Source organism: Streptomyces sp. NPDC002537, assembly GCF_053594975.1.
On record NZ_JBSFWT010000017.1, the window covers coordinates 55,244 to 106,192 of the forward strand.

Annotated in this window: 41 protein-coding genes (1 of these 41 running past the window's edge); 15 read left to right on the forward strand and 26 right to left on the reverse strand. The window is 73.1% G+C overall.

Annotated features, from left to right (window positions below; translation table 11 throughout):
• From ACWD4A_RS10845 to ACWD4A_RS10855, 3 genes are all read right to left on the reverse strand, one after another.
• A protein-coding gene (locus ACWD4A_RS10845; RefSeq protein ID WP_451192202.1) for an AIM24 family protein crosses the window boundary here: on the reverse strand, positions 1 to 249 show its beginning. 435 nt of this gene lie to the left of the window's left edge; only the first 249 of its 684 coding nucleotides appear in the window; the start codon lies at positions 247 to 249; its stop codon lies beyond the left edge, outside the window.
• Between the two features lie 17 nt (positions 250 to 266).
• Positions 267 to 2,000: a TerD family protein gene (locus tag ACWD4A_RS10850; RefSeq protein ID WP_451192130.1), complete on the reverse strand. Its 1,734-nt coding sequence runs from the start codon at positions 1,998 to 2,000 to the stop codon at positions 267 to 269.
• A 114-nt stretch (positions 2,001 to 2,114) separates the two neighbouring features.
• Positions 2,115 to 2,711 (reverse strand): M48 metallopeptidase family protein, encoded by a 597-nt coding sequence (locus ACWD4A_RS10855; RefSeq protein WP_451192132.1) that lies wholly within the window; start codon positions 2,709 to 2,711, stop codon positions 2,115 to 2,117.
• A gap of 290 nt (positions 2,712 to 3,001) precedes the next feature.
• Between ACWD4A_RS10855 and ACWD4A_RS10860 the strand changes: the two genes are divergently transcribed.
• On the forward strand, positions 3,002 to 4,132 hold the full coding sequence (locus ACWD4A_RS10860; protein ID WP_451192204.1) for a ThiF family adenylyltransferase: 1,131 nt from the start codon (positions 3,002 to 3,004) through the stop codon (positions 4,130 to 4,132).
• A 42-nt stretch (positions 4,133 to 4,174) separates the two neighbouring features.
• Positions 4,175 to 5,539 (forward strand): ABC1 kinase family protein, encoded by a 1,365-nt coding sequence (locus ACWD4A_RS10865; RefSeq protein ID WP_451192134.1) that lies wholly within the window; start codon positions 4,175 to 4,177, stop codon positions 5,537 to 5,539.
• A 16-nt stretch (positions 5,540 to 5,555) separates the two neighbouring features.
• Here ACWD4A_RS10865 and ACWD4A_RS10870 read toward each other — a convergent pair whose 3' ends face one another.
• The 5 genes from ACWD4A_RS10870 to ACWD4A_RS10890 form a co-directional block, all read right to left on the reverse strand.
• Positions 5,556 to 5,750, reverse strand: coding sequence for a hypothetical protein (locus ACWD4A_RS10870; RefSeq protein WP_451192206.1), 195 nt, complete (start codon positions 5,748 to 5,750; stop codon positions 5,556 to 5,558).
• 159 nt (positions 5,751 to 5,909) lie between these two features.
• Positions 5,910 to 6,236 (reverse strand): hypothetical protein, encoded by a 327-nt coding sequence (locus ACWD4A_RS10875; RefSeq protein WP_451192137.1) that lies wholly within the window; start codon positions 6,234 to 6,236, stop codon positions 5,910 to 5,912.
• Positions 6,233 to 6,595 carry a WhiB family transcriptional regulator gene (locus tag ACWD4A_RS10880; protein ID WP_451192139.1) on the reverse strand — a complete coding sequence of 121 codons (363 nt, stop codon included), beginning with the start codon at positions 6,593 to 6,595 and terminating at the stop codon, positions 6,233 to 6,235. The genes ACWD4A_RS10875 and ACWD4A_RS10880 overlap by 4 nt, the downstream gene beginning before the upstream one ends.
• A gap of 136 nt (positions 6,596 to 6,731) precedes the next feature.
• The gene (locus ACWD4A_RS10885) at positions 6,732 to 7,028 is read right to left on the reverse strand and encodes a hypothetical protein (protein ID WP_451192141.1); all 297 of its coding nucleotides are present in this window, start codon (positions 7,026 to 7,028) and stop codon (positions 6,732 to 6,734) included.
• 143 nt (positions 7,029 to 7,171) lie between these two features.
• Positions 7,172 to 9,370: an ATP-dependent DNA helicase UvrD2 gene (locus tag ACWD4A_RS10890; RefSeq protein ID WP_451192143.1), complete on the reverse strand. Its 2,199-nt coding sequence runs from the start codon at positions 9,368 to 9,370 to the stop codon at positions 7,172 to 7,174.
• A gap of 149 nt (positions 9,371 to 9,519) precedes the next feature.
• Here ACWD4A_RS10890 and ACWD4A_RS10895 point away from each other — a divergent pair, with 149 nt between their 5' ends.
• On the forward strand, positions 9,520 to 9,777 hold the full coding sequence (locus ACWD4A_RS10895; protein ID WP_451192145.1) for a mycoredoxin: 258 nt from the start codon (positions 9,520 to 9,522) through the stop codon (positions 9,775 to 9,777).
• A gap of 90 nt (positions 9,778 to 9,867) precedes the next feature.
• On the opposite strand, the gene nudC is transcribed toward ACWD4A_RS10895, so the two are convergent.
• The 5 genes from nudC to ACWD4A_RS10920 form a co-directional block, all read right to left on the reverse strand.
• Positions 9,868 to 10,809 carry an NAD(+) diphosphatase gene (nudC, locus tag ACWD4A_RS10900; RefSeq protein ID WP_451192147.1) on the reverse strand — a complete coding sequence of 314 codons (942 nt, stop codon included), beginning with the start codon at positions 10,807 to 10,809 and terminating at the stop codon, positions 9,868 to 9,870.
• A gap of 50 nt (positions 10,810 to 10,859) precedes the next feature.
• The gene (locus tag ACWD4A_RS10905; protein ID WP_451192148.1) at positions 10,860 to 12,263 is read right to left on the reverse strand and encodes a dipeptidase; all 1,404 of its coding nucleotides are present in this window, start codon (positions 12,261 to 12,263) and stop codon (positions 10,860 to 10,862) included.
• A gap of 47 nt (positions 12,264 to 12,310) precedes the next feature.
• Positions 12,311 to 16,039 carry a UvrD-helicase domain-containing protein gene (locus ACWD4A_RS10910; RefSeq protein WP_451192150.1) on the reverse strand — a complete coding sequence of 1,243 codons (3,729 nt, stop codon included), beginning with the start codon at positions 16,037 to 16,039 and terminating at the stop codon, positions 12,311 to 12,313.
• A 57-nt stretch (positions 16,040 to 16,096) separates the two neighbouring features.
• The gene (locus ACWD4A_RS10915) at positions 16,097 to 19,306 is read right to left on the reverse strand and encodes an ATP-dependent helicase (protein ID WP_451192208.1); all 3,210 of its coding nucleotides are present in this window, start codon (positions 19,304 to 19,306) and stop codon (positions 16,097 to 16,099) included.
• A 335-nt stretch (positions 19,307 to 19,641) separates the two neighbouring features.
• Complete coding sequence (locus tag ACWD4A_RS10920) at positions 19,642 to 20,046, reverse strand: MGMT family protein (protein WP_451192210.1); 405 nt, start codon at positions 20,044 to 20,046, stop codon at positions 19,642 to 19,644.
• 177 nt (positions 20,047 to 20,223) lie between these two features.
• Here ACWD4A_RS10920 and ACWD4A_RS10925 point away from each other — a divergent pair, with 177 nt between their 5' ends.
• The 7 genes from ACWD4A_RS10925 (at position 20,224) to ACWD4A_RS10955 (ending at position 31,188) form a co-directional block, all read left to right on the forward strand.
• The gene (locus ACWD4A_RS10925; protein WP_451192152.1) at positions 20,224 to 22,977 is read left to right on the forward strand and encodes a lysylphosphatidylglycerol synthase transmembrane domain-containing protein; all 2,754 of its coding nucleotides are present in this window, start codon (positions 20,224 to 20,226) and stop codon (positions 22,975 to 22,977) included.
• 431 nt (positions 22,978 to 23,408) lie between these two features.
• Positions 23,409 to 23,804: a TOBE domain-containing protein gene (locus ACWD4A_RS10930; protein ID WP_451192154.1), complete on the forward strand. Its 396-nt coding sequence runs from the start codon at positions 23,409 to 23,411 to the stop codon at positions 23,802 to 23,804.
• Between the two features lie 16 nt (positions 23,805 to 23,820).
• Positions 23,821 to 24,588: a molybdate ABC transporter substrate-binding protein gene (gene modA, locus ACWD4A_RS10935; protein ID WP_451192156.1), complete on the forward strand. Its 768-nt coding sequence runs from the start codon at positions 23,821 to 23,823 to the stop codon at positions 24,586 to 24,588.
• On the forward strand, positions 24,585 to 26,588 hold the full coding sequence (locus ACWD4A_RS10940; RefSeq protein WP_451192158.1) for an ABC transporter permease: 2,004 nt from the start codon (positions 24,585 to 24,587) through the stop codon (positions 26,586 to 26,588). The genes modA and ACWD4A_RS10940 overlap by 4 nt, the downstream gene beginning before the upstream one ends.
• 302 nt (positions 26,589 to 26,890) lie before the next feature.
• Positions 26,891 to 28,360: an alpha/beta hydrolase gene (locus ACWD4A_RS10945; protein WP_451192213.1), complete on the forward strand. Its 1,470-nt coding sequence runs from the start codon at positions 26,891 to 26,893 to the stop codon at positions 28,358 to 28,360.
• A 108-nt stretch (positions 28,361 to 28,468) separates the two neighbouring features.
• Positions 28,469 to 29,575 (forward strand): hypothetical protein, encoded by a 1,107-nt coding sequence (locus ACWD4A_RS10950; protein ID WP_451192160.1) that lies wholly within the window; start codon positions 28,469 to 28,471, stop codon positions 29,573 to 29,575.
• 53 nt (positions 29,576 to 29,628) lie between these two features.
• Entirely contained in the window at positions 29,629 to 31,188 is a 1,560-nt protein-coding gene (locus tag ACWD4A_RS10955) for an alpha/beta hydrolase (protein ID WP_451192161.1), read from the forward strand.
• A gap of 75 nt (positions 31,189 to 31,263) precedes the next feature.
• On the opposite strand, the gene moeZ is transcribed toward ACWD4A_RS10955, so the two are convergent.
• The 12 genes from moeZ to ACWD4A_RS11015 form a co-directional block, all read right to left on the reverse strand.
• Entirely contained in the window at positions 31,264 to 32,442 is a 1,179-nt protein-coding gene (gene moeZ, locus ACWD4A_RS10960) for an adenylyltransferase/sulfurtransferase MoeZ (RefSeq protein WP_451192163.1), read from the reverse strand.
• Positions 32,443 to 32,521: 79 nt separating this feature from the next.
• Positions 32,522 to 33,292, reverse strand: a complete 771-nt coding sequence (locus ACWD4A_RS10965) for a spherulation-specific family 4 protein (protein WP_451192215.1) — start codon at positions 33,290 to 33,292, stop codon at positions 32,522 to 32,524.
• Positions 33,289 to 34,203, reverse strand: coding sequence for an NAD-dependent epimerase/dehydratase family protein (locus ACWD4A_RS10970; RefSeq protein ID WP_451192165.1), 915 nt, complete (start codon positions 34,201 to 34,203; stop codon positions 33,289 to 33,291). Before ACWD4A_RS10970 ends, ACWD4A_RS10965 begins: the two co-directional genes overlap by 4 nt.
• 46 nt (positions 34,204 to 34,249) lie before the next feature.
• On the reverse strand, positions 34,250 to 35,368 hold the full coding sequence (locus ACWD4A_RS10975; RefSeq protein WP_451192167.1) for a hypothetical protein: 1,119 nt from the start codon (positions 35,366 to 35,368) through the stop codon (positions 34,250 to 34,252).
• A complete protein-coding gene (locus ACWD4A_RS10980; RefSeq protein ID WP_451192168.1) occupies positions 35,365 to 36,963 on the reverse strand; it encodes a DUF3492 domain-containing protein in 1,599 nt (532 codons plus the stop codon). Before ACWD4A_RS10980 ends, ACWD4A_RS10975 begins: the two co-directional genes overlap by 4 nt.
• Positions 36,964 to 37,132: 169 nt before the next feature.
• Positions 37,133 to 38,773: an ABC transporter ATP-binding protein gene (locus ACWD4A_RS10985; protein WP_451192170.1), complete on the reverse strand. Its 1,641-nt coding sequence runs from the start codon at positions 38,771 to 38,773 to the stop codon at positions 37,133 to 37,135.
• On the reverse strand, positions 38,770 to 39,759 hold the full coding sequence (locus tag ACWD4A_RS10990; RefSeq protein ID WP_451192172.1) for an ABC transporter permease: 990 nt from the start codon (positions 39,757 to 39,759) through the stop codon (positions 38,770 to 38,772). Before ACWD4A_RS10990 ends, ACWD4A_RS10985 begins: the two co-directional genes overlap by 4 nt.
• Positions 39,756 to 40,769, reverse strand: coding sequence for an ABC transporter permease (locus ACWD4A_RS10995; protein ID WP_451192173.1), 1,014 nt, complete (start codon positions 40,767 to 40,769; stop codon positions 39,756 to 39,758). Before ACWD4A_RS10995 ends, ACWD4A_RS10990 begins: the two co-directional genes overlap by 4 nt.
• On the reverse strand, positions 40,766 to 42,487 hold the full coding sequence (locus ACWD4A_RS11000; RefSeq protein WP_451192175.1) for an ABC transporter substrate-binding protein: 1,722 nt from the start codon (positions 42,485 to 42,487) through the stop codon (positions 40,766 to 40,768). Before ACWD4A_RS11000 ends, ACWD4A_RS10995 begins: the two co-directional genes overlap by 4 nt.
• Positions 42,488 to 42,649: 162 nt before the next feature.
• Positions 42,650 to 42,823: an Ms4533A family Cys-rich leader peptide gene (locus ACWD4A_RS11005; protein ID WP_451192177.1), complete on the reverse strand. Its 174-nt coding sequence runs from the start codon at positions 42,821 to 42,823 to the stop codon at positions 42,650 to 42,652.
• Positions 42,824 to 42,912: 89 nt separating this feature from the next.
• On the reverse strand, positions 42,913 to 44,190 hold the full coding sequence (locus ACWD4A_RS11010; RefSeq protein ID WP_451192179.1) for a DUF3152 domain-containing protein: 1,278 nt from the start codon (positions 44,188 to 44,190) through the stop codon (positions 42,913 to 42,915).
• Positions 44,183 to 45,169, reverse strand: a complete 987-nt coding sequence (locus ACWD4A_RS11015) for an alpha/beta fold hydrolase (protein WP_451192182.1) — start codon at positions 45,167 to 45,169, stop codon at positions 44,183 to 44,185. The genes ACWD4A_RS11010 and ACWD4A_RS11015 overlap by 8 nt, the downstream gene beginning before the upstream one ends.
• Positions 45,170 to 45,301: 132 nt before the next feature.
• On the opposite strand from ACWD4A_RS11015, the gene ACWD4A_RS11020 reads away from it, so the two are divergent.
• The 4 genes from ACWD4A_RS11020 to ACWD4A_RS11035 all read left to right on the forward strand — a co-directional run bounded on the left by ACWD4A_RS11020 (position 45,302) and on the right by ACWD4A_RS11035 (position 47,187).
• Positions 45,302 to 45,523, forward strand: a complete 222-nt coding sequence (locus ACWD4A_RS11020) for a hypothetical protein (RefSeq protein ID WP_451192185.1) — start codon at positions 45,302 to 45,304, stop codon at positions 45,521 to 45,523.
• A 186-nt stretch (positions 45,524 to 45,709) separates the two neighbouring features.
• On the forward strand, positions 45,710 to 46,345 hold the full coding sequence (locus ACWD4A_RS11025) for a TetR/AcrR family transcriptional regulator (protein WP_451192186.1): 636 nt from the start codon (positions 45,710 to 45,712) through the stop codon (positions 46,343 to 46,345).
• Between the two features lie 126 nt (positions 46,346 to 46,471).
• Positions 46,472 to 46,699, forward strand: a complete 228-nt coding sequence (locus tag ACWD4A_RS11030) for a DUF3107 domain-containing protein (RefSeq protein WP_451192188.1) — start codon at positions 46,472 to 46,474, stop codon at positions 46,697 to 46,699.
• A gap of 209 nt (positions 46,700 to 46,908) precedes the next feature.
• Positions 46,909 to 47,187, forward strand: a complete 279-nt coding sequence (locus tag ACWD4A_RS11035) for a hypothetical protein (protein WP_451192190.1) — start codon at positions 46,909 to 46,911, stop codon at positions 47,185 to 47,187.
• A 64-nt stretch (positions 47,188 to 47,251) separates the two neighbouring features.
• Here ACWD4A_RS11035 and ACWD4A_RS11040 read toward each other — a convergent pair whose 3' ends face one another.
• Positions 47,252 to 47,998, reverse strand: a complete 747-nt coding sequence (locus ACWD4A_RS11040) for a ferritin-like fold-containing protein (RefSeq protein WP_451192192.1) — start codon at positions 47,996 to 47,998, stop codon at positions 47,252 to 47,254.
• Between the two features lie 517 nt (positions 47,999 to 48,515).
• Here ACWD4A_RS11040 and ACWD4A_RS11045 point away from each other — a divergent pair.
• Positions 48,516 to 50,777: a DEAD/DEAH box helicase gene (locus ACWD4A_RS11045; RefSeq protein ID WP_451192194.1), complete on the forward strand. Its 2,262-nt coding sequence runs from the start codon at positions 48,516 to 48,518 to the stop codon at positions 50,775 to 50,777.
• The last annotated feature ends 172 nt before the right edge of the window (positions 50,778 to 50,949 follow it).

The following is a 50,949-nucleotide window of genomic DNA, read 5'->3' on the forward strand; positions in this document are numbered from 1 at the left end:
GAGCAGGCCGTCGCCGTGGCACTTCATCAGCGGCGCGCCTTCGCCGGTGAACCACTGGGAGGCCATCTGCCGCAGGGCGGGGGGATTCGCCTCGTACTGGACGCAGCCCTCGTACGCGATCATCGACCCCGTGCGGGCGAAAAGGTCGTTGCCGGTCTGCATGGCGACCTTGAGCATGCTGCTGCCGTGGGTCTCCATGCGGGCGGTGACCGGGGTCGGGGCGTAGCCCGAGATCGGTGTCTGGTTCATGGTCATTCCGGGCTCCCTCAGACCTCGTACGGCTGGACGACGATGAAGTTGCCGGGCGCACCGCGGAATTGGAGGTTCACGGTCTCTCCGCTGTGGCCCGGGTAGGAGGTGCGGCGCAGCCGCACCTGACTGGAGACGATCACCTGTGCGCCGGCGGACCAGGCGACGATGGCGTTGCTGTCCGCGTATGTGGTCGGGGTGACCGGGAGCACCACGGGGACGCCGTGGGTCTTGACGACGACGGTGCCGTGGCCCTGGAACTGCATGGTGAACAGAGCGCCGCCGGGGATGCCGTGGCCCTCGATCCTGCGGATCTCGTGTTGGAGCGACTCGTCGAAGGCGAGCACCGACTCCGCGGAGACGCAGATGGCGTCGCCCTGCAGCTCGATCGGGTGCAGGTGGGAGGAGTTCTCGGCGAGGAAGACCTGTCCGCGGCCGGTGCAGCGCATCAGCTGCAGTTCCTGGCCGGTGGCACTGCCCATGATCCGTCCGGCGAAGCCCGCGCCCTTGTAGCCGAAGTCGACCTTGCCCTGGTAGAGCACCATGCTGCCCTGGCGGGCGAGCACGGGCTGCTGGTCGACGCCGAGGTCGACGCGGACGAGCTTGGAGTTCTGGAGCGTCCACCGCTGTCCGGTGGGCACCTCGCGGAACTTCTCCAGGACCGTCTGGAGGCCTGCCGTTCCCGGAGCGGGCCGGCCGCCGTAGGGGGCGGGCTGCTGCGGCGCTCCGTAGGGCTGCTGGTGTCCGTAGGCGCCGGGCTGCTGACCGTACAGGGCGTGCTGACCGGGCACGCCCGGCGGACCGGGCGGCGGGGGGAACTGGCTGCCGTGCGCGCCGCCCTGCTCCGTGAAGTAACCGGGCGGGGCGATGGGCGCGGCGAGCGTGGGTGCCGCGTGCATCTGCGGGGTGCCGCCCGGCGGGGGCGGGAAGCCTTGGTGGGGCGGCGCCTGATGCTGGGCGGGGCTCTGGAGGGGCACGCCGGGGGGTGGGGGCGCGGCCTGGAACGGGGCGCCCTGCGCCGGGAACTGGTGCGCGTCATGGGCCGGGGCCGCGGAGGTGTGCGGGACGGCCGGTGTGCTCGGGGCGGAGGGCGGGGTCGGTGCCGCGGGTGCGCTCGGACCGGCGGGCGCCGCGAAGGCCGGGGGCGCGGTGGCCTGGGCCGGGGGCGCGAAGGCGGGAGCGGCGGCGGTCGGGGCCGGTGCCGGTGCGGCCTCGGGCTCTTCCTCCAGCACCTCGCCGCCGAAGTTTTTGAGGAGTGCCTCCAGCCCGCCGTCGAATCCCTGGCCCACCGCGGCGAACCGCCAGACGTCCTTGACGTAGAAGTCGCCCAGCATCACCGCGCGTTCGGTGCTGAATTCGGCGCCGGTGAAGGAGTAGCGCGCGACTTCCTCGCCGCCGGCCACGATGCGGAGACAGCCGGGGCCGATCTGCGACATCTGACCGGCGCCGTCGACCGTGGCCGTGAAGCTCAGTTTCCGGATCTGCGCGGGAATCCGGTCCAGGGTGACGCGGAAGGATTCCGTGTCACCGGCCTGCGCGCCGAGTTGCTGGATGGCGCCCTCGGGCGACTGCGGCTGATTGAAGAAGACGAAGTAGCGGTCGTCGGACAGCCGCTCCTGGGCGTCGAGGCCGAAACAGCTGATGTCGAGGGTCAGTCCGGGGCCGGCGATCTGCACGCCCACGTACAGATCGGTCCCCGCCGTCAGATCACTGATCCTGGCCTTGTGGCCGCGCTGGAATTCCCTGGCCATGCGTAACGACCGTCCCCCATCCGAACATGCGATGAATACGTTGCGTCAGGCTAACGGCTCAGCCGGGGCCTTTCGGCTCCGGGCCGTTCGCACGCGGCCGGAAATACCGGCCCGCTATTCGCTGCGGGCCGCCGGGAGATGCGGCAGCCGGTCGGCGGCGACCACGCCTTCGAGGTAGCCGCGGGCGCGCTCGGTCCGTGGATACGCCTCGAGGAGCCGCCAGAACCCGGGCCCGTGCCCGGGGACGAGGAGATGTGCCAGTTCGTGGAGCAGCACGTAGTCCACGACGTATTCGGGCATGCCCTGCAGCCGGTGCGAGAGACGGATGCTGCCCTCGGTCGGGGTGCACGAGCCCCAGCGGGTGTTCTGGTTGGTCACCCAGCGGACGGACTCGGGGCGGGCCCGGCCGCCCAGGTACTGCGCAGAGAGCCGCTCCGCCCGGTCGGCGAGCTCGGCGTCGCCGAGCATCCGCTTGCTCTCCTGGGCGGCGAGCTTGTCGAGCATGACCGTCACCCAGCGCTCCTCCTCCGCCTCCGACATCCGGGCGGGGATCAGCACGACCGTGCGGTCGCCCTCGCGGTACGCGGAGACCGTTCTGCGGCGGCGCGCGCTCCGTCTGACCTCGACCGCATCGGTCTCCGGGCCGCGCGTGAGCGGGCTCGGAACACTGCGCGGTGGTCTTGCGGCACTGTGCAGAGGATCGACGGGCACGCCCCGACGTTACCTGCTGGCGGCGCGTGAAGTCCCGCCCATCGCTCCTTGTCGGGGGAAACACCTCCCAGAGTCCACGGCTTGTACGACAATCACCTCGCCCCTGTGGACAACGTCGCACGCCGTGTGGTCAGGCGGCCCATTCTGGAAGCCGACGGAGGGGGAAGACCATGCAGAAGAACGGGACACGCGCGGATTCCGCGCTCGCTGTCTCCACCCGAACGGGTCCTGTCGTGCGGCGCGCGGAGTCCACGCGCCCCGGCCCCGCGCACCGCGACTCCGCGCACCCGATGCTCAAGCCGGCGCTGCGGCGGAGCTGGCGGAGTCGCGACACCGTGCAGTTCGGCGTGGCACCGGCGCACGCGGTGGTGGTCGGGCCGGTGGACACGGCGACGGGGAGTTTCCTGAGCCTGCTGGACGGGACGCGCGGTATGCCGCTGCTGCGGGAGGAGGCGCGGGCCGTCGGGCTGCCCGAGGGGCGGGCGGATGTCCTGGTCGAGCGGTTGACGCGGGCCGGTCTGCTCGATGATCCGCGGGGCGGGGGCGAGGGCGCCGCGGGCCTGCGCGAGCAGGGCCCGGCGCTGGAGCGTCTGCGGCCGGACCTGGCCTCGCTGTCCGTGCTGCACGCCGGGGCGGGCGCGGCGATGGGGATCATGGGCGCACGGCGGGCGTTGAGAGTGCAGGTGCGCGGCGCCGGGCGGGTGGGGTCCGCTGTCGCGGCGCTGCTGTCGGCGTCGGGGGTGGGACAGGTCGATGTCCAGGACGGCGGCTGCGTGGACCCCTGGGACGTGGCGCCGGGCGGGGTGGGTGCCGAGCGGATCGGGGAGCGCCGGGACAGCGCGGCGCGGCGGCTGGTCCGGGAGGTCGCGCCGGTTCCCCGGCCGCGGGCCCGGGGAGGCGGCGGTGCCGACGGCGAGCCGCCGCTGGCCCTGGTGGTGTTCGCGCCGCGGGACGGGCTGGCCGCCCACGCCCCCGACCCCGCCGCCGCGGAGGAGCTGATCCTGTCCGGAACTCCCCATATGTACGCGGGCGTCCTGGAAGCCACCGGGGTGGTGGGCCCATTGGTGCTGCCCGGCGGCACGGCCTGCGCGGGCTGTATCGAGCTGGGGCGGGGCGAACGGGACGCGGCCTGGCCCCGGATGCTCGCCCAGTGGCGGTCCGGCCGGGCCTCGGGGGTACCGTCGTGCGACATGGCACTGGCCACGGTTGTGGCGGGGCTGACCGTGTCGCGGGCGCTGGATTTCCTCGACGGTGGGTCCCCGGCGAGCGCGGGGGTGCGGATGGAGCTGGCCCTGCCGGGCCCGGCCTGGTCCCCGCGGCCCGTCGAGCCGCATCCGCGGTGCCCGTGCGGCGCGGCGGGATCTCCGGATCCCGGGTATGCCTCTGCCGCAGGGGGACCGCACGGGACAATGAGCAGGTAACCGCCGTCCGCGGTGTGGCTGTTCAGCTAGTTGGAGGGGCGCATGTCTGATCTACCCCGCAAGGCGGTCACCCGTACCGCCAAGTTGGCCGCGCTGCCGTTGGGGTTCGCGGGGCGCACGGCGCTCGGGCTGGGGAAACGCATCGGCGGCCGGTCCGCCGAGCTGATCGCCACGGAGCTCCAGCAGCGCACGGCCGAGCAGCTGTTCGCGACGCTCGGGCAGCTCAAGGGGGGTGCGATGAAGCTCGGTCAGGCGTTGTCCGTCTTCGAGTCGGCACTCCCCGAGCAGGTGGCGGGCCCCTATCGGGCGGCGCTGACCAAGCTTCAGGAGGCGGCTCCCCCGATGCCCACGAAGTCGGTGCACGCCGCGCTGGCGGAGCGGCTCGGCGCGGACTGGCGGGAGTTGTTCGAGGAGTTCGAGGACCGGCCTGCGGCGGCCGCGTCGATCGGGCAGGTGCACCGGGCGGTCTGGCACGACGGGCGTGAGGTCGCGGTCAAGGTGCAGTATCCGGGGGCGGGCGAGGCACTGCTGTCCGACCTCACCCAATTGGGTCGCTTCGCCCGGCTGCTGGGGCCGCTGATCCCCGGGATGGACATCAAACCGCTCATCTCGGAGCTGCGCGACAGGGTGTCGGAAGAACTCGACTACGAGCTGGAGGCCCGTGCCCAGAGCGCGCACGCCCGGGAGTTCGCGAACGATCCGGATGTCACCGTGCCCGAGGTGGTGCACCAGAGCGACCAGGTGCTGATCACCGAGTGGCTGGACGGGGTGCCGCTGTCCGAGGTGATAGCGGACGGCACCCAGGAGCAGCGGGACCGGGCGGGGCAGTTGCTGGCCCGCTTCCTCTTCTCGGGCGCGGCGCGCACGGGGCTGCTGCACGCCGACCCGCACCCGGGCAATTTCCGGCTGCTGACCGGTGACGCCCCCGACGGCCCGCCGGAGAAGTGGCGGCTGGGGGTGCTGGACTTCGGCACGGTGGACCGGCTGCCGCAGGGGCTTCCCCCGACGATCGGCACGGCCCTGCGGCTGACGCTGGACGGTGAGGCGGAGGCGGTCCACGAGCTGCTGCGGGACGAGGGCTTCGTCAAGCCGGAGATCGAGCTGGACCCGGGGGCCGTGCTGGACTATCTGCTGCCGATCATCGAGCCCGCGCAGGTGGCGGAGTTCACCTTCACCCGGGGCTGGATGCGGGCCCAGGCGACGCGGGTCGCCGATCCCCGTTCACCCGCCTACCAGCTGGGGCGGCAGCTCAATCTGCCTCCGTCGTATCTGCTGATACACCGGGTGACGACGAGCACCATCGGGGTGCTGTGCCAGCTGGGTGCGACGGTGCGGCTGAGAGACGAGATGGAGGCGTGGGTGCCCGGCTTCGGGGTGGCCGACGAGAGTCAGGAGACGCCCGCCTGACGGTCCGGGCCCCTGCTCACCACCAGGAGGAGTCGAGGCGGCTCTCGATGGCTCTGATGTTGGCGCGCGCGCAGTCGTCGCAGAAGTAGCGGCGGCTGCCGTTCTCGACGGAGCAGGTCCAGGTCGGCGGCGTACCGTCGGCGGCGGTGCCACAGCGGGCGCACGTCACGGGCGCGGCGTTCCCGGTGGCCTTCTGGGGATCCAACTGCACTGATTCATGCGTCTTCTGGTCCACTCCCAGACGATATCCCCGCGAACGCGCCGGGAGGGCACAACGCACCCAACGCCCCGCGGGGCCGGTCCGTTCGGACCGGCCCCGCGGGCTTCGGGATGAGCTCCGGGTGAGCCCCGGGCCTCGGCTGTGGCCCGATCAGTGCATCACGGCCATGGCCAGCGCGCGGCGGGCACGCAGCGAGGCGCGCTCGGCGCGACGCTGCATCCGCCGGGCGGCGGCCAGCCGGATGGCCCTGCGTTCGGCATCCGCCTCCCGGAGGCGGTCGTGCATATGGGCACGAGCCAGGGCTTCTGGGATGAGTTGCATTTCGAGGTTCCTGTTCTGACGCGAGGCGGTCGCGCGGGAGGTGTCACGGGCGGGGGTTTCGGGGCCGAACGGCTCGGCGGAGGGGCGGTTCATCGTCGGATCCTGCTTCTTGGGGTCGTGCGTGGTGGGGCGGTCGATGGTGCCGAAGACGTTCATGCGGCGACCGGGTTCTTGCGCGGACGGCCACGGGGCCGCTTGCGGGCCACCACAACACCCTGGACGAAGAGCTCGCCGCCCCAGACGCCCCACGGCTCACGACGGTCCACGGCTCCGGCGAGGCAGGCCTCGCGGAGCGGGCAGGTCTGGCAGAGCGACTTGGCGTACTCCACGTCCGCCGGGGTCTCGGCGAAGAAGACCTCCGGGTCGTAGCTGCGGCAGGGGACGGGGGTGCCCAGGTTCTCGATGGCCTCGTCGAGGTCGGTGAGGGCGGTGAGGGGGGTCAAGGAGTCCTCCGTGGGGACAGGCGGGGGGATCAGGTCGGTCGCTACTGACGGGGTGTGTGCCTTGAGTTGCACGGTGTCTTTTCCTCGTCTGTTGTTCCGGCTTGTGGCCGGGCTGGTTCCCCCCGCCCTGGCGAGGGGGCAAACAAAAGGGCCGCGGATCCCGGTGTGGGTTCCGCGGCCCTGGAAGGTGCCGACCTGATCATGCCGATCAGGCTGGATCTCTCCAGGGTTCGAGCCCACGGAAGGCCCACATCGTCTGGTGCTGCTGCTCGCTCCGGAATCCGGCGCCGTTGGCCGTCGCTTCAATGCCATAGGCCTGGGCCTGTGCCATTGCTGCTGCCGTTACCGCGGACGCCTTGGTCGGTCGCTCATTGATCCGGGCAAAGCCTGCGGTGGACAGACCGGTGCCCTGGAAGGCAGGAGCGAGCGCCGAGGACAGGCCGAGAAGACGGGTGGCGGCGACCTGGCGATCGGTCATTTTGTTGCTGGTCTTGAAGCTGATCATCGGTCTTCGCCTCCTCTCGGCGTCTTCGGGGACCGGTCGAAACCAGTCCGGGTCGGTTCAGTACAACACGGATCCACCGGATCTCGAAAGAGCCGTTGTCTCCGTGCTCGGAAGGCTATGGGTATGCCGTCCGCGTGCGCAAACTATTTTTCCGGAGTTTCTTCCGGGGAGTTGCCGGAGGCCGGATCGGCGCCCGCGCACAGGGCGAGGACGTCGGCTCCGAACCTGTCGAGCTTCCGCCTCCCCACCCCTGAGATGCCCGCCAGCTCCGATTCGGTTCCCGGCACGGCTTCGGCGATCGCCAGCAGCGTCTTGTCGGTGAAGACGCAGTAGGCGGGCTGGCCCAGCAGGGCCGCCTGTTCGGCGCGCCAGTCGCGCAGCCGCTCGTACAGCGCCTCGTCCAGATCGGAGGGGCAGTCCTCGCAGCGCATCAGCTTGATCTCGCCCGCGTCGGTCAGCGTCCTGCCGCAGACCCGGCAGCGGGCGGGCCCACGGGCGCGGCGCCGTCCGTCCCGCTCGGGGCCCGCCGGGGCGGCGGTGCGAGCCGCTCCCGAGCCCGGCCGGAAGGCGGTGGAGCCGGGCCGCAGTCCGTTGAGGAAGCGGGTGGGCCGCCGGGTGGCGCGGCCGCCCGGGGTGCGGGACAGGGACCAGGAGAGGGAGAGGTCGCGGCGGGCCCGGGTGACCCCCACATAGAGCAGTCGGCGCTCCTCCTCGACCTGCTCGTCGGTCTTGGCGTAAGTGATCGGCATCATGCCCTCGGCGAGCCCGACCAGGAAGACGGCGTCCCATTCGAGGCCCTTGGCCGCGTGAAGTGAGGCGAGAGTCACACCCTCGACGGTGGGTGCGTGCTGGGCGCTCGCCCGCTCGTCGAGCTCGGCGACGAGATCGGCGAGGGTGGCCTCCGGTCTGGCCCGTACGAAGTCCTCGGCGAGCCGCACCAGCGCCGCCAGGGACTCCCAGCGGTCCCGCACGGCGCCCGAGCCCGCCGGGGGGTCGGGCGTCCAGCCACGGGTGCCCAGCACGGCCCGCACCTGGGACGGCACGTCGTCGGCGGAGGCCAGCTCGGGGTCGGAGTGGCCGCCGGCGCGGGCGGCGCCGCGCAGCAGCAGCCCGGCCTCACGCACCTCCGGGCGCTCGAAGAACCGCTCGGCGCCGCGCAGCTGGTAGGGCACCCCGACGTCGGCGAGGGCCTGTTCGTAGACCTCGGACTGGGCGTTGATGCGGTAGAGGATCGCGATCTCGCTGGCCGGGACCCCGGAGGCGATGAGCTCCCGGATCCGGCGGGCGGTGCCCTCCGCCTCGGCGGGCTCGTCGGCGAACTCGGTGCAGCGGGGCTCGGGGCCCGCCTCCCGCTGCGAGACGAGCTCCAGCCGGTGCTCGGCGGCGCGGCCCCGGGCCTGGGCGAGGAGGCCGTTGGCGAGGTGCACGATCTGGGGGGTGGAGCGGTAGTCCCGGACGAGCTTGACGACCGTCGCCCGGGGGTGGCGGGTACGGAAGTTCAGCAGGTGGTCCGGGGTGGCTCCGGTGAAGGAGTAGATGGTCTGGCTGGCGTCGCCGACCACGCAGAGGTTGTCCCGGTCGCCCAGCCACAGCTCCAGCAGGCGCTGCTGGAGGGGGCTGACGTCCTGGTACTCGTCGACCACGAAGTGCTGGTACTGGCGGCGCACCGTCTCCGCGATGTCGTCCCGCTCCTGGAGGACGCCGACCGTCAGCAGCAAGACGTCCTCGAAGTCGATCACGCCGCGGTCGCGCTTGAGCTGTTCGTACGTGGCGTAGATCCGGGCGATCTCGGCCGGGTCGCGGGGGGCCTCGCGGCCGGTCTTGGCGGCGGCGGGGGCGTAGTCCTCCGGGACGGTCTGGGTGACCTTCGACCACTCGATCTCGCCGGTCACGTCCCGCAGCTCGTTGCGGTCGAGCCGGACCCGGCAGCGGGCGGCGGCCTCCGCGACGAGCTGGACCTTCCGCTCGACGAGGCGCGGCACCTCGCCGCCGACGGCCTTGGGCCAGAAGTAATGGAGCTGGCGCAGGGCCGCCGAGTGGAACGTGCGCGCCTGGACGCCGCCCGCGCCGAGCTGGCGGAGCCTGCCGCGCATCTCTCCGGCGGCGCGGTTGGTGAAGGTGACGGCGAGCACGCTGGCGGGCTGGAGCGCCCCGGACCGGACGCCGTAGGCGATGCGGTGGGTGATCGCCCGGGTCTTGCCCGTGCCCGCTCCGGCCAGCACGCACACCGGACCGCTGAGGGCCGTCGCCACCTCGCGCTGCTCGGGGTCGAGCCCTTCGAGCACCGCATCGGCAGAGTCCGGGACCTGCGGGAAGAGGGAGGAGTGCGTTGCTGCTGTCACCCCGCCATGCTGCCAGGTCCGCGGGGACGACCGGGAACGCTCGTCCACAGGCCCGGCCCGCCGGTCGTACTAATGCCCGGGAATGGCTACGGGCGGACGTGCGTTCTACGACTGGCATCACACCCACCACCGAAGGAGCACGAGGTCGCATGTCGGGCACCGTGACGATGTACAGCACCACCTGGTGCGGCTACTGCCGCCGACTGAAGAGCCAGCTGGACCGCGAGGGAATCGCGTACAACGAGATCAACATCGAGCACGACGCCGAATCCGCGGCCTTCGTGGAAAAGGCGAACGACGGCAACCAGACGGTGCCGACCGTCCTGGTCGTCCCCAACGGCGGCGGTGTCCCGGTCACCATGACCAACCCGTCCCTGGCACAGGTCAAGCAGGCCCTGGCCTCCTGACCCCGGGCACGCAGGGGCGCGGGAGCACGGCACGGCCGAGGCCGCGGGGCACCGGCTCCGAGGAGTCGGTGCCCCAGCTCGTTCCCGCGCTCAGCTCGGGCTCTGCGGCAGCGGCTCCCCGTACCAGATCTCCAGCAGGCGGGCCGCGATGGAGATGCCGGTGGGCGGCAGCACCTCTCCGGAGGCGAAGGCCGCCCGCAGTTCCTCCCGGGAGAACCAGCGGGCCTCGTGGATCTCCTCGCCGTCCACCTGGATGGCGGAGGACGTGGCGCGGGCCATGAAGCCCAGCATGAGGCTCGACGGGAAGGGCCAGGGCTGGCTGGCGAAGTACTCCACGTCGCCGACGATCACGCCCACTTCCTCGGCGACCTCGCGGCGCACGGCCTGCTCGATGGACTCCCCCGGCTCGACGAAGCCCGCGAGCGTCGAGAAACGGCCCTCCGGCCAGTGCATCTGCCGGCCCAGCAGCGCCCGGTCCGCCTCGTCCGTGACGAGCATGATGACGGCCGGGTCGGTCCGGGGGTAGTGCTCGGCGCCGCAGGCCGGGCAGCGGCGGATGTGGCCCGCGGCCGCCACCACCGTGCGCTCGCCGCAGCGCGAGCAGAAGCGGTGCAGGCGCTGCCAGTTCTCCAGGGCGACCGCGTGCACCATCAGCCCGGCGTCGCGCGGCGACAGCAGCAGCCCCGCCTCGCGCAGCCCGGCCGGGCGGGCCGACTGGTCCATCCGGCCCGGCAGTGTGTCCTTCTGGAGGGCGAAGTAGGCGATGCCCTCCTCGTCCTCGCCCAGGAAATAGCGGTGCGTCTCGGTGACCGGGGCCTCGAAGGCCGGGGTCATCACCAGCTCCGTGCGGCCGTCGGGCGTGTCGTCGATCAGCACCTGCCCGCCGGACACCACGAAGACCCTCGTGGAGGGATGGCTCCACGCGGCGGCGAGCCACGCCTCGTCCATGCGGTGGTGCGCGGCGCGGTCGATGCCGCTGTCGCCGCTGAGCGTGATGGGCCGGGCGGCTGCCGGGTCGGTCCAGGTGGTCACGACTGCTTCCAACTCCCCCTGCGGATGGTGGTGTACGTCAAGAGCGCGAGCTACCGCTCGCTGCCGGCCCCGGCGGCGAGGTCGGACCAGAGGTAGGCGCTGGTCTCGACGCCCTTCATGAGGAGGTCCAGCTCGACCTTCTCGTTCGGCGCGTGCCAGCCGTCCGAGGGCACCGAGATGCCGAGGAACAGCACCGGGACGCCGAGCACGTCCTGGAGGTCGGCGGCCGGGCCGGAGCCGCCTTCGCGCGTGAAGCGGATCCGCTGCCCGAAGGCGCGCCCCATGGCCCGGACGACCGACTGGAGGTACGGGTGGTCGAGCGGGGTCAGGCAGGGGCGGGTGACGCCCCAGAAGTTGATCTCGTGGCGGATGCCCTCGGGCAGACTGCCGGCCACCCACTTCCGCACGGCCTGCTGCACGGCGTCGGTGTCCTGGCCCGCGACCAGCCGGAAGGACAGCTTGAGCTGGGCGGCGGACGGCACGATCGTCTTGCCGCCGGGGCCCTGATAGCCGCCGCCCATGCCGTTGACCTCGGCGGTGGGACGGGCCCAGATCCGCTCCAGGGTGGTGTAGCCCTTCTCGCCGAGGGTCGCGTGGGAGTGCGCGATGCGTAGCCACTGCTTCTCGTCGAAGGGGAGCTCGGCGAAGAGCTCGCGCTCGCGCTCGGTCAGTTCCACGACGCCGTCGTAGAAGCCGGGGATCGCGACGCGGCGGTCCTCGTCGTGCAGGGCGGCGACGAGGCGGGCGGCCTCGGTGGCCGGGTTGGGCACGGCGCCGCCGAAGGAGCCCGAGTGGATGTCCTGGGCGGGCCCGTACAGGTCGATCTGGCAGTCCGTGAGGCCGCGCATGCCGGTACAGACGGTCGGGGTGTCCTCCGCCCACATGCCGGTGTCGGAGACGATCACGGTGTCGCAGGCGAGCCGGTCGGCGTGCGCGCGGACAAGGGCCGGGAAGTGCGGCGAGCCGGACTCCTCCTCGCCCTCGATGATCAGCTTGAGGTTGACGGCGGGCGTGGTGCGGCCCGTCGCGGCGAGGTGGGCCCGGAGGCCCAGCGTGTGGAAGAAGACCTGGCCCTTGTCGTCGGCGGCACCGCGCGCGTAGAGCCGGCCGTCCTTGAAGACGGGCTCGAAGGGCTCGGTGTGCCAGCCGTCCTCGCGGGCGGCGGGCTGCACGTCGTGGTGGCCGTAGACCAGGACGGTGGGGGCGCCGGCGTCGCCGGAGGGCCACTCGGCGAACACGGCCGGGGCGCCGTCGGTCTCCCAGACCTCGACGGTCGGGAAGCCGGTCTCCGTGAGCTTGGCGGCCAGCCAGTCGGCACTGCGGCGCACATCGGGGGCGCGGCCCGGTTCGGCCGACACGGAGGGGATGCGGAGCCACTCGACCAGGTCCTCGAGGAACGCGGCACGGTGCTCTTCGATATACGCGCGGACAGCGCTGTCCGGGTTGTCGCTCATGGCATCGAGCCTATCCGGCCACGCGGCGTGACCATGACCGGGAGTCCTCATGAGGGCTCCCCCGCCAGGATCCGTTCCAGGCCCGCGCGATCCGGGAGGCCCTCCGGGCGGACTGTCCGGCCGTCGCGCACGTACACGAAGGCGGCGGTGACGGCGGACAGCGGCACTCCGTACTGCTCCGCCCAGGCGACGCGGTAGATCGCGAGCTGGAGGGGGTCGGCGTCGTGGGCGCGGCTCGTCTTCCAGTCGACGATCTCGTACGTGTCGCCCTGTGGGCCGCGTTCGCGGTAGACGGCGTCAACCCTGCCGCGGATCACTCGGCCCGAGAGGGTGAGCTGGAACGGCGCCTCCACCCGGTACGGGGTGCGGTGGGCGTACGGGGTGAGCTCGAACGCCTCCTTGAGGGCGGCGAGGTCCCGTTCGTCGGCGATCTCCGGTTCGTCCGCGCCGTCCTCGGGGCCGCCGGGCAGTTCGTCGGGGCCCAGCATCGGCAGGGGCAGCGCCTCGAAGCGGGACTCGATCCAGGCGTGGAAGCGGGTGCCGCGGCGCGCGGCGGGCTGCGGCGGGCGCGGCATGGGCCGGGCCAGCTCCTGTGCGAAGCCGTCCGGGTCGGCGGCGAGACGCACCAGTTGCGAGGCGCTCAGGGAAGTCGGCAGGGCCACCTCGCGCACGCTCGCGCGGGCGCGGCGCAGTTCTCCGGCCAGTGCCTCCAGGTCCCGGTCCCAGGACGTGGCGAGGCGTGCCTCCTCCGGGGAGAGCGTCTGCCCTGCGGGCGGCTCGCCGGAACAGTGCCGCCGGTGGTCGGGATCGCTGTCCTGGTGGCCTGGGTGATCCGGGTGACCCAGGTGATCCGGGTCGCCCGGCCGGCCCCGGTCGCGATGACCGGCGTCGTCGGGCGTCCGCTCGGGGTCGTCGTCCGTCGGCACGCGCCTTGCCGCCGGTACGGGTTCGGCCCTGTGGGACGGGGCCCCGTCGTGCACCCGTACGCGCGCGTGCCCGGTGGTTGCGGTTGCGGGCCCGTCGGCCCTTTTCCCGTCGTATTCGGGCCCGTCGTGTCCGGGCCCGTCGGCGTCCTCCTCGTCCGGCATCTGCCGGGGGGCGGGTACGGCCGTCTCCGGGCGCGTCGTCGGCAGGGCGTCCCAGTCGGTGAGGTCCTCGTCGGTGAGCGGGGCCTCGTGCGTGTCGTCGTACGGGTCGTCCTCCGGGGGCGGCCAGTCGGGGTCGTGGGCGGGCTCCGGGTCCGGGGCGGTGGCGCGGGGCTCGTCCTCGTGGGCCGCCATGCGGTCGAGGTGGGCCAGGACGGCGTCCGCGGCGGCGCGGCGGCGCTCCAGGGACGCGGGGTCGAGGGGCAGCGGCCAGGAGTGGTCCGTCTCCGGCTCCTCCAGGGCGGGGTTCTCCGCGCCCTCCTCGGGCGCGTCGGCCCATGCCTCGATCTCGCCGTGGCCCGCCTCGCAGTGCGCGCGCAGGGCCTCGAGGAAGTCGGACGGGCCGCGGGGCTGCTTCTGGCTGGGGCCCCACCAGTGGCCGGAGCCGAGGAGCAGGGAGCGGGGGCGGGTGAAGGTGACGTAGCCGAGGCGGAGTTCCTCGATCCGCTGGTGCTCCTTCATGGCGGCCTTGAACGCGGCGAGGCCCTTGGCGTCCCAGTCCGTGACGTCGGGCAGGGTGTCCGCGTCGCCCCGCAGCGCGTGCGGCAGGACCTTCGCCTGGGCGGTCCAGGACTCGCGGGACTGCTCGCTGGGGAAGGTCTTGGTGACGAGCCCGGGGACGGCGACCACGTCCCACTCCAGGCCCTTGGACTTGTGCGCGGTGAGGACCTTGACGGTGTTCTCCCCGCCGGGCAGGGAGCTGTCGAGGCCCTTCTCGTACTGCTCGGCGGTGCGCAGGAAGCCGAGGAAGGCGAGCAGGCCGGCCTCGCCGTCGACGGCGGCGAAGCCCGCGGCGATGTCCAGGAAGTGCGACAGGGTCTCCCTGCGGCGGGCGGCCAGGGCGTGCGGGGAGGCGGAGAGCTCGACCTCCAGGCCGGTGGTGGCGAGCACCCGGTGGAGGACGTCCATCAGCGGGTCGGACAGGGAGCGCCGCAGGTCGCGGAGTTCGGCGGCGAGCCGGGCGAAGCGGACCCCGGCCTCGGCGGAGAAGGGCAGCCCTGCGTCCTCGCCCGCGGTGCCGCCGGGCAGGAGGAAGGTGTCGAGGGCGTCGGCGAGGGAGACGACCTCGGCGGGGTCGACGCCCTCGACGGCCTCCGCGAGCCTGCGCTCCGGGTCGGCGCCGGTGCCGCCGTAGGGCACGAGCGTACGGGCGAGGCGGCCGAGCAGCGCCAGGTCGCGCGGGCCGATGCGCCAGCGCGGGCCGACCAGCAGCCGGACGAGCGCGGCGTTGGCCGTGGGGTCCTGGAGGACCTCGCAGACGGCGACCAGGTCGGCGATCTCGGGCAGGTGGAGCAGCCCGGACAGGCCGACGACCTCGACGGGCACGTCGCGCTCCACGAGCGCGGCCTGGATCTGCGCGAAGTCGACGGCGGTGCGGCACAGGACGGCGATGTCGCCGGGGCGGGTGCCCGTGCGCACCAGGTGGGTGAGGGAGTCGGCGAGCCAGTCGAGCTCCTCCGCGTGGGTGGGCAGCAGGGCGCAGCGCACCACGCCGTCCCGCTCCGCGCCGGGGGCGGGCCGCAGGGCCTCGACGCCCTCGTGGCGTTCGCGCAGCGGGGCGGCGAGCCCGTTGGCGAGGTCGAGGAGGCGGCCGCCGCTGCGGCGGTTCTCGCTGAGCGCGAACCGCTGGGCGGGGCGGCCGTCGGCGTACGGGAAGTGGAGCGGGAAGTCGTCCAGGTTGGCCACGGAGGCGCCGCGCCAGCCGTAGATGGCCTGGCAGGGGTCGCCCACGGCGGTGACGGCGTGGGCGGTGCCGCCGCCGAAGAGACCGGAGAGCAGGAGCCGTTGGGCGACGGAGGTGTCCTGGTACTCGTCGAGGAGGACGACCTTGAACTGCTCGCGCAGGATCTGCCCCACCTCCGGCCTGCTGCGGGCCAGTTCGGCGGAGAGGGCGATCTGGTCGCCGAAGTCGAGGAGGTCGCGCTCGCGCTTCTCGGCGCGGTACGCCCCGACCAGGTCGAGGAGTTCGAGCCGGGCGCGGGCGGTCTCGGGGGCGCGGCGCAGGTCGGCGTTGGTGAGCCGGGCGCCCTCCAGGGCGGCCAGCAGCTCGGTGTCGTACGCGCGCAGCCCGGCGGGCTCCACGAGGTGCTCGGCGAGCTCGCCGTCGAGCGCGAGGAGGTCGGCGACGAGGTCGCCGAAAGAGCGGGTGAGCGCGGGGTGCGGACCCGGGGAGGTGCGCAGGACGCGGGCGGCCAGCTGGAAGCGGGTGGCGTCGGCGAGCAGCCGGGCGCTGGGCTCCAGGCCGATCCGCAGACCGTGCTCCTTGAGGAGGCGGCCCGCGAAGGCGTGGTAGGTGGAGATCTCCGGCTCGCCGGGGGCTCCTTCGGGGTCGCCCGGCAGGGGCTCGGGGTCGGTGACCCCGGCCGCGACGAGGGCCTTGCGGACGCGCTCGGACAGCTCGCCGGCCGCCTTGTTGGTGAAGGTGAGCCCGAGGACCTGCTCGGGGGCGACCTGGCCGGTGCCGACGAGCCAGACGACGCGGGCGGCCATCACCGTGGTCTTGCCGGACCCGGCGCCGGCCACGATGACCTGGGGGGCGGGCGGCGCGGTGATGCAGGCCGTCTGCTCCCTGGTGAACGGGATGCCGAGCAGCTCCTTGAGCTGCTCGGGGTCGGTCAGGCGCGGGGTCACGTCCAAAACGCTAACCGGCCCCACTGACAATCCGGCACCGTCGCAGGTCAGGGGCGCTCACTCGACCACCTGGCGGCCTTCGGGACGGGCCGTGCAGGCGGAGCGGAACGCGCAGTGGGCGCAGTGGGACCCGGGGCGGGGGGCGAAGCGTTCCTCCAGGATGCGGCCCGCCGCTTCGGCGAGGAGCTCGCTCACCCACTCCCCGCCGCCCAGCGGCTCCTGCGCCTGGACCTTGGGGACCGTGTCCCCGCCGTTCTTCTTCGCCGCGCCCTGCCGGAGCTGTACGAGCTCGGCGCCTCCGGCGGTGGGCCGCTCGCCGTCGAAGAGGCCGTCGACGGCGCCCTGTTCGACCGCGAGCTGGTAGACGGCGAGCTGGGGGTGGCGGGCGACCTCGTTCGCGGACACCATGCCCTTGCCGGTCTTGAAGTCGACGACGTAGGCGCGGCCGTTGCCGTCGGCCTCCACGCGGTCCATGGAGCCCCGGATGCGCACCTGGTGGTCGGCGGCCTTGAGGGTGACCTCGAAGGGGTGCTCCGTCGCGACGGGGTCCCGGCCGCCGCGCTCCATGACGTGCCAGCGCAGGAAGCGCTCCAGGGCCGCGCGGGCGTTCTCCTTCTCCTGGACCGACTTCCAGGGGGCGTCGAAGGCGAGCGCGTCCCATACGGAGTCGAGTCGCTCCATGAGGACGGCGAGATCGGCCGGGGTGCGGCCGGAGGCGACCTCGTCGGCGAGGACGTGCACGACGTTGCCGAAGCCCTGGGCCGCGGTGGCCGGGGCGTCGGCCTTCACCTCGCGTCCGAGGAACCACTGGAGGGAGCAGGCGCCCGCCGTACCCGCCAGTTGGCCGACGGCCGATCCGGAGAGCGTGACGGGCCGGGTGCGGTCGCGCAGCGGCACCTCGCTGTGCGTCGGTTCGTAGAGGCCCCACCAGCGGTACGGGTGGGCGGCCGGTACGAGCGGCTGGCCCTCGTCGTCGCGCAGCGCGGCGAGTCGGGCGAGGCGTTCGGCGGCGGCCGCCCGCAGGGCGTCCGTGGCCTCCGGGTCGACCGTGGTGGTGCGCAGTTCGGCGACCAGCGCGGCGACGGCCAGGGGGCGGCGCGGGCGCTGGGTGACGTCGACGGGCTCGGCGCCCAGCTCGGTCAGGAACCGGGAGGGCTGGTCGCCGTCCTCGGCGGCCGCCTTGACGGCGGTGACGACCAGGCGCTCGCGCGCGCGCGTGGCCGCCACGTAGAACAGGCGGCGCTCCTCCGCCAGCAGCGCTCCGGGGGTGAGTGGTTCGGCGAGGCCGTCGCGTCCGATGCGGTCGGCCTCCAGGAGCGAGCCCCGGCGCCGCAGGTCGGGCCAGAGGCCCTCCTGGACGCCCGCGACGACGACGAGCCGCCATTCCAGGCCCTTGGAGCGGTGCGCGGTCATCAGGCGTACCGCGTCGGGGCGTACGGCCCTGCGGGTGAGGACGTCGGCCGCTATGTCCTGGGACTCCAGCTCGTCCAGGAAGTTGAGGGCGCCCCGGCCACCGGTGCGCTCCTCGGCGCGGGCGGCGGTCTCGAAGAGCGCGCACACGGCGTCCAGGTCGCGGTCGGCGTTCCGGCCCGCGGCGCCGCCGCGGTGTGCCGCGCGCTCCAGCCGCTGCGGCCAGGGGGTGCCGTTCCACAGCGCCCAGAGTGCGTCCTCGGCGGTGCCGCCGGCCGCGAGGAGCTCGCGGGTGCGCCGGAGGAGCGCGCCCAGGCGCTGGGCGCCCCGGGCGTACGCGGGGTCGTGCGCGGCGAGCCGCTCCGGCTGCGCCAGGGCCTCGGCGATGAGCACGTCGGACGGGCGGGGAACGGCGCTTCCCGCGGTCCGTTCCTCGTCTCGGAGGGCGCGGCCGAGCCTGCGGAGGTCCGCGCCGTCCATGCCGCCCAGGGGGGACGTGAGGAGGGCGAACGCGGCCTCCGGGTCGAGTGGGGCGGTCCGGGGTTCCGCCACCGCCCGCAGGGCCGTCAGCAGGGGGGCCACCGCCGGTTCGTGGCGCAGGGGGACGTCGTCGCCGTCGACCTCCACGGGGACGCCCGCCGAGGTCAGGGCGCGCCGCAGGCCCGGTATGGAGCGGGCGCCCGCGCGGACGAGGACGGCCATGTCGTGCCAGGGGACGCCGTCCTCCAGGTGCGCGCGGCGCAGGACGTCGGCGATGTTGTCGGTCTCGGCGCCCGCGGTCGGGTAGGTGTACGCCTCGACCCGGCCGCCCTCGCGCACGGCGGCGAGCTCCCGGTGCGCGCGGACGGCCTGTGCGGGGAGGCGGGTGAGGGGCATCCGGCGGGTGAGCAGCCGGGTGGCGGCGAGGAGGTCCGCCGCGGAGCGGCGCGAGGTGGTGAGGACCTCGACGGGGGCCGGGGTGCCGTCCCGGCGCGGGAAGGCGTCCGGGAAGTCGAGGATGCCGTTGATGTCGGCGCCCCGGAAGGCGTAGATCGACTGGTCGGGGTCGCCGAAGGCGATCAGCGTCCGGCCGCCGCCCGCGAGGGCGCGCAGCAGCCGCACCTGGGACGCGTCGGTGTCCTGGTACTCGTCCACGAAGACGGCGTCGTAGCGCTGCGCGAGGCCGGCGCCCACCTCGGGCCGCCCGGTGAGGAGGACAGCGCGGTGGACGAGCTCGGCATAGTCGAGGACGCCCCGCATGTCGAGCAGGTCCAGGTACTCGGCGAGGAAGGTCGCGGCGGCCGTCCAGTCGGGGCGGCCGGTGCGGGCCGCGAAGGCCGCCAGTTCGTCCGGCCCGAGCCCCAGTTCGCGGCTGCGGGCGAGCACCGCGCGCACCTCGTCGGCGAATCCGCGTGTGGTCAGGCAGGCGCGCAGTTCGTCGGGCCAGCGCACCGCGCCGCGCCCTTCCCGTTCCAGGTCCGTCTGGCCGGCGAGCAGCTCGCGCACGACGGCGTCCTGTTCGGGGCCGGACAGCAGCCGCAGCGGGTCGACGAACAGGTCGGCGTCCTGGTGGGCGCGGACCAGGGCGTAGCAGTACGAGTGGAAGGTCGTCGCCTGCGGGCCCCGGGCGGCACCGCCGAGCCGGGCGGCCATCCGGTCGCGGAGCTCGACGGCCGCCTTGCGGCTGAAGGTCAGGACGAGGATGCGCTCGGGGTCGGTGCCGCGCCGCACCCGGTCCGCGACGGCCTCGACGAGCGTGGTCGTCTTCCCCGTGCCCGGTCCCGCGAGGACCAGCAGCGGCCCTCCCCTGTGGTCAACCACGGCGCGCTGACGCGCGTCCAGCTCAGGAGGGGCCGTGGGGCCCGGCCCGGTCCGCACGAGGCGGTACGCGCCCGAGGAGGGCTGCCGTGCCTGCCGCGGCGGGCGGACGGACCCGGGCGTGCCGGTCGTACCGGCCGTGCCGGGAGAAGGGGAGGAGCTCACGTGGGTTGCCGGTCCTGGTGGGGGTGCGGGGGGTCGTACGGCGGGCCGTGCCGGTCGCCCCTGAGGGGGTCCCGGGTGTGACGGCGGTTCTCGACGCTACGCCAGTCGGCACGTGGAGCGCAGAGCGTCCCACGGGTCGACGGACGACCGTACGGCTCTCACCCGTTCGGGTCAGCCCTTGGGCCCGCTGGGCACGGTGTGGTCCCGGGATGCGGGGACGGCGGATGCTGTCAGGTGTGAGGAGTCACATCCGCGCCGGGGCCGTCGTCCGCGGCGCCGTCCCAGCGGGCCCGCGCCATGGCGAGCCGGGGGACGTGTCCTTCGGCGGAGCGGCCCGCCTCCCGCAGCGGGGTGCCCTCCTCGCGGTAGTGGGCGAGCGCGCGCAGCTCGTGGCCGGGCAGCAGGGTGCCGTCCGAGCGGACCACCCGCCACCAGGGCACCGCGCCCCCGTACAGCGCCATGACCCGCCCCACCTGCCGGGGGCCGCCCTCGCCCAGCCATTCGGCGACGTCCCCGTAGGTCATCACCCGGCCGGGCGGAATCCGCTCCGCGACGGCCAGCACCCGCTCCGCGTACTCGGGAAGCTCGGCGGCCTCTCCGCGGCCCGTCCGTACGTCCTCGCTCACCCGGCCCATACTGCCGCACGGCACCGACAGCGCCGCGGGCTGGTGCCCCGGCCGGCCGTGCGGAAGGATCACCCAGAGTGCGTATCCGTACTACAGGGCGTACGATCCGGAGTCCGCGCCCCCGAAATACACCCTGATGCCCCCTCGCCCGGCGGGGCCATGCCACCATCTTCCGGGCGGTGACTGGTGATACGAGACCAAGACGAGCAGACGGAGCGAGCGCAGGGCGCGGAACCTCATGGAGGCGACCGCGCCCCCGGAGCGCTGCCCGGGCCCGTGGCCACTGGCCCGGACGGGCCGTCCGGCACGCGGGCGCACGAGGTTCCCGCCGGCTACGCCTGCGATGACGGCGAGGCCCACATCGACCAGGTCTCGGGCGACGAGCCGCTGCTGCCCGCGCGCGTCCACCGCCCCGCCGACCTGGTGCGGCTCTTCCTGGGGATCGTCGGCATCGCCCTCGTCCTCGCCCTCGCGGCCTTCGCCCACGGCACCACCCAGGGCCTGGAGAAGGACATCGGCGACAGCACCGGCCGCGCGCCGCAGCTGCTGGCGAACTTCGCGGGGCTGGCCGCCAACATCGCCATCTTCATCGTCCCGGTGGCGTTCGCCATCGAGCGGCTCATCAAGCGCGACGGGCTGCGCATCGCCGACGGCGTCCTCGCCGCGGTCCTCGCGCACGGCGTGTCCCTGGCCACCGACCTGTGGGTGGCCGACACGGCGCCCGAGTCGATCCGCGACGCGCTGACGCAGCAGGCGCCCACCGGCGGGCTCACCGACCCCGTGCACGGCTATCTGGCGCCCGTCATCGCCTATATGACGGCCGTCGGCATGTCCCGGCGTCCGCGCTGGCGGGTCGTGATGTGGGCCGTGCTGCTGCTGGACGCCTTCGCCGTGCTGGTGAACGGCTACACCACGCCGTTCTCGATCGTCACCACCGTGCTGATCGGCTGGACGGTCGCCTACGGCACGCTGTACGCCGTCGGCTCGCCGAACGTCCGGCCGACAGGCCGCCATCTGCTCGCCGGGCTGCGCCGGGTCGGCTTCAAGCCGGTGACCGCGCTGCGCGCCGAGGACAGCGCCGACGCCGCGGGCACCGAGCCGCACCACCACGACCGGGGGCGCCGCTACATCGTCACCCTGGAGGACGGCCCGCCCCTGGACGTCACGGTCGTCGACCGCGAGCAGCAGGCGCAGGGTTTCTTCTACCGGCTCTGGCAGCGGCTGGCGTTGCGCGGGATCACCCAGCCGCGCAGCCTCCAGTCCCTCCGCCAGGCCCTCGAACAGGAGGCGCTGCTCGCCTACGCGGCCATCGCCGCGGGCGCCAACGCCCCCAAGCTGATCGCCACGTCCGAGCTCGGACCGGACGCCGTGATGCTCGTCTACGAGCACATCGGCGGCCGCACCCTGGGCGCCGTGCCCACCGAGGAGATCACCGACGAACTGATGGCCGGCGCCTGGCGCCAGGTGCAGGCCCTGCAGTCGCGCCGCATCGCCCATCGCAGGCTCGACGGCGACGCGCTCCTGGTGGATCGTTCCGGCAATGTCGTCCTCACCGACCTGCGCGGCGGGGAGATCGCCGCGGGCGATCTGGTGCTGCGCATGGACGTCGCCCAGCTGCTCGTCACCCTCGGGCTGCGGGTCGGCGCGGAGCGGGCGGTGGCCACGGGCGTGGACGTGCTCGGGCCGGACGCCGTCGCCGACAGCCTGCCGCTGCTCCAGCCGCTGGCGCTCACCCGGGTCAGCCGCGCCACCCTGCGGCAGCTGGCCCGGGAGCGGGCGCAGCGCGAGCGGGAGACGGTGCTGGAGGCCGCGCGGGCGGCCAAGGAGGCGCGGGCCGCCGAGGCGGGGGCGGAGACCCCTGTGGAGGACCGCAAGGCCCTCAAGGCGGAGCGCCAGGCGCAGAAGAAGGCGATGGACGAGGCGCTGGAGGGGGTCCGTGAGGAGGACCTGCTCGCGCAGATCCGCCGCCAGGTGCTGCTCATCCGGCCGCAGGCGCCGATAGAGCCCGTGCGTCTGGAGCGGATCAAGCTGCGGACGCTGCTGAGCTTCGTGGCGGGTGCCTTCGCCGCGTACTTCCTGCTGTCGCAGATCACCCACGTGCAGTTCGGCGACCTCGTCGACAAGGCGAACTGGGCGTGGGTCGCGGTCGCGGTGGCCTTCCAGGCGCTGACGTACGTGGCCGCCACGATGAGCCTGCTCGGCTTCGTGCCGGAGAAGGTGACGTTCGGGCGTACGGTCCTGGCGCAGGTCGCGGGCTCGTTCGTGAAGGTCGTCGCACCCGCGGCGGTGGGCGGCGTGGCACTGAACACGCGCTTCCTGCAGCGGGCCGGAATCCGGCCCGGCCTGGCCGTGGCGAGCGTCGGCGCGTCCCAGCTGTTCGGTCTGGCGTGCCACATCGTGCTGCTGCTGTCCTTCGGCTACGTGACCGGCACGGAGCGCAGTTCGTCGCTCGGGCCCTCGCGCACGATCATCGGCGGGCTGCTGACGGCCGCGGTGCTGGTGCTCGTCGTGGCAGCCGTTCCGGTGCTGCGGAAGTTCGTCTCGACGCGGGTGCGGTCGCTGTTCGCGGGTGTCGTGCCGCGCATGCTGGACGTGCTCCAGCGGCCGCAGAAACTGTTCGCGGGCATCGGCGGCATGCTGCTGCTGACGGCGGCGAACGTGATGTGCCTCGACGCCTCGATCCGGGCGTTCGGCGGCGACCTGAGCTACGCGAGCATCGCGGTGGTCTTCCTGACGGCCAACGCGCTGGGGTCGGCGGCGCCGACGCCGGGCGGTGTGGGCGCGGTCGAGATCGCGCTGACCGGTGTGCTGACGATCGCCGGGCTGCCCGCCGAGCAGGCGACTCCCGCGGTGCTTCTGTTCCGCCTGATGACGCTGTGGCTGCCGGTGCTGCCGGGGTGGATCTCGTTCAGCTACCTGACGCGCAAGGGTGCCATTTAGTTCGACCGGGTGGGGTTGCTCGCCGCTGCCGGGGCTGCGCCTCGGGCCCCCGGCTGCGGGTTGGTTCGCCGCCTGCGGCGGGAGCGCCCTGTGGGCGCGTCCTCAAACGCCGGACGGGCTGGTTTGTGGGGCTTCTCGCCGTTGTCCTGGTGCGGGGCCGTGCCGCTCCGGGGTAACACGGGACTGCTTCGCTTTACGTCCCGCGTCACCCCTGCGCGTCCCGACCCCTCACGCCGGTGGGCGATTCCACGCCCGGAGGGCACCCAACTCAGCCCGTCCGGAGTTTGAGGACGCGACCGCAGGGAGCCCCTGCCGCAGGCGGCAACGGCGGGATACCCGACAACGGCGAGCGGCGCAGCCAACCCGCGCATGCAAGCTGAACCACCCCATCCACCTTGCACATGCGAGCCAAAAAGACCTACCGTGCGCGCATGCACTCCTACACCATCGGTCGCGCGGCCCGTCTCCTCGGGGTGAGCCCGGACACCGTGCGCCGGTGGGCGGACGGCGGGCGGATCCCGACGCGTCGGGACGAGGCGGGGAAGCGGCTCATCGAGGGCTCGGACCTGGCGGCCTTCTCGGTGGCGCTCGCGGCGGAGGCGAACGAGGGCGACGAGGCGCCGTACACCACCGCCCGCAACGCCTTTCCCGGCATCATCACCGCCGTGAAGCTCGGCGATGTCGCCGCCCAGGTGGAGGTCCAGGCCGGTCCGCACCGTCTCGTCTCGCTGCTGACCAGGGAGGCCGTGGAGGAACTGGGCCTGGCCGTCGGGATGGAGGCCGTGGCCCGGGTGAAGGCCACCAATGTGCACATCGACCGCGCCTGAGCACCTGGAGAGACCGATGCACCGCACGCCCGTACGCGCCGCCCTGGCCGCCGCCCTGCTCGTCCCGCTCGTGGCCGCCTGCGGCGGCGGAGGGGACGGCAAGAGCGACGCCAAGCAGTCCACGACGCTCACCGTGCTCGCCGCCGCGTCCCTGACGGACGTCTTCAAGCAGGCCGGGGCCGCGTACGAGAAGGGGCACCCGGGCACCACGGTGAAGTTCTCCTTCGCCGGCTCCCAGGAGCTCGCCGCGCAGGTGCGCCAGGGCGTGCCCGCGGACGCGCTCGTCACCGCCGACACCAAGACCATGGACGGCCTGAAGTCCGAGACGGACGCGCCGAAGGTCATCGCCCGGAACCGGCTCACCATCGCGACCGCCAACGGCAATCCGAAGGGGGTGAAGGGCCTCTCCGACCTCTCCAGGGGCGACCTCAAGGTCGTCCTGGCCGCGCCCGAGGTGCCGGTGGGCCGCTACAGCAAGAAGGTGCTCGACCAGCAGCACGTCGCCGTCAAGCCGGTGTCCCAGGAACCGAACGTCCGGGCCGTCCTGAGCAAGGTCTCGCTCGGTGAGGCGGACGCCGGGATCGTCTATCTCACGGACGCGGCGGCGGCCAAGGGCAAGGTCTCCACGGTCACCGTCCCCGACGCGCAGAACGCCGTGGCCGACTACCCTGCCGCTGCCCTCAAGGGCTCGAAGCACACCAAGGAGGCCGGTGACTTCGTGAAGTGGCTCGGCTCGGACGAGGCACAGAAGCTGCTGCGCGCGGCGGGCTTCCAGCAGCCGTGACGAGCGGTACGCGCCGGGGGCGCACGCCCTGGGCGCTCGGGGTGCCCGCCGCGCTGGCGGTGGGCTTCCTGCTCCTGCCGCTGATCGGCATCCTGGCGCGTACGCCCTGGGGCACGCTTCCGTCCCGACTCGGTTCGCACGAGGTCACCGAGGCGCTCGGGCTCTCCCTCCTGGTCTCGGGCTGGGCACTGCTGCTGTCCCTGCTGCTGGGCGTCCCCCTGGCGTGGCTGCTGGCCCGCGTCGACTTCCCCGGCAAGGCGCTGGTGCGCTGTCTGGTGATGCTGCCGATGGTGCTGCCGCCGACGGTCGCGGGGGTGGCCCTGCTCCAGGGGTACGGCCGCAGGGGCGTGCTCGGGCCCTGGCTGGAGTCCTGGTTCGGCATCACCCTGCCGTTCTCGACGGCGGGCGCCGTGACGGCCTCCACGTTCGTGGCCATGCCCTTCCTGGTGATCAGCCTGGAGGGGGCGCTGGCGGGCCTCCACCCCCGCTACGAGGAAACGGCGACCTCACTCGGAGCGGCCCCGCTGAGGGTCTTCCGCACGATCACCCTCCCCATGGTCGCCCCGGGCCTGCTGGCAGGCGCGGCCCTCAGCTGGGCGAGGGCACTGGGCGAGTTCGGCGCGACGATCACCTTCGCGGGCAACCTGCCGGGCACCACGCAAACCCTCCCCCTCCAGGTCTACTTGCTCCTCCAGGACGACCCGGAGGGCGCGACAGCAGTCTCGCTCCTTCTCCTGGCGATAGCGACAACAGTGCTGCTCTCTTTGCGCGGACGGTGGCTGACGCCCGGGGCCCGAACGAACCCGCAGTCGCGGACGGGCGGGAGGGGCCGGGGCGGGGAAGGCCCGACAAGGGGCGTGAAGTCGGATTTGCGGCAACCTCCCGAGCAGTCAACTCGCTTGACAGAGGCCGTGGATCAGACAGCCCCGGAGGGCCTGGACCGCCCCGGCCCCGCACCGGAAACACACCCGCTGCACACCACGGTGGCGGGCGCGACGGCAACGGAGCTGAGCGTCGGAGCAGGCACCACCATCGCGGTGGTGGGCCCGAACGGCGCGGGAAAGACCACCCTCTTGAAGGCTCTCCTGGGCCTGACGGACAGAGCCACGGCCCAGCCTCTGACCATTGGCGACACGGACGCGTCCAAACTCCCCCCGCACAAAAGGCGCATCGCCTGGGTCCCCCAGGACAACGCCCTCTTCCCCCACCTCACCGCTTTGGCCAACACGGCATACGGCCTGAGAGCACAGGGCGTCCCCAAAAAAGAGGCGCACAGCGAAGCACGGCGCTGGCTGAACCACCTGGGCGTGGGCGCCTTGGCGGACCGCCGCCCCGGTGCCCTCAGCGGCGGCCAGGCCCAGCGCGTGGCCCTGGCCCGCGCCTTGGCCGCGCGCCCCCGGCTCCTCCTGCTGGACGAGCCGCTGGCGGCGCTGGACCAGTCGACGCGTGCGCAGGTCCGCCACACGCTGCGCACGCACTTGGCGGAGTTCCCGGGTGTCTGCCTGATGGTCACCCATGACCCCGTGGAGGCCGTGTCGCTGGCCGACCGGGTCCTCGTCCTGGAGGACGGCCGTACGGTCCAGTACGCGTCCCCGGTGGAGCTGACACGGCACCCTCGTTCCCCCTGGGTGGCCCGGATGCTGGGGCGCAACGCCTGGCCGGGCAGGTCCACGGCGGAGGGGACGCTGCTGCTCGACGACGGAGCGAGCCTGGTGACGGCGGATCCGCTGCCCGGGGCGGCCGTCGGCGGGCTGGCGGTCGTCGGCCCGGAGGCGGTGTCCCTGCACACCGGACGGCCGTCCGGCAGCCCTCGGAACGTCTGGAGGGGCACGGTCCGCGAGATCGCCGCGCAGGGCGGGCGACTGCGCGTCCTGGTGGCGGGCGAGCCGGACGTCGTCGCGGAGATCACGCCGTCGGCGGCGGCCGACCTGGCGCTGAAGGAGGGCCTGCCGGTGTGGGTGAGCATCAAGGCGACGGAGATCACGTTCGTCCCCCGGTAGGACCCCGGCACCGCCAGGACCCCAGCACCGGGCAGGGCACCGGCACCGGCACCGGCACCGGCACCGGCACCGGCCAGGAGGCCCCACCACAGGCCCCGCGCGGAAGCCCCGCGGGAAAGCCCACGCGCAGGCCGGCGGCCCCCGGCGGCGGCCCCGACTACTAACCCGTACGCCCGCACCGCGCGCGCCCCTCACCGCCCGCCCGGACGATGGCAGTCGACCGCCCGCCGCCGACCTCCGGGAGTGCCGCCGTGTCCAGATCCGTACGGGCCGGGGGGCTGCTCACGGCCGTGTCGCTGACGATGGCGGCGGTCACGTCGGCCGCGGGCTGCGGCGGGGACGACCGCCCGGTGGCGGCCGTCTCGGACCGCCAGAAGCTGTCGTGGACGGCGTGTCCGGCCCCGAGCGGCAGCCAGGGCGGCGCGACGGGCAAGGCGCCCGGCAAGGAGTGGGAGTGCGCGACGCTGCGGGCGCCGCTCGACTACGGGGCGCCGAAGGGCGAGACGATCGACATCGCGATGATCCGGGCGAAGGCCACGGACCCGGCCCACCGGATCGGCTCGCTGGTCTTCAACTTCGGTGGCCCGGGCGGCTCCGGGATCACCACGCTCCCCGCGTTCGCCGACGACTACAAGAAGCTGCGCACACGCTACGACCTGATCAGCTTCGATCCCCGGGGGGTGGGCCGCAGCAGCGGCATCACTTGTCTGGACGACAAGGAGCTGGACGCCTACTTCGCGGACGACGCCACCCCCGACACCAGGGAGAAGCAGCAGGCCCTGGTGGACCGCGTGGCGAAGTACGCGGCAGGGTGCGCCAAACGCTCGGGCAGGGTCCTCCCCCATGTGGGTACGGCGAACGCCGCCCGCGACATGGATCTGATGCGCCAGGCACTGGGCGACGAGAAGCTGCATTACTTCGGGGTGTCGTACGGCACCGAACTCGGCGGCGTCTACGCGCACTTGTTTCCGGCCAAGGTGGGCCGTGCGCTCTTCGACGGAGTCGTGGACCCGACGAACGATCCCGCGCAGGGTGCGCTCGGGCAGGCGAAGGGCTTCCAGCTGGCCCTGGGCAACTACATGGAGGCGTGCGCGAAGACCTCCGACAACTGCCCGACCGAGCGGCAGATCGGCGATCTGCTGCGGCGGCTGGACAGGAAGCCGATCCCCGGGGCGGGCGGCCGGATGCTGACGCGGGCCCTCGCCACCGGCGGGATCGCCCAGTCGCTCTACTCGAAGGACTTCTGGGACTACCTCACCGAGGGCATCGAGGACGCCGAGAACGGCGACGGGAGGCTGCTGCTCTCCCTTTCCGACTCCATGAACGGGCGCGGCCAGGACGGGCGTTACAGCACGCTCCAGTCCTCCCTGAACGCCATCACATGCGCCGACTCCGCCCAGCGCTACACCGCGTCGGAGATCGAGGCGAAGCTGCCGGAGTTCCGCAGGGCGTCGGCCGTGTTCGGGGAGTTCATGGCCTGGAGCCTGACCCAGTGCACCGGCTGGCCCGTCAAGGGCGAGTGGCGGAACCCCGACGTGAGCGCCAGGGGCTCCGCGCCGATCGTCGTGGTCGGCAACACCGGTGACCCGGCGACTCCTTATGAGGGAGCGCACCGGATGGCGCAGGCGCTGGGCCAGGGCGTAGGAGTCGAGCTCACCTACCGCGGGCAGGGGCACGGGGCCTACGACAGCGGCAACGCGTGCGTCAAGGGCGCTGTGGACGCGTACCTGTTGGACGGTACGGTTCCTCAACCCGGCAAGATCTGCTCATAGCACACATAGCACATATCACCAGTGGCCCGATCGCCACGGCTCGAATGTCAGTGGCCCGAACTACGATCGCCTGCACAGAGGTTCCGTGACGGACGGTCGGGGGACAAGGTGTCGCACAGCACGCCGCGGGCCGCCGGGAGCGGCCGCAGAGGGAGGGTCCTCACCGGGGCCCTGGCCATCGCCGCGCTGATGGCCGCCCTGGTGGCGCTCTGGCAGACGCAGTCCACGCCGCTCGCCCGGCGCACGTACTGCTGGGGCGCCTGGCCCGAGAGCGGCGGCCTCTTCCGCAGCGGCGCGCACGACCGCGTCACCGAGGAGAGCGCGCCCGCCCGTGACCGCCCCTCGGGGTCGTGCACGCTCCGCTGGCGGGCGGGCCGGGGCGCCGGGGCGTACGAGCAGCGGATCGCGCTCCGGCTCGGCACGGGCCCCGCCGAGGCCAGCCCGCGCCGGGCCTGGCTCGACGGCCTCTTCGAGGGGGGCGACACCGCGCTCCCCGGGCGGCTGCCGGGCTTCACGACCGCCGGGTCCGGCGCCCTGGTGCTGCCCGCGAGCTGCGACGTGGACGGCAGGCCGTCGGTCGTGACGTTCACCAGCTCCTACACGGACGGCACCGGGCACGGCAGCCACCCGGGCTTCCCCGACGGGGCGTCCCCGGCGCACACCGGGGCGCTCCTGGTGCGTGCCGCCAACCGGGCCGCCGAGGCGACGGGCTGCTCGTCGGCGCCACCCATACGACTGCGCGCCCGGTCCGTTCCGACAAGGCCCGTACGAGTGAACCCCGGCATCGCGCCGGGGCGTTGCGCCATCCCCGGGCTGGGGGTCGACGACCCCTCGAAGGGCCCGGCCGAGGGGGCCGTGGAGGACCGGCTGACCGACACCGTGGGCAGCGTCCACGACGACTTCCAGACGTGCGCGGTCTCCGACGGCGGCCAGTGGGCCGCGCGGTTCACGATGGTCGGCCGTCCCAGGATCGTCGCCCTCTTCGACGGCCTCACCGGGGACGGCCCGCCCGCCCCCGGCTGGCGGGCACACGGCCGCATCGACGCCGCCGGAGCACTCGTACGCGCCGACTGCGACGGACGGGCCACGGTCTTCACCATGCGCACGGGCCCCGGCCGTACCCACACCGGGCTGGACGACCCCCGCCGGTCGTTCCCGGCCTTCGTCGACGCCGTGGGCGAGCGGATAGGCTGCGCGCGCCTGAGCGCCCGCTGAGCGCTCCCCCCTGCACGGGGCCGGCGGGCCGGTCGCCTCGTAGAGTCGGTGGGATGAGCCCTCTGCGCCCACGTACCGCCCTCCTTCCCGCCGCGCTCGCGGTCGCCCTCGCCACCGCCGGGTGCGGCGGCGGTGGCAGTGGCGCCGCATCGGACAGCACGGTCGGCGCGACCGGCACGACCGGCGCCGACGGCAAGAGCGGCGGCGCGCCCCTCCGCTGGTCGGCGTGCGCCGCGCCCACCGCCGCCCAGGGCGGCGACGGCAAGGCGCCGGGCAAGGAGTGGGAGTGCGCGAAGCTGCCCGTGCCCCTGGACTACGCGAAGCCGGACGGCGAGAAGATCGACCTCGCGCTGATCCGGACGAAGGCCCGCGACCGGAGCCGGCGCATCGGCTCGCTGGTGTTCAACTTCGGCGGCCCCGGCGGCTCGGGCGTGGCCACCCTGCCGAGTCTGGCGGGCAGCTACGACAAGCTGCGGGACCGCTACGACCTCGTGAGCTTCGACCCGCGCGGCGTCGGCGAGAGTGCGGGGGTGCGCTGCCAGAGCGACCGGGAGATGGACGACTCCGCGCAGATCGACTCGACCCCGGAGAACGACGCGCAGCTGCGAACGGCCCTGGCGGCCAACAAGGCGTACGTGGACTCCTGCCGGAAGAACTCCGCCAAGCTGCTCCCCCACGTCGGCACGGTGAACGCGGCCCGCGACCTGGACCGGCTGCGCGGCGCCCTGGGCGACGACAAGCTGCGCTACTTCGGCATCTCGTACGGCACCGAACTGGGCGGCGTCTACGCGCACCTGTTCCCCAAGAACGTGGGCCGCGCGGTCCTCGACGCCGTCGTCGACCCGACGCAGGACCCCGCGCAGGGCAGCCTCGGGCAGACCAAGGGCTTCCAACTCGCTCTCGACGACTACCTCAAGGACTGTGTCACCCGCACCCCGGAGGCGGGCTGCGTCACACAGGACCGCATCACCGCCCTGTTGAAGCAGCTCGACGAGAACCCCCTGCCGACCGCCCAGGGGCGCAAGCTCACGCAGGACGAGGCGGTGAACGGCATCGCCTCCGCGCTCTACTCCAAGGACACCTGGCGCTATCTGACCGCCGGGCTCCGGGAAGCGACCACCAAGGGCACCGGAAACACCCTCCTGGCGCTCTTCGACGCCCTCAACGGCCGTGGCCCGGACGGCCGTTACAGCAACCTCCAGGCAGCCAACCGGGCGATCTCCTGCGTCGACGCCGAGCAGCGCTACGGCGTCGACGACGTGAAGCGGCTCCTGCCGGAGTTCCGCGCGGCGTCCCCGGTCTTCGGGGAGGACGCCGCGTGGTCGCTCCTCGGCTGCACGGGCTGGCCCGTCAAGGGGGGCTGGAAGACCCCGGACGTGAGCGCCGGGGGCTCCGCTCCCATCGTCGTCGTCGGCAACACCGGCGACCCGGCCACGCCGTACGCGGGCGCGCAGGCCATGGCCCGGCAGCTCGGCCAGGGCGTGGGTGTCCAGGTGACGTACAAGGGCGAGGGCCACGGGGCCTACAACAGCGGCAACCCGTGCATGGTGAACGCCGTGAACGCCTATCTCCTCGACGGCAAGGTCCCGGCGGAGGGCACGACCTGCTCATGAGAACGGGCGCCGGGCGGGCCGGAGAAAACGGCCCGCCCGGCGCCCGGAAACGCGGGAAGTCAGTACACCGGCAGGTCAGTACACCGGCTTCTGCGGCTCGATCTGGTGGACCCAGCCGATGACGCCGCCGCCCACGTGCACCGCGTCGGCGAAGCCCGCGGCCTTGAGCACCGCCAGGACCTCCGCGGAGCGGACACCCGTCTTGCAGTGCAGGACGATCCGCTTGTCCTGCGGCAGGTCCTGGAGGGCCGTGCCCATCAGGAACTCGTTCTTCGGGATCAGCCGGGCGCCCGGGATGGAGACGATCTCGTACTCGTTGGGCTCGCGGACGTCGATGATGTCGATCGTCTCGCCGCCGTCGATCCACTCCTTGAGCTGCTTGGGAGTGATCGTGGAACCGGCGGCCGCCTCCTGGGCCTCCTCCGACACCACACCGCAGAACGCCTCGTAGTCGATGAGCTCGGTGACCGTCGGGTTCTCGCCGCAGACCGCGCAGTCGGGGTCCTTGCGGATCTTCACCTGCCGGTAGGTCATCTCCAGGGCGTCGTAGATCATCAGTCGGCCCACCAGCGGCTCGCCTATGCCGGCCAGCAGCTTGATCGCCTCGTTGACCTGGATCGAGCCGATCGAGGCGCACAGCACGCCCAGCACGCCGCCCTCGGCGCAGGACGGCACCATGCCCGGCGGCGGGGGCTCCGGGTAGAGGCAGCGGTAGCAGGGGCCGTGCTCGGACCAGAAGACCGACGCCTGGCCGTCGAAGCGGTAGATCGAACCCCACACGTACGGCTTGTTCAGCAGCACACAGGCGTCGTTGACGAGATAGCGGGTGGCGAAGTTGTCCGTGCCGTCCACGATCAGGTCGTACTGGGAGAAGATCTCCTTGACGTTCTCCGCCTCCAGGCGCTCCTGGTGGAGGACGACGTTCACATAGGGGTTGATCCCCAGCACCGAGTCCCGGGCGGACTCCGCCTTGGACCGGCCGATGTCGGCCTGGCTGTGGATGATCTGCCGCTGCAGGTTGGACTCGTCGACCTCGTCGAACTCCACGATGCCGAGCGTGCCGACACCCGCCGCCGCCAGATACATCAGCGCCGGTGACCCCAGGCCGCCGGCGCCCACACAGAGCACCTTGGCGTTCTTCAGCCGCTTCTGCCCGTCCATCCCCACATCCGGGATGATCAGGTGGCGGGAGTACCTGCGAACCTCGTCAACGGTGAGCTCGGCAGCCGGCTCTACTAGGGGTGGCAGCGACACGGGGTCTCCGTAGGTCGGACGGAAGGGTCGTCCCCGCACGCGCGGGGCGCTCTTCGGCGTAACACTGCCACGCCCCGTCTCATTCCGAGACACCAGGTCCGATGCGCGAGACGAGATCGTCCCAGTAGCCGGGCAGCACCTCCCAGGGGTCGGCCCCGTCGCCGTCGGAGCGGTCGGTGACGTAGACCGTGCCCGCGCGCTGCCCACGGGCGAGACCCAGGGCCTCGTCCAGACAGGACCCGGGCACCCCGTGCACCAAGTGGCAGAAGCGCTCGGGCGGGTGGCCCGCCGTCCACTCGGGCACCCGCGCCCAGCGGTACGCGGACCACGGCCCGCGGAAGGTGACCAACTGGTCGGCGAGGCCCGCGTAGCCGGAGCAGGGGTGGGTGCCGTGCTGGAGCACCACGTACGCGCGGTCGACCAGTGTGCGGAGGGCGGTGACGGTGCGCCGGGTGCCGGGGAGCGCGGCCGGGTCCGTGGGGGCGGCGTCCAGCAGGAAGCCGTCCACCCGGTACCAGTTGAGGTAGCGCTGCGCCTCGGAGAGCAACTCCTCGAAGGGACGCCCGCCGAAGCCCGCGTCGAGGTGGCCCAGCACCCGCACGCGCGCCTCGCGCAACCGGACGGCGGCCGCGAGGCGGTGCGGGTCCGGGCGGGCGCCGGGACCGCCGGACGCCCCGCCGGGCGTGCCGAGGGTCCCGGCGCCGAACACCACCCAGTCGACGGGCACGTCGGCGCGGACGAGCTGGCCCCACTCGGCGGGCGCGAGCAGGGGGTGGGCGAAGCCCGGCACCCCGAGGCGCGGCGGCCGCGCGGCGACGGGTGCCGCGCGGCGGTGGCCCGAGGGGCTCAGATGCGACACGCGGCCTCCATCCAGATGTCGGCCAGGGACTCCTCCAGATTGATCCTCGGGCGCCAGCCGAGCCGGTCGCGTGCGGTGCGGACGTCGGCCTGCTGCCAGCTGCCGCAGCCGTCCGGGTAGGGGTACGCGGGCGGGGTGCCCAAGTGCGGGTCGTCCAGCTCGTGGAGGGCGCCGCCGAAGCCCGCCACTCTGGCCAGCAGGGACGCGGCGTCCCGCAGGCGGACGGCGCGGCCGGTGCCGATGTTGACGGCGCCCTGGGCGGCGGAGAGGGACGCGGCGTGCACGGCGCGGGCCACGTCGCGCACGTCGACGAAGTCCCGCTGCACGCCGAGGCCGCTGAGTTTGAGCTCGCTGTCGCCGCTCTGCATGGCGCGCCGCATGGCGTCGGCGAGCCGCCCGAGGGGCGATCCGGCGGGTGTGCCGGGGCCGACGGGCGAGAAGACCCGGAGCACGATGGCGTCGAGACCGGAGCCGAGCACGAGCTCGGTGGCGGCGAGCTTGCTGACGCCGTACGGGCCGCCGGGGCGCGGCACGGCGTCCTCTGCGGTGGAGGAACCGGGCTGCGAGGGCCCGTACTCGGAGGAGCAGCCCACCTGGACGAGGCGCGCGCCGCAGCCGCTGCGGCGCAGCGATTCGCAGACGGTGGCGACGGCGACGGTGTTGTGCCGGGTGAGGTCGCGGGCGCCGCCGCGGGTGGCGCCCGCACAGTTGATCACCACGCCGGGGTGGACGGCGTTGAGGAACCGGGTGAGCGCGCCGGGGCTGCCGCTGGCGAGGTCGAAGCGGACGTCCGCGTCGTCGCCGCGTCCGAGGGCGGTGAGCTGGACGGCGGGGTCGGCGAGCAGCCGGTCGGCCACGTAACGGCCGATGTAGCCGTTGGCGCCGAGCAACAGGACCCTCATCGGTCGCGCCCTCGCTCTCGCCCGGCGGTGCGGGTGGGGTGAACGGTCATCTTCCTTGCTCCTCTGACGGGGTGTGCGGCTCGGGGTGCGGACGCCTGGCCGGGGTCTCCCTGGGCGGGGCCGGCTCGGCGGGGTCGGTGGGGCCGGTCGCGGGCGCCCCGCGCCGGTGGGCGGAGGCCCGGGACAGCGCGGGGAGTGCGTGGGCCAGCAGGGCGAGCGCGGGGGCGGCGCACGCCACGAGGGGTATGACGGCGGCTCCGTGCGCGCCCGCCGCGGCGGGGGGCACGGCGCCTCCCGTGAGCCACGCGCCGAGCAGCGGTACGGCTTCGGCCGCGCAGGCGGCGAGCACGGCGGCCGCGGCGGCCCTGGCGTGGCCGCACAGGGCCGTCAGCCGGGCGAGGAAGAGCAGCACGCCGAGCGCGGTCGCCGCGGCCAGCGGGGTCGCCGGGTCCGGGGGCGTACGGGCGTCGAGGGCCGTGTGCAGGGCCCACAGGAGCGCGAGCAGGGCGCCGAGGAACAGCCCGGTGGCCGTCACCAGGGCGGGCCACGCGCGCGTGCGGAACTCGTCGAGGGTCCGGCTGTCCAGCAGCACGTGGCGTACACGCTCGGTGTACCGGTGGGCGCACCGGACCGCGACGGCCGCGGCGCAGGCCAGGGCGAGGGCGGTCGGGGCGGCGGCCGACAGGGCGTGGGAGAGGTCGAGTTCGCCGGCCGGGCGGCCGTCGAGCAGGGCGGTGAGCAGGGGGTCGCCGAGGAGCGCGTAGGCGACCAGCCAGAGGGCGGCGAGCCGTCCGGCGGTCCACCAGGCGTCCGTGCGCGGGGCGTACGCGGGCGGCGCCGTGCGGAGTGCCGCCCGTCCGCCGTGGTCCCGCCCGTGGCCCGGCGGGGGGCCGGGTGAGGCGTCTTCGCGCCGCACGCGGGCGTAGAGCTCCTCGGACAGGGCGAACACGTCGCGGTGGCGGCAGTCGGCCGCGGCACGGTCGGCGATGCCCCGGGCCTCCAGGACCGCGGCGATCTCCAGCGGGTCGACCGCCCGGACGCACAGGTCGCGGTGGTGGTGCAGGAGTGCCTTCACCGGGTCGGCGGGCGTCTCCGGTGGCGTGGTGCCGGCGGGGGGTATGCCGGTGGAGGTAGGGGCGTTGCCGTCGCGCAGGGGCGTGCTCATCGGCGGCCCGCCCAGGTGGGTGCCGGGCGCGACGAGAGGGAGACCGGCGGGTGGGCCCCGGCGGCGCGGGCGAAGGGGACGGAGGGGTCCGCGGGGGTGTCCTGCCGTGGGGGCGTGTGCGAGATGAGTTCGAGGTAGAGGGCGCCGAAGGCCGTCACATGCCGTTCCACGGTGAAGAGTTCAAGGGCTCGGGCCCGTGCGGCGGCGCCGAGGCGGGCGCGCCGCTCGGGGTCGCGCAGCAGGGCGAGGCAGGCGTCGGCGAGCTCCCTGGGGGCGCGGGGCGGGACGACGAGGCCGGTGCCGCCGATGACTTCGCGCACGGTCCCGGCGTCGGGCGAGACGGTGGCGCGGGCGCAGAACATCGCTTCCACCAGGGGCAGCGGGAAGCCGTCCGCGGCTCCGGCGAGGACGACGCTGCCCGCCGCGTAGGTCTCGGGGCTCGGGAGGTCCTCGAAGGAGACGCCGTCCGGGGCCTGTTGGCCGGGGAGCGGGGTGCCGATGACGCGCAGCCGTACGCCGGGCTCGGCCTCGCGCACTATGTCGAGGGCCTCCCACAGATGGGGTTCGGTGCGGCCGCCCGCCCAGACCAGGGTCCGCCCGTCGTCGACGACGGTGCCCTCCGCGCCTTCGCCGACCTCCTCGTAGGGCCGCTCATCGACGCCGGGGGGCACGGTGCGCAGCCGTTCGCGGTCGGCTCCGCAGCGCTCCTGCCAGCGGCGCACCTGGGCGTCGCCGGGGGTGATGAGGTCGGCGCAGCGGTAGACCTCGGCGGTGAGCAGCCGGTGGAAGGCGGCGAGCAGGGTGCGCACGGGCAGCGAGAGGCCTGCGGCGCTGGCAGCGCTGTTCAGGTAGTAGGCGCGCAGCCGGACCTCGTACTCGGTGACGAGGAGCGGGGTACCGAAGAAGCGTTTGGCCAGCAGGCCCGGGAGCGCGGCGGGCCCCGCCGAGGTGGCGTGGCAGAGGTCGACGGCGGCGAGCCCGCGGTCGCCGTCGGCGGCGCCGTACCAGTCGAGGGACAGGGGCCGCAGCGCGCGCTCCAGGAGGGCGGAGGCGGCGAGCAGATCGGCGACCCGCGTGCCGTAGACCGCCGGGTGTGCGCCGGGCGCGCGGCAGGCCGACTCCAGGGTGCGCAGCGCCTGCTCGGAGCGGAGGGCCGGACCGAGTCCGCCCGCTTCGCGGGCGAGGTCGGCGAGGCCGTGGAGAGCGTCGGCGAAACGGTACGCCTGATCACCGGAGGGGCCGGGGGGACCGGAGTCGCCGGCCGGGTCGGAGGGGGGCGCACCGACCGAGCCGATGGCCGTCGCGAGCTCTCCGAAGTGCTCGCCGAACCGCTGCCGTTCGCGTTTGCCGTACGCGCGCCCCGCTCCCCCCGCGGCTCCGTCCAGGGCTTCCGGAGGGTCGCCCCAGAGCGGGGCGGTGCGCACCCGCCGGACCTGCTCCGGCAGTCCGTACCACCCGCAGCGCTCCTGGCGGGCGCCGCGGCTCAGGGCGTAGATCTCGAACTCGTGCCCCGCCAGCCCGCGCACCAGCTGGTCGCACCACTGGCCTCCCTCACCCGCGGCATACGGATACCCACCCTCCGTGAGGAGTCCCACACGCACGTATGCACCCCCGTCTGTCCACTGTGGCCACGCCGGGCTGCCGCCGAACGGCAGCGGGAGCACGCTATGCGCGCCGCCACGGGGCGCGACGGACGGTTGTCCGTCGCGCCACCGGAAGGGGTGAACAGAGGTGACTTTCCGCGAGATGGGGCGTTGCTTAGCGCTATGCGGCGGCTTCGGCCTGTTCGAGCCGTGGGACCGCCGCGAGCAGGCCCTGCGTGTAGGGATGCTGCGGCTTCTCGTACACGGAGTCCGCGGGTCCCTCCTCCACGATCCGGCCGCCGCGCATCACGACCAGCCGGTCACTGACCTGGCGGACGACGGCCAGGTCGTGGGCGATGAAGACGAGCGCCAGCCCCAGGTCGCGCTGGAGCTCGCCGAGCAGCTTGACGACCTGCGCCTGGGTGGTGACGTCCAGCGCGGACACCGGCTCGTCGCAGACGATCAGCTTGGGCTCGGGCGCGAGCGCCCGCGCGATGCCGACGCGCTGCCGCTGGCCGCCGCTGAACTCGTGCGGGTAGCGGTGGTACGCGTCGGGGTCGAGCCCCACCCGCTCCAGGAGTTCCCGCACCCGGGCGGTGATCCCGGCGTCGTCCAGCTTCCCGGCGACGCGCAGCGGGTCGGCGATGGACTCGCCGATGCTGCGCCGGGGGTTGAGCGAGGAGACGGGGTCCTGGAAGACCATCTGCAGCTCGCTGCGGAACGGCCGCAGTTCGCGGTCGCTCAGTGCGCCGATGTCGCGTCCCTGGTAGCGCAGTTCGCCGCCGGTGGGCTCCAGCAGGCGGACGAGCATCCGGCCGAGCGTCGTCTTGCCGCTGCCGGACTCGCCCACGACGCCGACGGTCTCGCCCGCCCGTACGGTCAGCGAGATGCCGTCCACGGCGGTGACGATCCCCTTGCGGCGTCCGAACCGGCGGGTGAGGCCGGTGGCTTCGAGCAGGACGGTGCCGTCCGTGCCGTCGGTCCCGCCGGCGCCTTCGGTGGTGTCGGCGCGTGTCCCCGAACGACGGACGTTTATCCGCGGGACGGCCGCCAACAGGTCGCGCGTGTACGGCTCGGCGGGCGCTTCCAGCACCGCACGGACCGGACCGCGTTCGACGGCGCGGCCGTCCTTCATCACCAGCAGGTCGTCGACGCTGTCGGCGGCGACCCCCAGGTCGTGGGTGACCAGGATCAGCCCCATGCCGGTCTCGGCGCGCAACTCGCGCAGCAGATCGAGGATCTGGGCCTGCACGGTGACGTCGAGGGCGGTGGTGGGTTCGTCGGCGATCAGGAGGCGGGGTTCGCAGGCGAGCGCCATGGCGATGAGGGCCCGCTGGCGCATGCCGCCGCTGAACTCGTGCGGGCGGGAGCGGGCGCGGCGGGCGGCGTCCGGGATGCCGACGCGGTCGAGGACCTCGGTGGCGCGGGCGCGGGCGGCCCGCCGGGACGCGTCGCGCCGGTGGACGCGGTAGACCTCGGCGATCTGGTCGCCGACGGCCTGGTAGGGGTCGAGCGAGGAGAGCGGGTCCTGGAAGACCATGGCCGCCACCCCGCCGCGTACGCGCCGGAGTTCGGCGTCGTCGGCGGCGAGCACGTCGTGCCCCGCGACCCGGACGCCGCCGGTGACGCGCGCGCCGGTGGAGCGGTGCAGCCCGAGGAGTCCGAAGGCGACGGTGCTCTTGCCCGAACCGGACTCGCCGACAAGGGCGAGCGCCCCGCCGGGGGCGAGCTCGAAGGAGAGCCCGTCCACGGCGCGGACGAAGCCGTCGCCCGCCGGGAAGGAGACGGCGAGGTCGGTGACCTTCACCAGGGGTTCGGTCATCGCAGGGCCACCCTCCGGTCGGCGGCGGCGTAGAGCACGTCGCCGATGATGTTGGCGACCACCACGGCGGCGCCGATGACCATGACGATCGCGACGACGACCGGCAGGTCGACGGTCTGTACGGAGTGCACCAGCAGTTGTCCGATGCCGGGCAGGCCGAACATCGTCTCGGTGAGCATCGTGCCGCCCAGCATCGACCCGAAGTCGACGGCCGCCATCGCGATGACGGGTGCGGTCGCGCCGCGCAGCGCGTGCTTGCCGACGATGGCGCGTTCGGAGACGCCGTAGGCGCGGAAGGTGCGGACGTGGTCCTCCGCGAGGGTCTCCAGCATGGAACTGCGGGTCATCCGGGCGTACTTGGATGCTTCGAGCAGGGCGAGCGCGATCCAGGGCAGCAGCATGTTCCAGGCCCACTGCTCGGGGTCGTCGGTCAGCGCCACATAGGACGGGAAGGGCAGCCACTCCAGATACGCGCAGAAAATCATCAGCAGCGCGAGTCCGCTGATGAAGACCGGGGTCGCGATGCCGGCGAGGGTGAGCCAGGTGAGCGCGCGCTCGACCACGCCGCCGCGCCGGACGACGGACAGCAGGCCGGTGCCGATGCCCAGCACCAGTGTCAGGACCATCGCGCCGACCGCGAGGGAGACGGTGGCGGGCAGCCGCTGCGCGATCAGCTCGGTGACCTGCTGGTCGTTCTGGTACGACAGGCCGAAGCAGGGCGCGTCGCAGTGCATCACGCCGGTGCCGGTGGAGTAGTCGTGCCCGACGAAGATGCCCTGCAGGAAGTGCCAGTACTGCAGGTACACCGGGTCGTCGAGGCTCAGTTGCTCCCGGACCTGCCGGAGCTGTTCGGGGCTGCAGCGCGGTCCGCACGCGAGCTTCGCGGGGTCGCCGGGGGCGATGTAGAAGGTCGCGTAGATGACCACGGAGATCACCAGCAGCACGAGGACGGCGCCGAGTGCGCGGCGCAGGAAGTAGAGGCTCATGCCGTCCCTCCCTCCGTGGGCGCGGTGGTCTTGCGCGCCTTGGTGCGGCCGACGCGCAGCCGGGACGCGACGCGCGGGTCGAGCGCGACGCGCACGGCGTCGCCGAGCACGGTGAAGGCGAGCGTGGTGACGAACAGCAGCAGCGCCGGGAGCACCACGTACGTCGGGTCCGCGCGGAACCATGTGGTGGCCGAGGAGAGCATCTGGCCCCAGGAGGGGGTGGGAGGCTTCACGCCGACGCCGAGGAACGACATGGACGCCTCCAGGACGATGTTGGAGGGCAGCAGGTAGACCGCGTAGGTGATCACGGGTGCGGCGATGCCGGGCAGCAGTTCGCGCCGGGCGACGCGCCAGGTCGAGCCACCGGCCAGCCGTGCGGCCGACACGTAGTCGAGCTTCTTCAGGCTCAGCGCCTGGGCACGGACGACGCGGGCCAGGGAGCCCCAGGCGATCAGGCCGATCACGATGACGAGCAGCAGGGGCCGGGGGAAGTCGGTGGGGACGACGGCCGTCAGGGCGATCGCGAAGACCAGCAGGGGCAGCGCGATCATCACCTCGGTGATCCGGCTGAGGAAGCTGTCCACGAAGCGGTTGCCGAGCGCGGCGGCGACTCCCACGACGACGGCGACGGCGACCTGCACGAGCGTCGCGCCGACGGCGACCATCAGCGAGACCCGCGCACCGTAGAGGAGGCGCACGAACAGGTCGCGCCCGGTGCCCGGTTCGACGCCGAGCCAGTGGTCGGCGCTGATGCCGCCGAAGGAGCCGAGCGGCACGCCGCCGCGCGCGGAGTCGACGAGGGTGTCGTGGTAGGCGTTGACGTCCTGGCCCTCCAGCGCGGCCAGCAGGGGCGCGCCGAGGGCGAGGAGGATGAGCAGGCCCAGCACGGCGGCGGCCACGAGCGCGGACTTGCGCGCGCGCAGCCGCCGCCACACCTGCCGGGCGCCGGAGGTGGCGACTCCGGCTGGAGTCACCGCCTCCGGTTCCTTGGTGCCGATGAGGTCCGTCACTTGACCGAGACCTGCGAGATGTCGAGGACGCCGGTCCAGTCGCTGATGACGACGTTCTTGACGTCCTTGCCGAAGAGGCGCTTGTAGACCGGGTGGAACAGCGGCACGGTCAGGGCCTGCTCACCGATCGACCGGTCGAGGGCGCCCCAGCGCTTGGCCGCGGCGGCGAGGTCCGTCACCTTGTTGATGCCGTCGATCTCGTCGTTGACCTTGGAGTCGTCGAGCTGCGCGGAGTTGTAGTTCGAGCCGTCCTGGACGATCTGCCGGCCGTCGAAGATCGGGGCGAGGAAGGGCCCGCCGGACGGCCAGTCGGCACCCCAGTGCGCGAGGAAGAGGTCCGGCTGCGTCTTGACCTGGTGGACCTTCTCGTCGTAGTCGTTGAACTCCAGGCCCTGGAGCTTGACCGTGATGCCCGCCTGCTTGAGCGCCGCCTGGATCGCCGTGGCGATCTCCGGGCTGGTCTCGAAGTCCTGCGCGGTGGAGTGGGTGAGGGTGATCTCCAGGCCGTTCTCGTAACCGGCCTCCTTCAGCAGCTCCTTGGCCTTGTCCGGGTTGCCGGTCGCGCCCGCCGGGAAGTGGTCGTAGGGCGTGTAGCCGAAGGACTTCTGGTTGGGCAGGAAGGTCGTCGCCGGCTCGGCGAGCGAGGAGCCGCCCGCGGCGTTCACCACGCTGGTGCGGTTGATGGCGTACGCGATGGCCTGGCGGACCTTGGGGTTGTCGAACGGCTTCGCCTTGGGGTTGAAGGCGAGGTAGTTAGTGTAGCCGAAGTGGCCGGTGCCGACCCGGTCGGCGAGCTTCTTGTCGCCGGTGACCTGGGCGAGTTCGGCCGGGCCGAGGTTGTTGTCGGTGGTGACCGCGGCCGCGTCGGTGCCCTGGCCGGACGAGAGCCGCTGGTTGATGACCGCGGAGTTCAGGCCCGCCTGCACGTCGATGGTGTCGGGGTAGGCGTGGCGCTCCTTGTCGGTGTCCTCCGACCAGTTGGGGTTGCGGTCCAGCACCAGGTGCTCGCCGTCGTTGGTGTTCTTGACGACCTTGTACGGACCGGACGAGACCGGGTGCTCGGCGTACTTGGCGCCGGTGTCCTTGGCCTTGGGCACCGGGGCGAACTGGGTCTGGGTGGCGACGAAGGGGAAGTCGCCCTCGGACTTGCGCAGATGGAAGACGATCGTCTTCGCGTCCGGGGTCTCGATCGAGTCGAGGCCCTTCTTCTCCTTGTAGATGCCCTGGTACTTCTCGCCGCCGACCAGCCAGTCGCGCAGGTAGGGGGCGCCGCCGGAGAGTTCGGGGGCGAAGGAGCGCTCGATGCCGTACTTGATGTCGGCGGTGGTGATGGGCGAGCCGTCCTCGTACTTCAGCCCGTCCTTGAGCTTGAACGTCCACACCTTGGCGTCGTCGCTCGGCGTGCCGGTGTCCGTGGCGAGGTCGGGGACGACCTTGGTGCCCTCGGCGCCATTGGCGCGGTGCCGGGTGGTCAGCGTGCGGAAGACGAGGGAGGGGACGTTGCCGCCGCCGGAGGTGTAGAGCCGGGCGGGGTCGAACTGCTTCTGCGGCTGTCTGTTGAGGACGGTCAGGGTGCCGCCCTTCTTCGGCGCGCCGTCGGCGCCGCCGCCCTTGCTGTCGCCGCTCTTCTCCGGACCGCACGCCGCCGCGCCACCGAGGAGGACCACACTGACGGCGGCCGCGGCGACGCGGCGGGATATGGCGGGAAGTTGACGCATGACAAATGAGCCTTTCGCGGGGAGGACTGGTACGAAAGCGAGTTGAAGCACCCACGGAAGGCGGTTGAAGAGCACGTGACGGGCCGCAGGACCGCCCCCGGCGGACGCGACGCTAATGCGCGAACGCGCAACGCGGTAGTGCGCGGGGGGATGAGAACGGTCTCAGCGACAGAGAATGTCGGCGACTGCGTGCGCGGCCACGCCGATCAGCGCCAGCTCGAAGCCGGCGTTCTCGGAGGCGGGGCGGTGCGACATGCGCAGAACATTGGACGAATTTTCGCCCAGTGGCAAAGGTGTCTCAAAGGCAGAGATGAGATGTTCCGCGAAGTGAGACATTGGATCACTAATGGGCGGAACTGTCTGACGGTATCCAGCCTTCCGGATATTCGTCGGAACAGACCCTTCCGGTCATCTGCCGGGGCGTGTCATTCGCCGGGATAGGGCCAGGGGTTCGGCCGGCAGGTCAGGCCGTCCGTCTTGAGGAATTTGGTCTGCTGCATCATCACCGGCGCCAGCGCGCCCTGCTTGGGGCAGCTCTCGTGGTCGTGCCCGAGACGGTGGCCGACCTCGTGGTTGATCAGCATCTGCCGGTACATGTGCATCTTGTCGCCGTAGGTCTGGGCGCCCTGCGCCCAGCGATAGGCGTTGATCATGACCCGGTCGGTCGCGGCGGAGTCGCAGGAGACGTTGTCCTCCGTGGTGTCCAGACCCGACTTGGCGCACCAGGCGGCCGTGGTGCCGGGGGTGGCCAGCGTGACCACGAAGTCGGCGTGGCCGGAGGAGACACGTTCGAACGTACGGGTGCCGCCGTGGCCCCAGCTGCGGTCGTCGTTCAGGGTCCGCTGGACGGCCGTGGCGAAGAGCCGGCCGTCCAGCGGGAGCCCCTTCTCCACGTCAACGCGGTAACGGAGCACTTCACCCTTACCGGGGGCCCTGTCATGGCCGCCCACGGTCTCGAAGTCACCCGATCCGTGGGCCTTTTCGTCCAGGGGGTACTTCTGGGCCATCTGCTGCTCGTACGAGGCCGGGGTCGGCGCGGCACCCTTCGGGGTCGGCCTGCTGTCGGAGCGGGACGCGGCGTCCGCGCCGGCCCGCTCGACGTCCGCGGACCGCGCCTGCGCCTTGCTGTCCGTGCTGTCCTCGACCTGACCTGCGACGATCACGGCGAGCACGGCGGTCACCAGCGCCGCCGCGACGCCCGTGGCGGTCCGTGCCACGCCCTGGCCCGACTTGGCGGGGGCGGCTCTGCGCCGCGACGGCACGGCGGTCACCTCCGGCCGCTGCGCGGGCACGCGCGCGTGGCCGACGGCGGCAGCGGGCGGCTCGCCGCCCTGCGCGGACGGAGCGGGCGCATATCCGCCGGTGCGCTGGGAAGACTGGTGAGCGGGCGCGTATTCAGTGGCGTGTCCCGAGCTGTAGGAGGGCTCGCTGTAGGAAGGCTCAGAGCCTGCCACAAGAACCTGACCCCGTTGCACCCCGATGACACCCCAGCCGACGCCGTGCGCCTGCGGAGCGGGACGGTCCTCGCGCACGGCCTCCCCGGCCCCGTACGCCGGCCCGGTACAGACACCCTCCGGGGAGGGCTCCTCGGTGGCCTCGGTCCCCTCGCCGGGCGAGGCCCGGCGGCGGCCGGTGCTCTGCCCGGTATCGGTGGCCGGGGGCCGGTGAGGGGTGTGGGAGGCGCGTGCGCTGTGTTTACCCACGAGGCGTAGCGCTCCGTTCAGCAGTCGTGGCGGTGTCCGCGAGGAGGTCGCGGAAGGCACGAGCCACCGCGTCCGGGTCCTCCATCATGGCGACATGTCCTGATTCCAGAAGTGTCAGCAACCGCGAGTCGCGGAAAGTCTTGCTCGCGCGGCGGGCCATGCGGAAGGAGACGAGCTGGTCGCGCTTTCCGTAGACGAGCAGCGTAGGGGCAAGCACCTTCTCCGCCTGACGCCACAGCGAATGCTGGCCACCGAGGGTGTAGGCGTCGACGATGCCCCGGGCACCGCGCGTCATGGCGTCCCAGAAGTAGGGCAGTTCGAGTCGCCGCTCGAACTCCGCGACGGCCCGTTCGAACTCCTCGGGCGTCACCCGTCCGGGGTCCCCGTAGCAGAGCGCCAGCACCTCGCGCGTGCGCCGCTCGGGCGTCCAGTCCTTGGTGGCGCGCGCGAAGAGGGCGGCGAGGCCCGGCACGGCGAGCAGCCCGGTGGGCATCGCCGTGCGCTGCGGGCGCAGCTCGGGCAGGGCGGGCGAGATCAGGGTGAGCGTGCGCACCAGGTCGGGGCGGACGGCGGCGACCCGGGTGGCCACCGCGCCGCCCATGGAGTTGCCGAGGAGGTGGACGGGGCCGCGCCCACTCGCGTCGAGGTAGCGGATGACCACCCGGGCGTGGCCGGTGAGGGAGAAGTCGCCGTCGTCCGGCGGCGGCGCGTCGCCGAAGCCGGGCAGGTCGAGGGCCTCGGCGTCGACGTGACCGGCGAGCCGGTCCATGAGCGCGGACCAGTTCTGCGAGGAGCCGCCGAGGCCGTGCACGCAGAGCGCGGGCGGCAGCCCTTCCTGCAGGGGCGCCCGGGACCGCACCGCCAGGCCGACGCCGGGCAGGGTCACCGCGCGGACCGCCTCCCCCCGGCTGACCCAGGAGGGCCGGCCCGGTGGCACCACGGGAACGGCGCGGGCGTCGGGCGACTCGGTCGAAGACATGCGGGCAATGTTACGAGACGATCACGCCCGGGTTTCTGTGGCGGGCGTCACAGATCGCCTGGCGTCGCGGGTCCAGCTCTCCTAGGCTCGTACCACGGAGTAAGAGGGCTTCCTCCCTGGAAGGGGTACCGCATGCCCGTTGACCCGTCCGACCCGGAGACCTTCGACGTGGACGATGTGGACGTCGCGGAGTTCGATGTCGAGGCCCCGGAGGCGGACGCCGCCGAGCAGCATGCCGATGTCGCGCCGCGCCGGGACGATCCGCCGTCCGCCGTCGACCCGGACAGCGCCAACGAGGCCGACGTCGCCGAGCAGGCCCGGGTCGTGGAACTGGACGAGGACGACTACCGCTGAGGGGTGCCACCGCACGGCCCGCGCCGGGGGCCGGAGTGAGTTGCGCGTCAATTGTCGGAATTTTGTTGACTTCCCACAGCGTCCGGTACATGAAATTCTCCGCTCCGACCACGCACGGTTCGGTTACCGAAAAGTACGATGGCGGGCGCGGTGCACACCGTGCAGGGAACGATCATGGGAGGCGGCGTGACAGCCATCGAGCAGACCGAGGCGCGGCCGCGAGGCACGCGTCTGCCGCGCCGGGCCCGACGCAACCAGCTGCTGGGCGCGGCCCAGGAAGTCTTTGTCGCGCAGGGTTACCACGCGGCGGCGATGGACGACATCGCCGAGCGTGCCGGTGTCAGCAAGCCGGTCCTCTACCAGCACTTCCCCGGCAAGCTGGACCTCTACCTGGCCCTGCTGGACCAGCACTGCGAGGCCCTGCTGACCGCGGTCCGCACCGCGCTCGCCTCCACGAACGACAACAAGCTGCGCGTGGCGGCCACCATGGACGCCTACTTCGCGTACGTGGAGGACGAGGGCGGCGCCTTCCGGCTGGTCTTCGAGTCCGACCTCACCAACGAGCCGGCCGTGCGAGAGCGGGTCGACAAGGTGTCGCTGGAGTGCGCCCAGGAGATCAGCGATGTGATCGCCGAGGACACCGGGCTGTCCAAGGACGAGGCGATGCTGCTGGCCGTGGGCCTCGGCGGGGTCTCCCAGGTCGTCGCCCGCTACTGGCTGTCCAGCGAGAGCAGCGTCCCGCGCGACACCGCGGTGCAGCTGCTGACCTCGCTGGCCTGGCGCGGCATCGCGGGCTTCCCGAAGAGCAACGCCGAGCACTAGCCGCGGCGCGGACCGCGCCCCCGTCGGTTGTTCGCTGCCAGCGTGGAAGCGGCCGCTCAGCGGGCGCCCCCGCCGGGCTAGTGTGTGGGACGTATGGGAACCCAAACCTTCGGAGGGACAAGAACCGTGGAGGTCAAGATCGGCGTGCAGCACGCGCCCCGCGAGATCGTTCTCGAGAGCGGGCAGTCTGCCGAAGAGGTCGAGCGTGCGGTTGCCGACGCGCTGGGCGGCAAGTCTCAGCTGCTGAGCCTGGTGGACGACCACGGCCGCAAGGTCCTGGTGCCGGCCGACCGGCTGGCCTATGTGGAGATCGGTGAGCCGACCACCCGCAAGGTCGGTTTCACCGCGGTCTGAGCCACGCGGACCGAGTGCGACGACGGCGGGGCCCCGGTGCGGAATCACCGGGGCCCCGCCGTTGTCGTAGCCGGTGGCGGGGGCCGTGGCCATGCCCCACGGAGGGGCCGGGCGGAGGGTTGCCGGGTGTCCCCGAGGGGTAGTACGGCTTCGACCGATTTGCACCTGCCCCTCGTTCCGCCTCGTTGTCAGCACGGGAGGAAGTGACCATGATCCTCTGGGAAGCGCTCGGCTCGGTCCTCGTCGGCCTCGCCGTCTCGTACGGAGCCCTGCGCTGGCTGCCTGCGCGCTACGGGCAGTTCCGCCCCAGGAGCCTGGCCCTGGCCACGGGTCCGGTCGCCGCGCTCTTCGGCGCCCTGATCGCCCACTCCGTGCTGGGCCCCGGGCACACCCCGGCCGTCCTGGCCGTCTCGCTCGGCGTGTCCGTGGCCCTGTTGTCCCTGCTGGTCCGGCAGGGCGACCGGCCGCGCCGATCAGCCACGGCCTGACCCGGGCCCGCCCGGCTCCGGGAGGCGCGCCGTGCGCCCCACGCGGCCGGACGGGCGGGGCGGCTCAGGCCGCGAGGCCCAGTGCGGCCATGCGCTTGGTGTGCGCCTCGGTGATCCGGGAGAACATCTTGCCGACCTCGGCGAGGTCGAAGCCGTCGGCGACCCCGCCGACCAGCATCGTCGACAGCGCGTCACGGTCGGCGACCACGCGCTGCGCCTGCGAGAGCGCCTCGCCCATCAGCCGCCGTGCCCACAGCGCGAGCCTGCCGCCGACGCGGGGCTCCGCCTCGATCGCGGCGCGCACCTTCTCGATCGCGAAGCTCGCGTGGCCGGTGTCGTCGAGGACGGCCAGCACCAGCGCGCGGGTGTCGGAGTCGAGGCGGGCGGCCACCTCGCGGTAGAAGTCACTGGCGATCGAGTCGCCGACGTACGCCTTGACCAGGCCTTCCAGCCAGTCCGAGGGCGCCGTCTGGCGGTGGAACTCGTCCAGGGCCGCGGCGAAGGGCTGCATCGCGCCGGTCGGCTCCACGTCGATGGCCGCGAGCCGGTCGCGCAGCCGCTGGAAGTGCTGGAACTCCGCCGAGGCCATCTTCGCCAGCTCGGCCTTGTCGTCCAGCGAGGGCGCCAGCTTGGCGTCCTCCGCGAGCCGCTCGAAGGCGGCCAGCTCGCCATAGGCGAGGGCGCCCAGCAGGTCCACGACCGCCGCCCGGTACTGCGGGTCGGCGGAGGCCCGGGACCAGTCCTGGGCGGCGATTCCGGTGTGTGCCGCGGTGGGCTCGGTGGCGTTCTCAGCGTTGTCGGGCGTCTCCATGGAGCGCACAATAGCCCGCCTCGCGATCAGGGGAAGGCCCTGGTCAGCCACTTCATCCGGATCTGTCCGAAGGATTGTCCGGACACACATGCGCGTTTCCGGGGTACAGTGGTAATGCGCCTGCCGAGTATTCGGCGGGCTGTCCCATGCTGTGTCTTCCGGTGGTGTCACTCGCCCGGCCCCCGGATCCCAGCGGATGCCCGGTCGGTGGCCCGATCGGCTTCCAAAACCGACCGCCCTCCGCGCGGCACGTACGAGTCGTACGCGCCTGGAGGGATCCGCTCGCGGCACGTGTGCATGAGCGAAGGCAGTGGTCCCGCGCCTCAGTCCGGCTTCCCCAGGCCGGACGGCAACCCCGGCGCGGTACGTACGACCCCCTCCGCCGCCTCACGCCGCGTCTCACAGAAGAGGCAAGATCCTGTCTACTCTCTCCACCTTCCGAGAAATCGGGATTCTTCCCGAGACCGCCGAAGCCCTCGAAGCCGTCGGCATCGTGCACCCCTTTCCCATCCAGGAGATGACGCTCCCGGTGGCCCTCTCGGGCTCCGACGTCATCGGCCAGGCCAAGACCGGCACCGGCAAGACGCTGGGCTTCGGCCTGCCCCTGCTGGACCGCGTCGTCGTCCCCGCGGACGTCGAGGCGGGCCGGGCCAAGCCCGAGCAGCTCACCGACGCCCCGCAGGCGCTCGTGGTCGTCCCCACCCGTGAGCTGTGCCAGCAGGTCACCAATGACCTCCTCACCGCCGGCAAGGTCCGCAATGTGCGGGTCCAGGCGATCTACGGCGGCCGTGCCTACGAGCCGCAGGTCGAGGCGCTGAAGAAGGGCGTCGACGTCGTCGTCGGCACCCCGGGCCGACTGCTCGACCTCGCCGGCCAGAAGAAGCTCAGCCTCGCGCACGTCAAGGCCCTCGTCCTCGACGAGGCCGACGAGATGCTCGACCTGGGCTTCCTCCCCGACGTCGAGCGCATCATCACGATGCTGCCGGCCAAGCGCCAGACGATGCTCTTCTCGGCGACCATGCCGGGCGCCGTCATCGGTCTCGCGCGGCGTTACATGTCGCAGCCCACGCACATCCGCGCCACCTCGCCGGACGACGAGGGCCAGACGCACGCCAACATCACCCAGCACGTCTTCCGCGCCCACAACATGGACAAGCCGGAGATGGTCGCCCGCATCCTGCAGGCGGAGGGCCGCAACCGCGCGATGATCTTCTGCCGTACGAAGCGCACGGCCGCCGACATCGCCGACCAGCTCTCGCGCCGCGGCTTCGCCTCCGGCGCGGTCCACGGCGACCTCGGCCAGGGCGCCCGCGAGCAGGCGCTGCGCGCCTTCCGCAACGGCAAGGTCGACGTCCTGGTCTGCACCGACGTCGCCGCGCGCGGCATCGACGTCGACGACGTCACCCACGTCGTCAACTACCAGTCGCCCGAGGACGAGAAGACCTACCTGCACCGCATCGGCCGTACGGGCCGCGCGGGCAAGTCGGGCACGGCCGTCACGCTCGTCGACTGGGACGACGTCCCGCGCTGGAAGCTGATCAACAAGGCGCTCGAGCTGTCGTTCGACGAGCCCGAGGAGACGTACTCCACGTCCCCGCACCTCTACGAGCTGCTGAACATCCCCGCGGGCACCAAGGGCATCCTGCCGCGCTCCGAGCGGACCCTCGCCGGGCTCGCCGCGGAGGAGATCGAGGACCTGGGCGAGACGGGCGGCCGTGGCGGCCGCGGCCGTGGCCCGAAGGCGGCCGCGGCACCCGTGGAGGAGCGCCCCGAGCGCACCCGCACGCCGCGTCAGCGCCGCCGTACGCGCGGCGGTGCGTCGGCGGGCGCCGAGGCACCGGCCACGCAGACGGCCGTCGTCGAGCCGACCGTCGCCGAGCCCGCCGCCGAGCCGTCGGCCACGGGTGCGCCCGAGACCCCGGCGAAGCCGCGGCGCCGTCGGCGTACGCGCACCGGCGCGGGTTCCGCCGCCGCTGCCGCTCCGGCGGCGAAGGCCGAGGCTCCGGCTCCGGTGGCGCCTGCCGCTCCCGCCGCTCCTGCTCCGCAGGTGAAGGCCGCCGCTCCGGCCCCGGCCCCGGCTGCTGCTCCCCGTCGCCGTGCGCGCATCGTCCGGCCGAAGGCCGTCGACACGGTCGACTTCCAGACCGTCGAGACCGCGGCGGCGGCCCTGGCGGCCACCACGATCCCGGCGCAGGCCACGGAGTCCGCTCCGGCGCGGCCGAAGCGGACGCGGAAGGCGGCCGCTCCCAAGGCCGCCGAGGCCGTCGTCGAGACCGTCGACACCGTCGAGGTGGCTCCGGAGACCAAGCCGAAGCGCACGCGCAAGGCCGCCGCTCCCAAGACCGAGGTCGCGGCCGAGGCTGCGGAGACCGCCGAGGTCAAGCCGAAGCGCACCCGCAAGACGGCCGCCCCCAAGGCCGAGGCCGAGGTCGCGGAGACTGCTGAGGTCAAGCCGAAGCGGACCCGCAAGGCCGCTGCTCCCAAGGCTGCGGTCGAGGCCGAGGTCACGGAGACCACCGAGGTCAAGCCGAAGCGCACCCGCAAGGCCGCCGCCCCCAAGACCGAGGTCGCGGCCGAGGCTGCGGAGACCGCCGAGGTCAAGCCGAAGCGCACCCGCAAGACGGCCGCCCCCAAGGCCGAGGTGGATGCCGAGGCTCCGGCCAAGCCGAAGCGGACGCGCAAGGCTGCCGCTCCCAAGGTCGAGGGCGATGCGGAGGCTCCGGCGAAGCCGAAGCGCACCCGTAAGACGGCTGCGGCCAAGGTTGTCGCCGAGGGCTGATGCCTTCTCGCTCCGCGACGGCCGGTCACCCCACTCCGGGGTGACCGGCCGTCGCCGTACCCGGCGGGTGTTTTCCGGGGGAGACCCCCGGACCCCCAAAGCGGCTGCGCCGCTTGTCCTCAAACGCCGGACGGGCTGAATTGCAGGCTGCGGTCCGCACAATCCAGCCCGT

Coding starts and splice junctions, on each gene's coding strand:
- ACWD4A_RS10850 (WP_451192130.1), bottom strand. CDS start 2,000: ATGGCCAGGGAATTCCAGCGCGGCCACAAGGCCAGGATCAGTGATCTG.
- ACWD4A_RS10860 (WP_451192204.1), top strand. CDS start 3,002: ATGCTCAAGCCGGCGCTGCGGCGGAGCTGGCGGAGTCGCGACACCGTG.
- ACWD4A_RS10865 (WP_451192134.1), top strand. CDS start 4,175: ATGTCTGATCTACCCCGCAAGGCGGTCACCCGTACCGCCAAGTTGGCC.
- ACWD4A_RS10875 (WP_451192137.1), bottom strand. CDS start 6,236: ATGAACGTCTTCGGCACCATCGACCGCCCCACCACGCACGACCCCAAG.
- ACWD4A_RS10885 (WP_451192141.1), bottom strand. CDS start 7,028: ATGATCAGCTTCAAGACCAGCAACAAAATGACCGATCGCCAGGTCGCC.
- ACWD4A_RS10895 (WP_451192145.1), top strand. CDS start 9,520: ATGTCGGGCACCGTGACGATGTACAGCACCACCTGGTGCGGCTACTGC.
- ACWD4A_RS10905 (WP_451192148.1), bottom strand. CDS start 12,263: ATGAGCGACAACCCGGACAGCGCTGTCCGCGCGTATATCGAAGAGCAC.
- ACWD4A_RS10920 (WP_451192210.1), bottom strand. CDS start 20,046: ATGGGCCGGGTGAGCGAGGACGTACGGACGGGCCGCGGAGAGGCCGCC.
- ACWD4A_RS10930 (WP_451192154.1), top strand. CDS start 23,409: ATGCACTCCTACACCATCGGTCGCGCGGCCCGTCTCCTCGGGGTGAGC.
- modA (WP_451192156.1), top strand. CDS start 23,821: ATGCACCGCACGCCCGTACGCGCCGCCCTGGCCGCCGCCCTGCTCGTC.
- ACWD4A_RS10945 (WP_451192213.1), top strand. CDS start 26,891: ATGGCGGCGGTCACGTCGGCCGCGGGCTGCGGCGGGGACGACCGCCCG.
- ACWD4A_RS10955 (WP_451192161.1), top strand. CDS start 29,629: ATGAGCCCTCTGCGCCCACGTACCGCCCTCCTTCCCGCCGCGCTCGCG.
- ACWD4A_RS10970 (WP_451192165.1), bottom strand. CDS start 34,203: ATGAGGGTCCTGTTGCTCGGCGCCAACGGCTACATCGGCCGTTACGTG.
- ACWD4A_RS10975 (WP_451192167.1), bottom strand. CDS start 35,368: ATGAGCACGCCCCTGCGCGACGGCAACGCCCCTACCTCCACCGGCATA.
- ACWD4A_RS10985 (WP_451192170.1), bottom strand. CDS start 38,773: ATGACCGAACCCCTGGTGAAGGTCACCGACCTCGCCGTCTCCTTCCCG.
- ACWD4A_RS10990 (WP_451192172.1), bottom strand. CDS start 39,759: ATGAGCCTCTACTTCCTGCGCCGCGCACTCGGCGCCGTCCTCGTGCTG.
- ACWD4A_RS11000 (WP_451192175.1), bottom strand. CDS start 42,487: ATGCGTCAACTTCCCGCCATATCCCGCCGCGTCGCCGCGGCCGCCGTC.
- ACWD4A_RS11005 (WP_451192177.1), bottom strand. CDS start 42,823: ATGTCTCACTTCGCGGAACATCTCATCTCTGCCTTTGAGACACCTTTG.
- ACWD4A_RS11015 (WP_451192182.1), bottom strand. CDS start 45,169: ATGTCTTCGACCGAGTCGCCCGACGCCCGCGCCGTTCCCGTGGTGCCA.
- ACWD4A_RS11020 (WP_451192185.1), top strand. CDS start 45,302: ATGCCCGTTGACCCGTCCGACCCGGAGACCTTCGACGTGGACGATGTG.
- ACWD4A_RS11035 (WP_451192190.1), top strand. CDS start 46,909: ATGATCCTCTGGGAAGCGCTCGGCTCGGTCCTCGTCGGCCTCGCCGTC.
- ACWD4A_RS11040 (WP_451192192.1), bottom strand. CDS start 47,998: ATGGAGACGCCCGACAACGCTGAGAACGCCACCGAGCCCACCGCGGCA.
- ACWD4A_RS11045 (WP_451192194.1), top strand. CDS start 48,516: ATGACGCTCCCGGTGGCCCTCTCGGGCTCCGACGTCATCGGCCAGGCC.